The following is a 56,780-nucleotide window of genomic DNA, read 5'->3' on the forward strand; positions in this document are numbered from 1 at the left end:
CGCCCCGGGCAAGGCCGACTTCACCGGCCCTCGCGACCTCGGCCGCTTCCTGCGCACCGCCCAGGACCTCGGCCTCGACGCCATCGTCCGCCCCGGCCCGTACATCTGCGCCGAATGGGACTTCGGCGGCCTGCCCGCCAGGCTCCTCGCCGTCGACGGCCTCCACCTGCGCTGCTCCGACCCGCGCTTCGAGGCCGAAGCCGACGGTTGGTTCGACCTCGTCGTCCCCGAGCTGCTGCCCCTGCTCGCGAGCCGCGGCGGACCGGTCGTCGCCGTCCAGATCGAGAACGAGTACGGCTCGTACGGCAACGACACCCGCTACCGCGCCCACGTGGAACGGGCGCTGGTCGAACGCGGTGTGGACTGCCTCCTGTTCACCGCCGACGGGCCCGAGGACGCCATGCTCCAGGGCGGTGCGATCCCCGGCCGCCTCGCCACCGCCACCTTCGGCGCGCGGCCCGCCGAACGCCTCGCCCACCTGCGCCGCTACCAGCGGACCGGCCCCCTCGTCGCCATGGAGTTCTGGATCGGCTGGTTCGACCACTGGGGCGAGGACCACCACGTCCGGGCCGTCGACGACGCGGCGCGCTCCCTCGACGAACTCCTCGCCACCGGCGCCTCCGTCAACCTCTACATGGCACACGGCGGTACCAACTTCGGCTTCTGGGCCGGCGCCAACCACACCGGGTCCCGCCCGGGCGACCCCGGCTACCAGCCCACCGTCACCAGCTACGACTACGACGCCCCCATCGGCGAGGCCGGCGAACTCACCCCCAAGTTCCACGCGTTCCGCGAGGTCATCGGCAAGTACCTGCCCCTGCCCGAAGGCCCGCTGCCCGGGCCGCCGCCCCGGATCACCCCCGCCCCCGCCGTCCCCGCCGGCACCGCAGCGCTCCTGGGCCACCTCGACGTGCTCGCGGGCGAGCCCGCGGCGCGCCCCGCACCCGAGTCCATGGAGAAACTGGGCCAGGCCCACGGCATGATCCACTACCGCACCACCGTCACCGGACCGCGCCCCGCGATGCCCGTCCGGATCGACGGCCTCGGCGACCGCGCGTACGTCTTCGCCGACGGCGAGCCCCTCGGCGTGCTCGACCGCAACCGGCCCGACGAGGGGCTCGACCTCGCCGTCGGCGAGGCCGGGGTGGTGCTGGACGTCCTCGTGCGCGCCCAGGGCCGGGTCAACTACGGTCCGCTGCTCGACGACCGCAAGGGCATCTGGCGCGGCGTCCGGCACGGCCACCAGCAGCTGTTCGAGTGGGAGATCCGGCCCCTCCCGCTGACCGACCTCACCGGTCTCGGCTGGTCGCCGCAATCGGCGCGAACCCCGGACGACGCGCACCGCCCGGCCTTCCACCGCTTCACGCACACCCTCCCGGACGCCTCCGCCGACGGCTTCATCGACGTCTCCGGCTGGAGCACCGGCCTGGTCTGGCTGAACGGCTTCCTCCTCGGCCACTACGACACCCCGCGCGGCCCGCAGCGCACCCTCTACGCACCCGCCCCCCTCTGGCGGACCGGCCGCAACGAGATCGTCCTCCTCGAACTGGAGCGCCCCGGGGCCGACCTGCCGCTGCGCGACCGCCCCGACCTCGGCCGCCCCACCGTGGTCACCCTCGACTGAGCCGGACCGTCCCGACCGCGTGCCGGCGAACCACACCGCACCCCGATCCCCCCCGCCCCCGCACACGTCCCGACCTTCCCCTGAGAGAAGCTCTTCCCGTGAAGCGAACGAGCACCCGCCTGGCCGACGGCCGCGAGATCCTGTACTACGACGCCGCCGACGGCGCGGTCCGCGCGGTCCCCGACACCCGCCCCCTCGACGCGTCCGCCACCTCCTCCGAGGTACGCCGCGATCCGCTGCTCGGCGACGCCGTGGTCATCGCCTCCCACCGCCAGGCCCGCACCTACCATCCGCCGGCCGACGCCTGCCCGCTGTGCCCCTCAACCGAGGGGCGCGCGAGCGAGATCCCGGCCCCCGACTACGACGTGGTCGTCTTCGAGAACCGCTTCCCCTCCCTCGCCGGCGACACCGGCCGCTGCGAGGTCATCTGCTTCACCCCCGACCACCGGACCTCCTTCGCCGAACTCGACGAGGAGCGTGCCGCGCTCGTCCTCGCCGCGTGGACCGACCGCACCGCGGAGCTCTCCGCCCGCGCGGGCGTCCGGCAGGTCTACTGCTTCGAGAACCGCGGCGCCGAGATCGGCGTGACCCTCGCGCACCCGCACGGTCAGATCTACGCCTTCCCCTTCATCACCCCGCGCACCACCCGCATGCTCGCGACCGTCGCCGCACACCGCGCCCGCACCGGCGGCAACCTCTTCGAGGAGGTGCTCGCCGCAGAACGCGCCGACGGCACCCGGATCGTCCTCGAAGGGGAGCACTGGACCGCTTTCGTGCCGTACGCCGCGCGCTGGCCGTACGAGGTCCACCTCCACCCGCACCGCCGCACCCCCGACCTCACCACGCTGGACGACGCGGCCCGCGCCGAGTTCCCCGGCCTCTACCTGGACCTGCTGGGCCGCTTCGACCGGCTCTTCGGTTCGCCCGCGCCCACCCCGTACATCTCCGCGTGGCACCAGGCCCCGGTGTCCGGCGAGGGCCGCGCCGACTTCGCGCTCCACCTGGAACTCTTCACGGTCCGGCGCACCGCCGACAAGCTCAAGTACCTGGCGGGCACCGAATCCGGAATGGAGGCCTACATGAACGACGTCCGGCCCGAGGACGCGGCCGCGCGGCTGCGGGAGGTGGCGAGCCGATGAGCACGGCCGCAGACGGATTCCGACGGCTGTACGGATCCCCGCCCGAGGGGGTCTGGGCGGCTCCGGGCCGGGTCAACCTGATAGGCGAACACACGGACTACAACGACGGCTTCGTCCTGCCCTTCGCCCTGCCGCACCGCACCGAGGTGGCGGCGGCCCGCCGCCCCGACCGGACGCTGCGGATCCACTCCGCCGACGTCCCGTCGGGCGTGGTCACGGTCCACCTCGACGGCCTCGATCCGGCCCGCCCGCCGCAGGGCCCGCAGAGCTGGGCCGCCTACCCCGCCGGAACCGCCTGGGCGCTGCTCGACGCCGGCCTCCCCCTGGGCGGCGCCGACCTGCACGTCCGCTCCGACGTGCCCACCGGAGCCGGACTCTCCTCCTCCGCCGCCTTGGAGGTGGCCACCGCCCTCGCGCTCACCGACCTGTACGGGATCCCGCTCACCCGGCCCGAACTGGCCGCGCTCGCCCGCCGCGCCGAGAACGCGTACGTCGGCGTGCCCTGCGGGGTGATGGACCAGATGGCCTCCGCCTGCGCCACCGCGGGCCACGCCCTCCACCTCGACACCCGCACACTCGAACAGCTGCACATCCCCTTCGACTGCGCCGCGGCCGGACTGCGCCTGCTGGTCATCGACACCCGCGTCGAACACGCCCTCGGGGACGGGGCGTACGCCGAGCGCCTCGCCTCCTGCCACGGCGCGGCCGCCGCGCTCGGACTGCCCGCGCTGCGCGACCTGCCGTACGAGGACCTGGAGCCCGCGCTGGCCCGCCTCGACGATCCGGTCCGGCGCCGACGCGTCCGGCACGTCGTCACCGAGAACGAACGGGTCGTACGGGTGGAGGAACTGCTGCGCGCCGGACGGCTGCGCGAGACGGGCCCGCTGCTGACCGAGGGCCACGCCTCGCTGCGCGACGACTACGAGGTGTCCTGCCCGGAGCTGGACCTGGCCGTCGCCACCGCCGACGCGGCGGGCGCGTACGGGGCCCGGATGACCGGTGGCGGCTTCGGCGGCTCGGCGCTGGCCCTGATCGACGCGGACGCCGGGGAGGCCGTGACCCGGGCGGTCACGGAGGCCTTCGCCGCGGCCGGGTACGCACCGCCGCACGTGACGGCCGCGGCCCCGGCCGCCGGGGCGGAGCGCGTCCTCTGAACCTGGTGCGTCATGGGCGCCGGAGTCGGAGTCGGATGTCGCCCCCGGGGAGGGTGCCCGGCCGAGGCGGCGCTCCTATAATGATCACTTCGCTGATCACGTGCCGACGAGTGCGGAGGAACGACACGCATGCGCTACATCCCGCTGGGCAGTTCAGGTCTCCAGGTCTCCGCCGTCGGGCTCGGCTGCAACAACTTCGGCGGCCGCCTCGACGCGCAGGCCACCCGAGCCGTCGTCGACGCCGCCCTCGACGCGGGCATCACCCTCCTCGACACCGCCGACATCTACGGCGGGCGAGGCGGTTCCGAGCGCCACCTCGGCCAGGCCCTCAAGGGCCGCCGCGACCAGGTCGTCCTCGCCACCAAGTTCGGCTACGCGGGGATGTCCATGGAGTACGGGCCGGCCGCCGGATCCCTCGGCGGCCGCGCGTACGTCCGGCGGGCCGTCGAGGAGTCCCTGCGCCGCCTGGACACCGACCACATCGACCTCTACCAGCTGCACAGCCCCGACCCGGCGACCCCCGTCGCCGAGACGCTCGCCGCGCTCACCGAGCTCGTCGCCGAGGGCAAGATCCGCTACATCGGCCACTCCAACTTCAGCGGCTGGCAGCTCGCCGAAGCCGCCCACGTCGCCCGCGAGAGCGGGGCGGTGCCCTTCGTGTCGGCGCAGAACGAATGGTCGCTGCTCCAGCGGTCCGCCGAGCGGGAGCTGGTCCCGGCCGCCGTGCACTACGGCCTCGGGGTGCTCCCGTACTTCCCGCTCGCCAACGGCCTGCTGACCGGCAAGATCCGCCGGGGCGCGGCCGTCCCGGCCGGCTCCCGGCTGGAGGGCCGCGACGGCTACGTCACCGAGGAGCGGCTCGACACCGTCGAGGCCCTGGCCGCCGTCGCCGACAAGTACGGCCGCAGCATCCTCGAACTCGCCATCGGCTGGCTCTCCGCGCAGCCCGGCTGCTCGTCCGTCATCGCGGGTGCCACCTCGCCCGAGCAGGTACGGGCCAACGCGGCCGTCGCCGACCGCCCGCTGGAGCCCGAACTGCTGGCGGAGATCGACGCGATCGCGGGCGCCGCGGCCTGACCGGGACCCGGCTCAGGCGGGGGCGCCCGTCAGGACCTCGACCCGGCCCGTGTCGAGCGAGTAGTACGCGCCGACGACGCCCAGGGCGCCCTTCTCCACGAGGGGCCCGAGGTCCGCGTTGGTCCGCAGACCCTCCGCCGTCACCGTGATCTGATGGTGGGTCATGGTGTCGACGGGGTCCGCGCCGGGGTTCTTCGCCGTCAGCTCGTACGCCGGCACCATGGCCTTCGCGAGCGCCTCCAGATTGCCGGGCAGCGGCTTTCCGGCCTTCAGCGACTTGTACGCGGCCTCGACCGCTCCGCACCGCTGGTGGCCGAGCACGACGACCAGCGGGGTCCCGCCCGTCATCGGCCCGTACTCGACGGAGCCGGTCACCACCGGGCCGATCGCCTGCCCGCCCGTGCGCAGCACGTACAGGTCCCCGAGCCCCGTGTCGAAGATCAGCTCGGGCGCCACCCGGGAGTCGATGCAGGACAGGACCACCCCGAAGGGGTCCTGCGCCTCGGCGACCAGCTCGCGCCGCTCCGGATCCCGGTCGGGGTGGTCGAGGTTGCCGCTCACCCAGCGCCTGTTGCCCTCCATCAGGCGGGCGTACGCGGCCTGCGGGGTGGCCGGCCTCGGCTGCGGGGCCGCGGTCGACACCTTGCGGGCAGGCGCGGCCGAGCACCCTGAGAGGGCGCCGGCGGCGGCCGCGAGGCCCGCGGTCAGCACGGCCCTGCGAGCCGGAAGTCCTGCTGTGCGCATCGGTCGTACCCCTCGGTGCCGCGCAGACGCGTCCGTACGTCCTGACGAGCGCGATTGTTCAGCGCACGGGGGTCACGGGGCGGCAGGCGCACGCACCCGCCGCCCCGATTGCCACAGACGGCGCACCGCCCACAGACGGCGTACCGCCCACGGCCGATGCCCGCCGCCCAGGCCCACGGCCCGGGCCCGCCGCCAGGCCCACGGCCACTGCCCGTGCTCAGGACACGATGTCCTTGCGCGCGAACCCGCGGAACGCGAGCGCGAACAGCACCAGCGCGTACGCCACCGACACCGCCGCCCCCTTGATCATCCCGCCCCACTCCAGGTGAGGCTGGAGCGCGTCCGCCCACGCGAACTGCCAGTGCGCGGGCAGGAACTCCCGCCACGTGCCGAGCGCCGTCACCGCGTCCAGCACGTTGCCCACGATCGTGAGGCCGACCGCCCCGCCCACCGCGCCCAGCGGCGCGTCCGTCCGCGTCGACAGCCAGAACGCCAGCCCGGCCGTGACCAGCTGTGACACGAAGACGAACGCCACCACCAGCGCGAGCCGGGGCACGCTCTCCGCCGCCGTCAGCGAGCCGCCCGTGGGCAGCTTCAGGGGACCCCAGCCGTACGCGGCCGTGCCCGCCGCCAGCGCCACCACCGGCAGCAGCACCATCGCCGCGAGGCTGAAGCCCAGCGCCACCACCAGCTTGCTCCACAGCAGCCGGGCCCTGGGCACGGGCGAGGCCAGCAGGTAGCGCAGCGAGGACCAGCTCGCCTCCGAGGCCACCGTGTCCCCGCAGAACAGCGCCACCGGGACCACCAGCAGGAACCCGGCGGACACGAACAGGCACGTGGCCGCGAAGTTCGCCCCCGAGGCCGTCGCCGTGTCGATCAGCGTGATCCGCCCGTCCCTGCCGCCCCCGCCGTCCTGCCCGCCGCCCACCGCGAACGCGATGATCATGATGAAGGGCAGCGCGGCCAGCACCCCGGCCATCACCAGCGTCCGCCGCCGGCGCCACTGCCGCAGCGCCTCCACGCGCAGCGGCAGCGTACGGTTCGCCCGGTAGCCCGGGGCCACCTCCGTCACGGCGCTCATGCCGCACCTCCGATCAGGGTGAGGAACGCGTCCTCCAGCCGGCGGTGCGGACCCACGCCGCTCACCGGCACCTCCAGCCGCACCAGCTCGGCGATCAGGACGCCGGCCGTCGCGCCCTCCAGCCGTACGAGCAGTCCGTCGTCGGCGGCCGTCACCGCACCCACTCCCTCCAGCGCGGCCACCTTCGCCACGGTCCCTTCGTCCACCGGCCCGGCCAGCGCCACCAGCAGCGTGTCTCCGCCGCCGGTAATCTCCTCGACCTCGCCCGCCCGTACCAGCCGTCCGCGGTCCATGACCACCAGATGCGTGCAGGTCTGCTCCACCTCCGACAGCAGATGGCTGGAGACGATGACCGTCCGCCCGCCCGCCGCGTACCGGATCATCACGTCCCGCATCTCCCGGATCTGCGGCGGGTCCAGACCGTTCGTCGGCTCGTCGAGGATCAGCAGATCCGGCATGCCGAGCATGGCCTGCGCGATCGCGAGGCGCTGCCGCATGCCCTGCGAGTACGTGCGCACCGCGCGCTCCAGCGCATCACCGAGCCCGGCGGTCTCCAGGGCCTCGGCCATGTGCGCGTCCTCGTGCGGGCGACCGGTGGCCTGCCAGTACAGCTCCAGGTTGGCCCGCCCCGACAGGTGCGGCAGGAAGCCGGCCCCCTCGACGAACGCCCCGACCCGCGACAGCACCGGCGCTCCCGCCCGTACGGCGTGCCCGAACACCCGGATCTCGCCCGCGTCCGGCGAAATCAGCCCCATCAGCATCCGCAGGGTGGTGGTCTTCCCGGCGCCGTTGGGCCCGAGCAGGCCAAGGACCTGCCCCGTCTCCACCCGGAACGACAGGTCCCGCACGGCGTACCGGTCCTGTGCCCTGGCGTAGCGCTTCGTCAGCCCCGTGATTTCCAGTGGTACGCCGGCCAGCGCGGGGTCGGGCTGCGGTACGCCGGCCCGCACCCCCGCACCCGCCCGACCGGTCCTCCGGATCCCCAGCAGCGCCGCGGCCAGCAGCGCGGCGCCCAGCGGCAGCCCCCAGGTCCACGCCGGCAGCCCCGCCGGGGCCGTCCGCACCCCGTCGGCCACCGGCACGGCCAGGTCGCCCCGCACCGAGACCGTGTACGTGGCCGGCGCGGCCGGGGAGGCGTAGCCGAGGTCGGTGGCGGCGACGACCAGCCGCAGCCGGTGTCCCGCCTCCACGGCGTGGTCGACGGCGGGAAGCCGCAGCTCCACCGTCGCCCCCTGCTGCGCGTTCTCCACCCGCACCGGAGCGACCAGCTGACTGGGCAGCACCTGCTGCCGCCCGTCGGGCCCGACGTCGTACACCTTGCCGAACAGGACGGCCGAACCGTCCGCAGCCGTCGACCTCACGTTCAGGGTGATGGTCGGGGTCCCGGTGATCCGCACCTCCTCGGCCAGCGGCTGCGAATCGAACCGGGCGTACTGCCCGGGGAAGTCCAGCGACAGCCCGGCCCCGACGGCGGCGAGCTGTCCGCCGATCCCGGGCAGGGAGGACAACGCGGGCGGGGCGCCGCCCGCCGGATTGGCGAAGCTCTGCTCCCGGCCGCCCAGGGCGAACTCCCGGGGACCGGCGGTCAGCCCCGGATAGCGTTCGCCGCTCGCGCCGCGCAGCTGCACCGCACCGTCGGTGGAATCGATGCCGCCGGAGCGCGAGACGCGGAAGGCCGGACCGGTGTCCGCGCCCTCCTCGTCCTTGAGGTAGCGGTCGAACCAGGCGGCCACCCGGCCCTCGACGCGGCCCGATTCGCGCATGCCGCCGTCGTGGCCGCCGGCCGCCCAGTCCACGGAGACGGGCGCGCCGTTCGCCGCGATCGCCCTCGCCATGGCGTCGGCCTGGTCCAGCGGGAACAGGGAGTCCTCCTGGCCCTGCACGATCAGCGTCGGCACCTTGATCCGGTCCCCGACGGCCGACGGACTGCGCGTCTCCAGCAGCGCCCGCGCCTCGGCATCGGGCTTCCCGGCCACCGCGACCCGCTCGTACATGGCGCACAGCTCGGGCTGGAACCGCCCGCAGGCGCCGGCGGTGGCGTCGGCCGCAGCGGCGGCGGGGCCCGAAGCGGGCAGGGTCGCCGTGCCCGGAACGTTCCCGGGCCGCATCCCTTCGGCCGAACCGGTGGTGAAGAACAACCCCGCCCACAGCTTCTTGAAGACCCCCTGGGGGAAGAGGGAGTCGGCGAGGTTCCAGTACGTGATCTGCGGGGCGATCGCGTCGACCCGCTTGTCGTATCCGGCCGCGAGCAGCGAGATCGCCCCGCCGTACGAGGCTCCGGCGACGCCGACGCGCGGATCGCCGTCCCCGTCGAGCCGCACCTCGGGCTGCCGCGCGAGCCAGTCGACGAGCCGGGACACGTCCTTGACCTCGTGTTCGGGATCGTTCAGCCCGATCTGGCCGCCGGAGCGGCCGAAACCGCGCGCCGACCAGGTCAGGACGGCGTACCCGTCCCGGGCGAGGCGCTCGGCCTGCGCGCGGACGTCGTCCTTGCTGCCGCCGAAACCGTGCCCCAGGAGCACCGCGGGGCGCTTTCGGCCGCCCCCGGCCGTGAAGTACGAGGTGTCGATGGCCGCGCCGGGCATCTCCACCATGCGGTCCTGGCGGTGCACGGCGGGCGCGTCGCCGGACGCGGCGGCGGTCCAGGTACCGGCCCCGGCGACGACGGCGAGCGCGGCGGCCCCCGCGAGCAGGCGGGTGCGGCGGCGCCGTGGCAGCCGGAGCTTCGGCAGTCGGAGCTTCATACCGAAACCCTAGACGCCGGGCCGTCGCGCCCTGAGCGCCCCCGGGCGGAACCTCCCACCTCCTGCGGGAGTACCCGGCCGGCCCGGCGTACCGCAGCTGCGGTACCCGTACCCGACCTGCGGCGTACGCCGGGCGGCGGGAGGATGTCGGCATGTTGCTCGCCGAGGTCGCGCGCGTGTCCCGGGAGGTCGCCGAGACCTCCGCCCGCTCCCGCAAGTCCGCCCTGCTGGCGGAGCTGTTCTCGGCCGCGCCGCCCGGAGAGGCCGGCCTGGTCATCTCCTACCTCTCCGGGCGCCTGCCGCAGGGCCGGCCGGGCATCGGCTGGCGCGCGCTCGCCCGGGAGGTCGAACCCGCCGCCGGGCCCACCCTGACCGTGACCGACGTCGACGCGGCGGTGACCGAGTACGCCGCCGTCGCCGGAGCGGGCGCCCAGGCCGGGCGGCGCCGGATCCTCGACGCCCTGCTCGGCGCGGCCACCGCCCCCGAGCAGCGGTTCCTGCGCAGCCTGCTCTCCGGCGAGGTCCGCCAGGGCGCCCTCGACGCGGTGGCCCTGGAAGGGGTCGCCGCGGCCGCCGGGGTGCCCGCCGCCGAGCTGCGCCGCGCCGCCATGCTCGACGGGTCGCTGGCCCGGGTGGCGGCCGCCGTACTGGCCGACGGCGCGGCGGCCCTGCGCGAGGTCACCCTGCGCGTCGGACAGCCCGTACAGCCGATGCTGGCCAACACCGCCAAGTCGGTGGCCGAGGCCCTGGCCGCGCTCGGGCCCTGCGCGGTGGAGGAGAAGCTCGACGGGATCCGGGTGCAGGTGCACCGCGACGGGGACGACGTACGGGTCTACACGCGCTCCCTGGACGACATCACCGGCCGGCTGCCGGAGGTGGCCGAGCTGGCGCGGGCGCTGCCGGGGGAGCGGTTCATCCTCGACGGGGAGGTGATCGGGCAGGCGCCGGACGGCCGGCCCGTGCCCTTCCAGGAGGTGGCGAGCCGGGTCGGATCGCGGATCGACGTCGAGGCCGCCCGGCGGACGCTGCCCGTCGTCCCCTACTTCTTCGACGTGCTGGCGTCCGGGGACGAGGTGCTCCTCGACCTCCCGGTGCGCGAGCGGTACGCGGCGCTCGCCGCCCTCGTTCCCGAGGGGTCCAGGGTCCGCCGGCTCGTCGTGGAGGACCCGCGGGAGCAGGCGGCCGCCGCCGAGGAGTTCTGGGCGCAGACCCTGCGCCGCGGCCACGAAGGGGTCATGGCCAAAGGCCTCGACTCCACCTACGCGGCCGGGCGGCGCGGCAGACACTGGCTCAAGGTGAAGCCGGTCCACACCCTCGACCTGGTGGTGCTCGCCGTCGAACGGGGCCACGGCCGGCGCACCGGACTGCTGTCGAACCTGCACCTCGGGGCACGGGCCGCCGACGGCACGTACGCCATGCTCGGCAAGACCTTCAAGGGGCTCACCGACGAGATGCTGCGCTGGCAGACCGAGCGGCTGCGGGAGCTGGCCGTGGAGGACGACGGGTTCACCGTGCGGGTGCGGCCCGAACTCGTCGTGGAGATCGCCTACGACGGCCTCCAGCGGTCCCCGCGCTACCCGGCCGGGGTCGCGCTGCGCTTCGCGCGGGTGCTCAGGCACCGCCCCGACAAACGGGCGGACGAGGCGGACACTCTGGAGACGGTGCTCGGGGGAGGGTGACGGACCCGATGACAGGTCCGGGTGACAGGTCCGATGGCGGGCCACCGGGCCCGGGTTTTGCCTCAGAGGCAAGGGAAATTGCCAGGGAGGCAGGTTTCTGGCTCAATCGGGGCATGACAACCGGTCCTGCTCCCGGCCCCGAAGGCACCGACACCGGCGCCGAAGCCGAAGGTGACGAGCTGCCCTCCGTGGCCCCGCAACTGCGTGACCTGCGCCGTCGCGCCGGCCTCACCCTGGAGGCCGCCGCCGCGCGGGCCCGGCTCTCGCCCGCGCACCTGTCCCGCCTGGAGACCGGCCGGCGCCAGCCCTCGCTGCCGCTGCTGCTCGGTCTCGCCCGCACCTACGGTACGACGGTCTCGGAACTGCTCGGCGAGACCCCCGCGGTCGCCGATCCCATCGTACGGGCGGGCGGTCCGGGCGCCCGCGAGGCCGACGGGTGGACGTACTGGCAGGCCGGCGGCTCCGGCCGCGGGATGCAGGCGCTGCGCGTGCACGTTCCCCACGGCCGCAGCCAGGGCGAGCTGGTCCGCGTCCATCCCGGCGAGGAGTGGCTCCACGTCCTGGGGGGCCGGCTGCGGCTGCACCTGGGCGAGGCCGAGTACCTGCTGGAACCGGGGGACAGCGCGCACTTCGACTCGCTCACCCCGCACCGGATCGGCGCGGCCACGCAGAGCGGCGCCGACCTGCTCTTCGTTCACACCCTGCTGCAGAGCAGCCTCGCCGGGCTGTGCCTCGGCGGCGGCACATCCGGCGCACCCGCGCACCGCTGACAACCTCCAGCCCAGGAGCCCCACCATGAACATCCAGTCCAAGTTCCCGCGCGGTCTGGTGATTCGGCTGATCGCCTACTTGTTCGTCGGCCACCTCTTCGCGTTCTTCGTCTACCTCCTCTTCGTCCTGGGCGGCCAGAACCAGTAGCGAAGGCCGGGGCCCGCGACTCTGGAAACGTGCAGGTCCTGTCGCTACCCTCCGCGCATGATTTCCACGGTTGTCTGGGGTACCGGCAACGTCGGCCGTTTGGCCATCCGTGCCGTAGAGGCCCATCCGGCGCTGAAACTGTCCGCCGTCATCGTCCACCATCCCGACAAAATCGGCCGCGACGCAGGCCGGCTCGGCGAACTCGACCACGACACCGGGGTCCTGGCCACCGACGACATCGAAGCGGTCCTCGCCGCCCGGCCGCAGGCCGTCGTCTACGCGGCCTCCGGCGACACCCGCCCCGACGACGCACTCGCCGACATCACCCGGGCCATCCGCTGCGGCGCGGTCGTCGTCAGCCCCGCCCTCTATCCGCTCTACGACCACCGGAGCGCACCGCCCGAGTTCCGCGACCCGGTCGCCGCCGCCGTCGCGGAGGGCGGCGGCTCGCTGTTCGCCTCCGGCGTCGACCCCGGCTGGGGCAACGACGTACTCCCGCTCCTGCTCAGCGGAGTCGGCAGCACCATCGACGCCATCCGCTGCCAGGAGATATTCGACTACTCCACCTACGACCAGCCGGACTCGGTCCGCCACCTCGTCGGCATGGGCCAGCCCATGGACTTCGAGCCGATGATGCTCATGCCGTCCGTCCCCACCATGGTGTGGGGCGGGCAGATCCGCATGATGGCCCGGGCCCTCGGCGTCGAACTCGACGAGATCCGCGAGACCGTGGACCGCCGCGCCCTCGACACCACCGTGACCACGCGCACCATGGGCGAGTTCACGGCCGGCACCCAGGGCGCCATCCGTTTCGAGGTGCAGGGCATCGTCGGGGGCGAACCCCGCCTCGTCATCGAACACGTCACCCGCATCCACGCCTCCTGCGCCCCCGACTGGCCGTCCCCGCCCGGCGGCGGCGACGGCGCCCACCGCGTGATCATCGAGGGCCGCCCGCACATCGAGGTCACCGTCGAGGCCACCGACGAGGGCGACAACCGCTCGGCGGGCGGCAACGCCACCGCCGTCGGCCGCCTGGTCGGCGCCATCGACTGGCTGGTGGAGGCCGAGCCGGGCCTCTACGACGCCCTCGACGTCCCCCTGCGCCCCGCCATCGGCAAGCTCGGAAGGAAACAGCCATGAGGATCGACATACCCGAAGGCCAGCACCCGATCGAGTACGTGTGGGGCGACATGGTCCCCGGGATCGGGATGGCCGCCGCGAACTTCTCCCTGTCGGTGTACGCCCACACCACCCTGGGGCTGCGCGAGTTCGAGGCGGCGCGGCTGCGCGTCGCGCAGATCAACGGCTGCGTGTTCTGCCTCGACTGGCGGACCGAGCGGGACGGGGAGAAGGTCGAGGAGGAGTTCTCCGACGCCGTCACCGACTGGCGCACCACGGACCGGTTCGACGAACGGACCCGGCTGTCCGCGGAGTACGCGGAGCGCTACACGCTCGACCACCACAACCTCGACGAGGAGTTCTGGGAGCGGATGACCGCGCACTACAGCCAGCTGGAGATCGTGGAGCTGACGATGAGCATCGGGTCCTGGCTGGCCTTCGGCCGGCTCAACCACGTGCTCGGCCTCGACAGCGTCTGCGTACTGCCGGGGCACTGAGGCCCGTCGCGCGGGCCATGGGTCCGGGGCCGGCCGGTGTGTCCGACGGCCCCGGGTCTGCGTACGGATCGCCCGCGCCTACAGGTCGGTGGCGATGATCTTCTCGATGTTGCGCTCGGCGAGCGCCGTGATCGTGACGAACGGGTTGACGCTGGTGTTGCCGGGGATCAGCGCGCCGTCGATCACGTACAGGCCGGTGTAGCCGTGCAGGCGGCCGTAGTTGTCGGTGGCCTTGTTCAGGACCGCGCCGCCGAGGGGGTGGTAGGTGAGGTGGTCGCCCCAGATCTTGTTGAGGCCGAACAGGTCCGTCCGGTAGATCGTCCCCTCCTTCGAGTTGATCTTGTCGAAGATGGTCTTGGCCATGTCGATGGACGGCTGCTTCCACGCCGTCTGCCAGTTGAGCTCGACGTTGCCCGAGGCCGCGTTGTACGTGAACTGGGCGCGGTTGGGGTTCTTGGTGATCGACAGGTAGAACGAGGCGTACGTCTCGATCCCCGTCGGCAGCGGCGCCACCTCGGCGAACGCCCCGCCCGCGTCCCAGTTGTCGATGCCGCCGCAGGGGATCGACGCCTGGACCTTGCCGGTCGGGTCCCACAGGTGGTTGGCCCGCCCGCACATGACGTTGCCGTTGTCCCCCCAGCCCTTGCCGATCTCGCCGTTGAGGGCGGGCAGCGCGCCGGTGGCCTTGAGCCTGACGAGCAGCTTGCTGGTCCCGACGCTGCCGGCCGCGAAGAACACCTTGTCGGCGACGACGGTCTTGGTGGCGGTCGTGGCGCCGGTGGTGTTGATCTGCTCGATGACGACGGTGTAGCCGCCGCCCGGTGCGGGGGAGACGGAAGTGACCTTGTGCAGCGCGGAGATGGTGACCTTGCCCGTGGCCCTGGCCTGCGCGAGGTAGGTCTTCTGCAGCGACTTCTTGCCGTAGTTGTTGCCGTAGAGGATCTCCCCGGCCACCGCGGACTTGGGGACGGTGCCCGCCGCCTCCTGCTTCATGTAGTCCCAGTCGTAGACGTCCGGTACGAAGACGAACGGGAAGCCCGAGCGCTGGGCGTGCTTGCGGCCGACGCGGGCGAACTGGTAGCAGTCGACGGTGTCGAACCAGGCCGGGTCGATCAGGCCGACGCCCAGCCCGGCGTTGGCCCGGGGGTAGTAGGTGCCGTACATCTCCTCCGCGTCCACCGACGGGAGGATGGCACCGAAGTTGGCGCGCCGCGGGGTGACCGCCATGCCGCCGTTGACCAGGGAGCCGCCGCCGACTCCGCGGCCCTGGTAGACGATGATGCCGCCCATCTCCTCGGCGTCCAGGATCCCGGTGTAGCGGGGGATGTCCTTGTCGATCGGGAAACCGAGGAAGTTGCTCAGGGGCTGCTTGGTCCTGGTCCGCAGCCAAAACGATCGCTGGTCGGGCGTGGTCGTGTTGCAGAAGATCTTTCCGTCGGAGCCCGGGGTGTCCCAGGCCATGCCCATCTCGATCATGTGGACGTCGACGCCGGCCTGGGCGAGCCGCAGGGCGGCGACGGAGCCCCCGTAGCCGGTGCCGATCACCAGGGCCGGTACGTGGGCGCCGCCCTCGATGGGGCCGGCGGCCGCTGCCGCCGATACGGCCGTTCGCGCCTGGGCGGGGGTGATCTGACCGGCGAGGGCGGCGGTGCCCAGAATGGAACTTGTTCTCGCTATGAATCCACGACGTGAGATTCCATTGGAGCCGGATTTGTGCAGGGCTTTGTCACTCATGTGACGTTCCTCACTCTCGGCGGAATGGGAACGAGTTCTACTGCCGGCCGCATGGGAAGTCACTACATACGTCTAGGTAACTTTCGGCCTGTCATGTCACAGAGGTGGCCGGCGGCGGGCGCCGGACCCACCCCAGGACCAGCAGCGAAGCGACCGCCGCGAAGGCGCACCAGGTGGAGGCGAATTCCAGCCGCCACAGCGCTGAGCAGGCCAATGCCCCGACGCCGAGGACCGCGCCGAGGAGCCGCAGCCGTCGGTCGCCGGAAAGCAACAGGGCGCCCAGCGTGGCGAACAGGTAGCCCGCGAGGACGAGCGGCATCCACGGAACCTTCACGCCGTATCCCACGGTGTGGCCCCGGATCTCGGCGACGGCGGGCCGCGTCGCGAGGCAGTACGCGAGCACGGCGGCGGTGGCGAGCCCCGCGGCCGGCGGCGCCAGTAGGCGCCGCCGGTCCACCGGAGCGGCCGCGAGCAGGACTCCGAGCGGCACCCAGACGGGCAGCACCGGCAGGGCGATCACCGCCCAGGCCGTGGTGGCCGGGCCGCAGCCGCCGCCCGCGCGCCACACGGCGGCTTCGACCAGCTGATGGGCGCCCAGCAGCAACGGCAGCGCGGCGACCGGCAGATCGCGGGCCCGCCGTACGCGCGCCACGCACACGACGCCGACGGCGGTGATGACCGCACCCGCCGTCAGATCGGCCGTGGCGTTCCAGCACATGGCGCGCCGCCGGTCAGGGTTTCGCCGTCCGCGGGGGTTCGAGCGGCGGCGCGGTCGTCGCGCAGAAGGTGTGGCACTCCGGGTGGCACTCCGCCCCGGGAGCGGGTTTGCGCACGGTCGCGAAGGACACGGCGGCCCCCGCCACCAGCAGCCCCGCGCACCACAGCATGGCCCGCCCGAACGCGGCGTCGAACTCGCTCGCCGAGCGGTACGCCTCCGGTCCCATGCCGGCCAGCAGCGGCAGCGCCGCCACCGCCAGCAGCCCGGCGGCCCGCGCGGCCGCGTTGTTGATGCCGCTGGCCAGGCCGGCCCGGCCGGGGTCCACCGAGGACAGTACGGTCGCGGTCAGCGGAGCCACCAGGGCCACCATGCCCATGCCCATCACGACCATCGCCGGCAGCACGTCCCGTACGTACGAGGCCTGCGGCCCCACCCGCAGCATCAGCAGCATTCCGGCCGCGCACAACAGCGGCCCCACCGTGAGCGGGATGCGCGGGCCGATCTTCTGCCCGAGCGCCCCCGAGCGGGCCGACAGCAGCAGCATCAGCGCGGTGGCGGGCAGCAGCGAAGCCCCGGCGGCCATCGCCGAGAAGCCGGAGACCACCTGGAGCTGGAGCACGACGAGGAAGAAGAACCCGCCGAAGGCCGCGTACACGAACAGGGTGACGATGTTGACGGCGGTGAACTGCCGGGAGGAGAAGACGTCGGGCGGCAGCATCGGGTCGGCGCGGTGCCCCTCCACGTACACGAACGCGGCGGACAGCAGGACGCCCCCGACGGCCGAGGCGATCACGAGGGGGGAGCCGGAACGGGCCTCGATCAGCGCGTACGTCAGCAGCGCGAGGGCCGCGGCCCCCAGGACGGCGCCGAGCACGTCGAACCGCCCGTGGGCCTGTGGATCGCGCGACTCCGGTACGTGCCGCAGGGCGATCGGCACGCACACCGCGGCCACCGGCACGTTCAGCAGGAACACCCAGCGCCAGCCGGGCCCGTCCACCAGCCAGCCCCCCAGGAAGGGCCCCACGGCCGCGCCCACCCCGCCGAAGCCCGACCACAGGCCGACGGCCCGGGCCCGGTCCTCGGCGGCGATCGAGCCCTGGATCAGGGCGAGGGAACCGGGGGTCAGCAGCGCCCCGCCGATGCCCTGGAGGGCCCGGGCGGCGATCAGGACCCCGGCGTTCGGCGCGATCCCGCACAGCAGCGAGCCGGCCGCGAACCACACCACGCCGAGGACGAAGATCCGGCGCCGCCCGAACCGGTCGCCGAGTGCCCCGCCGACCAGGATGAGCCCGGCCAGGGTGACCAGGTAGGCGTTGACCGTCCACTGGAGGACGGCCAGGTCGGCGCCCAGATCCTCCCCGATGCGGGGGAGGGCGACGTTGACGACGGTCGAGTCGAGCAGGGCCATGGTCGAACCGAGCACGGTGGCCAGCACGATCCACCGGCCCTGGGCGGACGACAGCTTCACGCCGGACCCGGCCGGAGCGCGCTCTTCCGTACCCGGCACTGGATCGCTCATGTCTTCAGGCTGGCCCGCCACGGCCGCAATGGCCACCCCAGGCGCGCGGCACGAGGCTCATTACGCCCTCTTGTGATGTTCATGACCACTCCTTCACCATGACCGCGCACGTCGCGCACGCCCTTCCCGCACAACCTGCACACGGCGTCCGAGGAGGACCACACGTGGCCCAACGCAACAGGCGACGATCATTACGCGCGGCGCTCGCCGCTCTCACCGCGGCCCTGCTCCTGCCCGCAGGGGCGGGCGTGGCGGCGGCGGCGCCGGAACCCGGCCCCACCCCCGGAGCGGCCGAGCGCAAGATCGAGCCGAAACTCCGCACCCAGCTCGACGACTCCGGCAAAGCCGTCTTCTGGGTCTACCTGGACAGCGCCGCCGACCTGACGGCGGCGGGGCGGCAGAAGACCCGCGCCGCCAAAGCTGAAACGGTTCTGCGCACCAAGCGGGAACACGCGGCGCGCAGCCAGGCCGAGGTGATCAAAGCCCTCGACGGAGCCAAGGCCGAGTACACCTCGTACTGGATCGTGAACGCCGTCCGCGTCGTCGGCAGCCAGAAACTCGCCGGCACCCTCGCGCAGCGCCCCGAGGTCGCCAGGATCGACGCCGACGACAAGGTCACCCTCCCCAAGCCCGCCGAGGGCAAGCGGGAGAAGGCCGGCGCCGACGCGGTCGAATGGAACATCGACAGCATCAAGGCCCCGCAGGTCTGGGACCAGCTCGGCGTGCGCGGCGAGGGCATCGTCGTCGCCAACATCGACAGCGGCGTCGACTACACGCACCCTGCCGTCAACGGCCAGTACCGCGGCAAGAACGCGGACGGGACGTACGACCACAACCACAACTGGTTCGACCCGGCCGGCGTCTGCCCCACCGCGGCCCCCTGCGACAACAACGACCACGGCACCCACACCATGGGCACCATGGTCGGCGACGACGGCGGAGCCAACAAGATCGGCGTGGCCCCCGGCGCCAAATGGATCGCCGCCAAGGGCTGCGAGACGAACTCCTGCTCCGAGGCCTCCCTCCTCGCCGCCGGCCAGTGGATCGTCGCACCGACCGACCTGAGCGGCCAGAACCCGCGCCCCGACCTCGCCCCGCACGTCGTCAACAACTCCTGGGGCAGCGCGACGCACGACGACTGGTACCAGCAGATCGTCGACACCTGGCGCGCCGCCGGCATCTTCCCCGCCTTCTCCAACGGGAACTCCGGCCCCGGCTGCGCCACCAGCGGCTCGCCCGGCGACTACGCGAACTCCTACAGCTCCGGCGCCTTCGACATCAACGGCGCCATCGCGTCGTTCTCCTCGCGCGGCGCCGGCCCCGGCGGCATCGTCAAGCCGGACATCGCGGCCCCGGGCGTGAACGTCCGCTCCTCCGTCCCCGGCGGTGCGTACGAGGCGTTCTCCGGCACCTCCATGGCCTCACCGCACACGGCTGCCACCGTGGCCCTGCTCTGGTCCGCCGCCCCCGCCCTCGAAGGCGACGTCGCGCAGACCGAGCAGCTGCTGAACGGCACCGCCCAGGACACCGACAACGGCCAGTGCGGCGGCAGCGCCGCCGACAACAACGTGTTCGGCGAGGGCAAGCTCGACGCGTTCGCCGCCGTCTCGGGCGCCCCGCGCGGGGCCATCGGCACCGTCTCCGGCACCGTCCGCTCCGCCGGCGCGCCGGTCGCGGGCGCCAAGGTCACCGCCGCCGGTCCGATCGGCCGTACGACGACCACCGCGGCCGACGGCACCTACACCTTCCGCTCCCTGTCGGTGGGCGAGTACACCCTGACCGTCTCCAAGTTCGGCTACGGTCAGCAGACCGCGACGGCCACGGTGACCGAGAACGCCACCGCCACGGGCGACTTCACCCTCACCCAGGCCCCCTCCGGCAAGCTCACCGGCACCGTGACCTCGGCCGCCGGCCCCGCCGCCGGCGCCACCGTCACCGTCACGGACACCCCGGTGACCGCGACCGCCGACGAGCAGGGCCGCTTCGAGGTCACCCTGCCGCACGGCACCTACGAGGTGCGGGCCACGCACTCCTCCCGCTGCGTCACCGGGGCCGGCGCCCAGACCACCGTCGCCGGCGACACGGTGGTCGCGCTCACGCTGCCCGAGCGCACCGACGCGTACGGCTACGCCTGCGCCACCCCGGGCGGCCGCCCGTACGCGACCGGGGACCGGCAGCTCGCGCTGACCGGCGACAACACCACCGAGCGCGTCGATCTGCCGTTCCCGCTCCCGCTGTACGGAAAGACGTACGGCCAGGCCTGGATCGGGACGAACGGCACCGTCAGCTTCGGCGGCAACAACACGGGTGACATCAACGGGGACCTCCCGAGCACGGCCACGCCCAACGCGGCGCTGTACCCGTTCTGGGACGACCTGGTCGTCGGCGCGGCCGGCAGCGGCTCGGGCGTCTTCACGGGCGTCACCGGCACCGCCCCGCACCGGACGTACGTGATCGAGTGGCGCGAGGTGTCCCACTGGTCTGCGCAGACCGACAAGTTCTCGTTCTCGGCGGCGATCGGCGAGGACGGCACCGTCGTCTACACGTACAAGGGGACGGGGGGCACCGGCATCAAGGGCGGCTCCACGGCCACGGTCGGCGTGGAGAACGCGACGGGCACCGACGCCTTCACGTACTCCTTCAACCAGGCCGGCATCACCGACGGGCTCGCCATCGCCTTCAAGACCACCAAGAGCGGCGTGGTCGCGGGCAAGGTGCTCGACGCGAACGACGGCAAGGGCGTCGCGGGCGCCACGGTGACCGTCGGCTTCGGCGCCGAGGCCGTCACGGCGACCACCGGGGCGGACGGCGGCTACCTCGTGCAGGCCCGCTCCGGCAACAACTCCTACACGATCCTGGCCGACTCCTACCGGGGGGTGACCAACGCCTTCACCGTGGAGCAGGGCGGGGTCACCGCCGTGAACGAGTCCCTGTGGACGGCGCGGGTCACCGCGTCCCAGCCCGCCGTGGAGCTCGTCCTCCCGGCGGGCCAGAAGCGCACCCGCAGCCTGGAGCTCACCAACTCGGGGACCCTCGAAACGCAGTTCACCGTGGCCGAGGACGCGGCCTGGCTGACGGCCACCCCCGGCACCGGGAAGCTGGTGGTCGGGGGCAGGGCGACCGTGAACCTGGCCGTCGACACCACGGGACTGGCCGCCGGGTCGGTCCTCACGGCGAACCTGCGGATCAGCTCCCTGAGCGGCCGCAGCCCGGTCCTCACCGTCCCGGTCAAGGTGGTGGTCCCGCGCTACCAGGTGGCCCTGGACGCGGGCTCGGACTCCGCGAGCACGGACACGCTCGGGGACGGCTGGTCCCCGGACCGCAAGTACACCACCGGCTCGTACGGCTACCAGGGCAGCTCCCAGACGCACTCCACCGGGCGCACGATCGCCGGTACGGCCGACCAGAAGCTGTTCCGAGGCGCCCGTGAGGGCATGTACGAGTACCGCTTCGACAACGTCCCGAACGGCACGTACACCGTGGAGCTCGGCTTCGCGGAGCTGTCGTCGACGAAGCCGAACAAGCGGGTCTTCGACGTGATGGCCGAGGGCGCGCAGGTGCTGCCCTCGCTGGACATCGCGCTGGAGGCGGGCACGTACACGGCCCTGACCCGTACGTACACGGTCACGGTCACCGACGGCGTGCTCAACGTCCGCTTCGTCGCGCACGGGGGGTACGGCAAGCCGCTGCTGAACTCCCTGCGGGTGACGGACCGCCCCGACAAGGGCTGACGGGCACCGGCGGGTAGCGGGGGCGGGCCGCCGCAGGGCGGCCCGCCCCTCCTGCGTACGGGGCTCTGGGGGGGTGTCCGCAAAGTGGCGGCGTCCGCCCGCAGGGCGGGCCCGCGGTGTCCGGTGCGGCGAGAGCGCGTGCCGGGCGCCGCGGGGCAGGCGGGACTCTGCGGACACCCCTAGCGCAGGAACGCTTCGTCGCGCTCCGCAAAGGACTCACGCGGGGCGGCGGCGCGCAGGACCACGTCGAGGGCGCGCGGCGGATCGCACGCGTACGTACCGCTGGCCCACGCGGCGTTGGCCTCGATCACCGACCAGCGGCCGTCCGCGAGGCCGACGTCGACGACGATCGCGGACGGGAGGGTGACGAAGGGCAGCCGCCCGGCGAAGGCGACGGCTTCGGCGGCCACCGGGCCGAGGCTCAGCCGGCCGTCCTCGGCGTAGCGGCTCGCGGTGTGCACGGAGCCGTCGAGGAGGTACATCCGGTACTCGGCCGCGAACCGCGTGACATCGCTGACCAGCACCTCCGTCTCCGGGTCCACGGCGTCCGGGCCCGGCAGGCGCGAGCCGTCGGCGTAGACGAGGGCCGGGATCGACTTGTCGTTGGGGGACTTCACGAAGACGGGCCGGCGCAATGCGTACGCCTCGCGGATCGGCAGGAGGCGGACCTCCCGGCCGGTGAACTCCCGGGGCAGCCGCGCCAGCCAGTCCGCCGGAGCTTCCAGCAGCCCGATCCCGAGCCGCGGGGCCACGGCGTCGGCGAACGCCGGACCGGCGTGCAGATGCCGGGCCCGCAGCCCGTCGGGCACGGCGAAGGTCCCCAGCCGTACGGTGTCCAGCCCGCGCGCGTGGGCGGCCTCGCGCAGGCGGGCGGCGGAGTCGGTGATACGGGGCGGCAGGATCAGGGTCACGGGCAGACCCTGTCAGACGTCCGGGCGGCGGACATGCGATTTTCCGGGGCCGGGGGGCGTCGGTGAGAGCGGCGGGCATTCGGGTGGCCCGGGGCGAATCCGGGCGACCTCGGGGCGCCGGACCGGCGGGCCCCGCCGGGCGGTGGCTAGCGTGGAGCCCATGACGCTCCAGAGCGACCGCGCGGACGCGGCCGATGCAGCCGGCGTGGAAATCCGGATCCGGGCCGTGCTCCAGGCCGCGGATCCGGAGGCGGTGTGGGCGGTCGGCGGGCCGGACGGGCCGCATGCCGGGTCGGGGGACGAGTCCCGGGCCCTCGACGTCGGCGGGCTCATGCCCGTACTCGCGCTGTGGCCGGTCATCGGGAGCCTGGTGGCCGAGGAGGCGCTGCGCCTGCACACCCCGCTGACGGCGTACGGGGTCGAGGCCGATGCCGGAACCACGGCCCATCACCTGCTGAGCCACTCCACCGGCCCCGCGGCCCACACCGCCCTCACCCGCCTCGCCGAGCACCTCACCGGCGTCCCGCTCGCCGAGCTGGCGGCCACCCGCGTCTGGCACCCCCTCGGCATGACCGGCACCGGCTTCGCCGACGGCACCCTGCACGCGCCGCCGGCCGACCTCGTCCGCTTCCTGAGCCACCTCCTCTCCCCGGCGGAGCACCCCCTCCCCCGCGCCTGGGTCACCGAGTCCCTCCGCATCCGCACCGGGGAGCTGACCCCGGCCCGCGGCCTCCTCTGGCACCCGGCCCCGCACGGCACCTGGTCGTACGGCGAAACCCCGGCGGTCTGGCTCGCCCCCCGCCTCCCGCGCTGGGCCCTCCTCCTCCCCACCCACCCCCCGGGCCCCCTCCGCACCACCTTCCGCGAAGCCGCCTTTGCGGGCACGGCCCCGGCGCCCGTGTGAACCACCTGGTCGGGGAGGTGCCCGACGGGCCGCTGACCGCCGCCCGGCTGCTTTGCGCCGGGCTCGACGTGGCCGCGCTGCTCGTGGGGCTGGAGTCGCCCGGGTAGTGCTCGGGGCGCGGGTGGGACGGGGGGGACGTACGGTGAGGGCGATGTCACCGACCGTTGGTTTCCGGCCGCGCACGGAGGTACCCGGATGCGCACGCTTCACGAGGCCGCCCCGGGCGTCCTGCCGGAGGACCCCGCCCCGGCGGACCGATCCCAGGGAGGTGGTGCGGCCATGACCGGTCCCGGTACGACGCAGGCGGCCGTCTCACGCGGACAGCAGGCGCGGGCCGGCCGCGCCGGGTCCGTACGGTTCGCCGCCGGCCGCGCCCTTCCGCTCTTCGTGCGCGGCCGCGCATCCGGCGGCGCCCGACCGGCCTTCTCCGCCGACACCCTGCGCGCCCTGCGCGCCCGCCACGGCGGGGCTCCGGTCCTCGTACGCGGACTCTCCGGAGCCGTCCTCGTCCTGCTCGACCGCCAGGAACTCCGGCAGTTCTACGAAGCCGATCCCGGCCCCGCCCCCTTGCCCGCCCCCTTGCCCGGCCCCGGCCCCGGCCCGGACCCGGGCGCAGTCCGCTCCCGCGCCGCCGTCCGCGCCGTCGTCGCCGAGGAAGCCCGGCACCTCACCGGCGCCGCCACCCTGGACCTCGTCCGCGCCCGGCACGCCGTCGCCCGCACCGCCCGCCGGATCGTGCTCGGCGACGGCGCGGCCGCCGGGGACGAGCACACCACCGGCCTGTTCGGCCGGTTCCGCCGCCGCGGCGCCCCCGACGGGCACCCCCTGCCCGGCGGCGCCCCCGCGTACGCCGACCGGGAGGAACGGGCCCTGCGGGCCATGGACGGCATCCCGGCCACGGTGCTCCGCACCCTGCTCCTCCTCGGCACCCACCCGGCCGAGCAGGACGCGGCTGCCGCCGAGGCCGCCGGATCCGGCGCCCCCGAGGAGCTGCCCCGGCTGCGGGCCTGCGTACGGGAGTGCCTGCGCCTCTACCCGGCGGTGCCCGACCTGGTCCGCGTCACCCGTACCGAGACCGAGTGGCGGGGCGTACGCCACCCCGCCGGGACCACCGTCCTGCTGCCCGCCCACTTCCACCAGCGCGACCCGGAGCACGTGCCCGCCGCGCACGTCTTCGTACCGGGCCGCTGGAAGACCCCCGGTGCGGAGGAGGACATCCGGATGGCCCCCTTCGGCCACGGTCCGGGCCGCTGCCCGGGCGACCGGCTCGGCCTGCTGATCACCACCGCCCTGTGCGCCGAGGTCCTGCGCCACCGCCGGATCACGGCCACCCGGCCGGTACTCGACCCGCCCGGACCACTGCCCGTGGCACTGGATCCGCGCGGCATCCGGCTCACCCTCACCCGCCGCTGACGCCATTCGTCGCCGTCCGAACCCGCCGACGCCCCCCTCCCCACCGACCTCCCGCGAGGATCCCATGTCCGACGCAGCGACCTCCGCGCCCACCGACCCGGACGCCGAGCTGCTCGACGCCCTGTGCCGCGAGCTCGCCGAGGCCGCCGACGCCGTCGGCGAAGCCGCCCGGCACGCCTCCGAACTGGCCCTCGGCGCGCGGCTCCCGGCCGCCGCCCTGGGCCCCCGCCGTACCCGCTCCCGTCGCGGCTGGCGCACCCTGCTGCGCACCCTCACCGATCCGGCGGGCCTGGGATGGGCCCCGCGCGGCCGGGGCGTGGCGCGGGCCGGCTGGTTCGCCGGGATCCTCACCGGCCGCGAGAGCCTCGCCGTCAGCCTCGCCGTCTGCGGTCTCAAGGCCCGGATCCGGGCGGTGAGCGCGGAGCGGCCCGATCTGCTGGACGACCCCGACTGCGCGGCGATCCTGCGGGCCGTGGAGGAGGACCGGCAGGCGGCGGCCGTACGGGTGTTCCGCCGGCTCGTGCGGGAGCGGGGCGCCGAGCGGGCGTTCGCGCTGCTGTCCCCGTCCTTCGCCGACCTGTTCGCCTGGAACGCGCTGACCGACACGAACCCCTTCAACGACCACGCGGGCTGGCAGGTGGCCACCGGCCGGGCCGTGCCCGCGGAGCCCCTGCTCGGACTCGGCGCCGCCGTCCGGGCGTTCTTCGACCGGGACCGGGACCGGCATCGGTACCAGCACGGGGATCGGGGCCGTCGCCCGGCCCCGAGCACCCCGCACAAGGGCTGCGCCCACACCATCGGGCTCATCGGCACCGGTGGCCTCCTCCTCGTCCAGCCCTGGCGCAGCCGGTGAGCCCCGCCGCCCGGCGGCACCGGCCCGGCCCGCCGGACCCCGCCGACGGCCTGCGCGACCACTCCGCCACCCTGCGCTCCCACGCGCTCCGACTGCACGCGGCAGCCGAAGCGCTGGACTGGCAGGGCCCGCAGGCCGACGCGTTCCGCGCCGAGGTCGCCGCCCTGGCCGAGCGCTGTGCCACCGCCGCGAACGGCCTCGCAGTGGCGGCCGCCCAACTGGAGGACACCCCGTAGCGGAGGGCGGCTACAGGACGAGCGACAGCAGCAGGACGAAGCCCAGCCCGGCCACCGAGATGATGGTCTCCATCACCGACCAGGTCTTGACGGTCTGGCCCACCGTCATCCCGAAGTACTCCTTGACCAGCCAGAACCCGGCGTCGTTGACGTGGCTGAAGAACAGCGAGCCCGATCCGATCGCCAGCACCAGCAGGGACGTCTCCGTGGTCGACATGCCCGCGGCCAGCGGAGCCACCAGCCCCGCCGCCGAGATCGTGGCGACCGTGGCCGAGCCCGTCGCGAGCCGGATGGCCACGGCGATCAGCCAGGCCAGCAGCAGTGCGGGGACCGACCAGCTCTCCGACAGCTCCAGGATCATCCGGCCGACGCCGGCGTCGATCAGGGTCTGCTTGAAGCCCCCGCCCGCGCCCACGATGAGCAGGATGCCCGCGATCGGCGCCAGCGACTTCTCCACCGTCGTCGAAAGCCGCGCCTTCGTGAACCCGGCCGCCCGCCCGAGGGTGAACATGCCCACGAACACCGCCGCGAGCAGCGCGATCAGCGGGGATCCCGCGACGTCGGTGACCCGCTGAAGCCCGTTCTCCGGATCGTCGACAACGATGTCGACAAGCGCCTTGACCAGCATCAGACCCACCGGCAGCAGCACCGTGAACACGGTTGCCCCGAAGCGCGGGCGGTGCTCCAGGTCCGCCGAGGGCCGCTGCGGGATCATGTGCTCGGGCGCCGGGATGTCCACCCAGCGGGCCGCGTACCGGGAGAACAGCGGCCCGGCGATGATCACGGTCGGGATCGCCACCACCACGCCGAGCGCGAGCGTCACGCCGAGGTTCGCGTGCAGTGCGTCGATGGCGACGAGCGGTCCGGGGTGCGGCGGGATCAGCCCGTGCATGACGGACAGGCCGGCCAGCGCCGGGATGCCGATCCGCATCAGCGAGTAGTTGCCGCGCTTGGCCACGAGCAGCACCACCGGGATCAGCAGCACGATGCCGACCTCGAAGAAGAGCGGCAGCCCGATCACGGAGGCGATCAGCACCATGGCCCAGGGCATGGCCCGGCCCCTGGCCTTGGCGAGGATGGTGTCGACGATCTCGTCCGCGCCGCCCGAGTCGGCGAGCAGCCGGCCGAGGATCGCACCGAGCGCGATCAGTACGCCGACCCCCGCGACCGTGGCGCCGAGCCCGGCCGTGAAACTCGCGATGGTCTTGTCCAGCGGGGCGCCCGCGAAGACCCCGAGGGCGAGCGAGCCGACCGTCAGCGCGAGGAAGGCGTGCAGCTTGAGCCGGGTGATGAGCAGGACGATGACGGCGATGGCCGCGAGGACGGCCACGCCCAGCTGGGTGTTCCCGGCCGAGGTGATCGGTGCGGGCGCGGCCGCTGCCAGTATCTCGACGCTGAGACCTGTCACGGTGGGGGTTCCTTAGCTTTCTCGGGAGGGAGCCGCGTGCGGGCCCGCACCGGGCAGCGCGGACAGCGCGGCCAGGGCCCGTTCGGTGATCTCCTCGGGTGATCCGGACACGTCGACGACGACGCCGGGTTCGTCCTCCTGGAGCGGCTCCAGCGTGGCGAACTGCGAGTCCAGCAGCGTGGCCGGCATGAAGTGGCCCGTGCGCTCCGCCACGCGCCGCTCGATCAGGGCGCGATCGCCTGCCAGGTGTACGAACACGGCGTCGGGCGCGGCTCTGCGCAGCCGGTCGCGGTACGCGCGCTTGAGCGCCGACGAGGCCAGCACCGCGCCCTGTCCGGCCGGTCGGGCGCCGAGCCAGTCGCCGATGGCGTCCAGCCAGGGCCACCGGTCCGCGTCGTCCAGCGGGATGCCGGCGGACATCTTGGCGACATTGGCCGCCGGATGGAACGCGTCGCCCTCCACGTAGGGGAGGCCGAGCGCGTCCGCGAGCAGCCTGCCCACGGTCGTCTTGCCCGTGCCGGCCACGCCCATCACCACCAGCACGCGCTGGGTGCCGCTCACGTCGTACCTCGCTGTCTTCGTCGACATCGGTTCGTGCGCCCCCACTGAAACCCATTAAGTAGTACTTATTCAAGAGGCGATGGAAAAACGTCACATCTTTTGTCCGCCGGGAGGTCACCGTACGCTTGCGCCATGACCACCGAAGGCCAGGGACTCCACTCCCACGTGCTGGACACCCTCGGCCTCGCGATCACCGCCGGCGAGCACCCGCCGGGCAGCGTCCTGCGCACCGACGAGATCGCGGAGCGCTTCGACGCCTCGCGCACCGTGGTCCGCGAGGTCGTCCGCGTCCTGGAGTCCATGCAGCTGGTCGAATCCCGCCGCCGGGTCGGCGTCACCGTGCGCCCCGCAGCGGAGTGGAACGTCTACGACCCGCGCGTCATCCGCTGGCGCCTCGCCGGCGCCGACCGCCCCCGCCAGCTGCGCTCCCTGACCGTGCTGCGCTCCGCGATCGAGCCGGTCGCGGCCGGCCTCGCCGCCCTCCGGGCCACCCCCGACCAGTGCGCCGCGCTCACCGCAGCGGCCCTCGGCATGGTCAGCACCTCGCGCGGCCACCAGCTCGACGCGTACCTGCGCCACGACGTCGAATTCCACCGGATCGTGCTGAACGCCTCCGGCAACGAGATGTTCGCCCGGCTCGGCGACGTCGTCGCCGAGGTCCTTACCGGCCGTACGCAGCACGCGGTGATGTTCCCCGACCCCGACCCGGCCGCCGTCACCCTCCACGTCCAGGTCGCCGAGGCCGTACGGGAGGGCGACGCGGCCCGCGCCGAATCCCTGACCCGGCAGATCGCGGTGGGCGCCTTGGAGGAACTCGACGTCCTCGCCCCGGCGCCCACCACTGCGTGACCGGCCCTCGAAGCACGTTCACCGGCGTGCCTCCACCCGAGGGCCGTTCACCTGAGGGTCGTTCAGACCGCGGTCCCCACCGGCGCGGTCTCGAAGCCCGCGTAGTACGCGGCGGCCATGTCCTCGTCGGCGTGGCCCCCCGCCGCCGCGCGCTGCATGCGCGCTCCGGTGGCCCGGGCCAGGTCGACCGCGACACCCGCCCGGTCCGCAGCCTCCGCGATCAGAGCGGTGTCCTTCTCCGCTCCGTTCACCGTGAAGCTGGGCGCGAAGTCCCGTTCCAGGACGGCCTTCATCTTCGCCTGGAGGTACGGGTTGTCCATCGGGCCGCCGGTCAGCGCCTGCGCGAACAGGCCCGGGTCCACCCCGAGCCCCTCCGCGAGCGCGAGGGCCTCGCCCACGGCCGCCGTGAGCGTGATCGCGTACCCGACCGTGGTCAGCTTCAGCCGGGTCGCGGCGCCCGCCTCCGCCCCGGCCCACAGCGTCTTGGCGCCCACCGCGCCGAACACCGGGTCCAGCCGCGGATCCGCCGGCCCGGAGGCCAGTACGACCAGCGTCCCGGCCTCGGCGGGCTGCCGGGTGCCCTGCACCGGGGCGTCCACGAACACCAGGCCGTGCTCCCGCGCGAAGCCGGCCAGTTCGTCGAGGGCGCTCACGCCGACCGTGCTCATCTGCGCCCAGACCTGCCCCGCGCGCAGCCCCGGCGAGGCGGCCGCCATCGCCTGCGCCACGGCCGCGCCGTCCGTCAGCATGGTCAGCACCACATCCGCCCCGGCGACCGCCTCGGCCGGGGTGTCCACCACCACCGCGCCTTCCGCGGCGAGCGGTTCCGCCTTGTCGCGGGTCCGGTTCCACACCCGCAGCCCCAGCCCGGCCCGCAGCAGGTTCCGGCCCATCCCCGAGCCCATGATCCCGGTGCCCAGCAGCGCGACAGTGTTCACGGCGTCACTTCCCTTTCGTATGCGTCCGGTCCGTCCCCTCCAGTCTCGACGCCGCACCCCCCTCACGGGGTCATTCCGCGCCGTGCGCCGCCGTGCGCGGCGTCGTCTGCTGGACCGCCCAGCCGTTGCCGTCCGGGTCGGAGAAGTAGACGAACGAGCCCCACGGCATGTCCTGGATCTCCGTCACCTCGATGCCGCGGCCGCGCAGGTCCTCGTACGCCGCCTCGATGTCGGTGACGACGACCTGCATGTTGTCCAGCGAGCCCGGGGCCATCCGGGTGAGCCCCTTGCCCAGGGCGATCGAGCAGGCCGACCCCGGCGGGGTCAGCTGCACGAAGCGGATGTCCTCGCTCACGGTGACGTCGTGGTCGGCGCGGAAACCGACCCGCTCGTAGAAGGCCTTGGCCCGGTCGACGTCGGTGACGGGGACGGCGACCAGCTCCAGCTTGATGTCCATCGGTGCTCCACGTGCTCCACGGTCGGTGCTCGGCGGCGGCCCGCGGCTCGCGGGCCTCCCGGCATCATGCTCCCGCGGCCGGTACGGCGCCGCCCGGAGCGGCTTGCGGTGCCGTGTCCGCCGCCGCGAACTGGGTCCGGTACAGCTCCTCGTAGCGGCCCCCCGCCGCCAGCAGCTCGGGGTGCGTACCGCGCTCCACGATCCGGCCCTCCTCGACCACCAGGATCAGGTCGGCCGCCTGTACGGTCGACAGCCGGTGCGCGATCACCACGGCCGTCCGGCCCGCCAGGGCCTCGCCCAGCGCCTCCTGCACCGCCGCCTCCGAAGTGGAGTCCAGGTGCGCCGTCGCCTCGTCGAGGATGACCACCCGCTGCCGGGCGAGCAGCAGCCGTGCGATGGTCAGCCGCTGCCGTTCGCCGCCGGAGAGGCGGTAACCGCGTTCGCCGACCACCGTGTCCAGGCCGTCCGGCAGCGAGGCGACGAGCCCGTCCAGCCGGGAGCGCCGCAGGGCCTCCCAGATCTCCTCCTCGCCCGCCTCCGGCCGGGCCAGCAGCAGATTGGAGCGCACCGACTCGTGGAAGAGGTGTCCGTCCTGGGTGACCATGCCGAGCGTCTCCCGGATGGAGTCGGCGGTGAGGTCCCGCACATCGACCCCGCCGAGCCGGACGGCGCCCGCGTCGGCGTCGTACAGCCGCGGCAGCAGCTGGGCGATGGTCGACTTCCCGGCGCCGGACGAGCCGACGAGGGCCACCATCTGCCCGGGCTCGGCGCGGAAGGAGACCTCGTGCAGGACCTGCGTACCGCCCCGGGCGTCGAGGACCGCGACCTCCTCCAGCGAGGCGAGCGAGACCTTGTCGGGAGAGGGGTAGCCGAAGGAGACCCGGTCGAACTCCACGGCGACCGGCCCCTCCGGCACCCGGCCGGCGTCCGGCTTCTGGGCGATCAGCGGCTTCAGGTCGAGGATCTCGAAGACCCGCTCGAAGCTCACCAGGGCGCTCATCACTTCGACGCGGGCGCCGGCGAGCGAGGTCAGCGGCGCGTACAGCCGGGTCAGCAGCAGGGCGAGGGCGACGACGTTCCCGGCGTCCAGGGTGCCGCGCAGGGCGAAGTGGCCGCCGAGACCGTAGACGAGGGCGAGCGCGAGTGCCGAGACCAGGGTGAGCGCCGTGATGAAGGCCGACTGGGCCATCGCCGTGCGGATCCCGATGTCCCGTACGCGCGCCGCCCGCGCCGCGAACTCCGCGGACTCGTCCGCGGGCCGCCCGAACAGTTTGACGAGGGTGGCGCCGGGCGCGGAGAAGCGCTCCGTCATCTGCGTGCCCATCGCCGCGTTCAGGGTCGACGCCTCCCGCTGCATGGCGGCCATCCGTGCCCCCATCCGGCGGGCGGGCAGCACGAACACCGGCAGCAGGACCAGGGCCAGCAGGGTGATCTGCCAGGAGATGCCCAGCATCACGGCCAGCGTCAGCACCAGGGTCACGGTGTTGGCGACCACCCCGGACAGCGTGTTGCTGAACGCGCGCTGGGCGCCGATGACGTCGTTGTTGAGCCGGCTGACCAGTGCGCCGGTGCGGGTACGGGTGAAGAAGGCGACCGGCATCCGCTGCACGTGGTCGAAGACGGCCGTCCGCAGGTCGAGGATCAGCCCCTCGCCGAGGGTGGCCGACAGCTTGCGGGTGAGCAGCCCGAGCCCCGCCTCCGCCACGGCGATGACCGCGATGAGCAGGGCCAGCCGGGTGACCGTACCGCCGTCCTCGCCGTCCACGATGGCGGTGACCACCCGGCTGGCGAGGACCGGGGTGGCCACCGCGAGCAGCGCGGTCACGACGCTGAGCAGCAGGAAGAGGGTGAGCCCGCGGCGGTGCGGGCGGGCGAATGCGGCGACCCGGCGCAGGCTCTCCCGGGAGAGCGGGCGCCGGTCCTGCTGGGCGTTCATCGCGCTGTGCAGCGATGTCCAGGCGGTGACTTCCATGTCCATACGGGGAACGCTAAGACCTCAACCAAGCTTGAGGTCAACGGATCGGCCGGATCGGTACCGAACCACCGCTCGTACGAGGGGTGTTCAGCATCCTGCGGAGTGTCGGTGGAGGGTGCCATCATCGGGGAATGACCCAGGGATCGACGCAGGGATCGACGCAGGAACCGGGACCCGACCGTTCCGGTCGGACGACCGCCGACACCGTCCTGCACCTGTTCGAGCAACAGGCACGGGACGCCCCGCGGAGCTATGCCGTCATCGCCGGCGCGGACAGTCTCACCTACGGGCAACTGGACGTCCGTGCCAACCGGTTGGCGCACCACCTCATGGCCGAGGGACTGCCGCCCGGCGCCGTCGTGGCGATCGGGACCGGCCGCCGGAGCGAGATCGTCGTCGCGCTCCTGGCCGCCCTCAAGGCCGGCGGCGCCTACGCCGTCATCGACGTCGAGGTCCCCTCCACCGGACAGCGGCAGCTCGCCGCCCTCGCCCCGTACGTGCTGCTCAGCGACGCCGCCCACCACGCGCGACTGGACGACGGCAGTGGGCTGCGGGTGATCCGCCTCGGCGCGGAGGCGGCCGAGACATCCACCCGGCCCGGCGAGGCGCCGGCGCGCCCGGAGCCCGGTGCGACGGCCGCCGTCCTGTTCACCGGGGCGTCCTCTCCGCGCGCCGTCCCCGTCGGGCACGCCCGGCTGCTCGCCGCGCACGAGGCCTGGACGAAGGTCATCCGGCCGGTCCCCGAGGACCGCCACCTCATCACCCAGAGTCCGGACCTCACGCCGTTCGCCGCCGGCTGGACCAGAGCCCTGTGCACGGGCGGCGCCCTCGTCGTGCCCGAGCGCACGCCCTGGACGCCCGAGGGGATCCGCCGGGCGATCGAGACCGAGCAGGTCGCCGTCGTGCACACCGACCCGGCGGGTGCGGCCCGGCTGCTCGTGCGGGACACCGGAGCCGGCGCCCGGCCCGGAGCCGCCGCCGGGCCCGGCGCGGCAGCCGCGGACGGCGCGCGCGGCCGCCGCGAGGGCCACCCGGCCCTGCGGTCGCTGCGCCTGGTCACCGTCGCCGGCGACCGGCTCTTCCTCGACGAGCAGGACGCCCTGCAGAGCAGGCTCCGGGCCGGTGCCCGGCTGCTCAACGTGTACGGGCTCACCGAGGCGGCGGGCACCGGCGCCTGGTTCGAACTGTCCCAGCTGCCCCGCCCGCTGGACGACCCCGAGCAGCTCTCCCTGATCGGCGCCCCCTTCCCCGGCTGCCGCGCCGACGTCCGCGACGGGCTGCTGCGCCTCACCCCGCCCGACGGCGGCGACGCGATCCCCACCGGAGACCTCGCGGAGCTCCGCCCGGACGGGCTGCTGGAGTACCGGGGCCGGACGCGGGACCGGATCACCAGGGACGGCGGCGCGTTCGACCCGCACGCCGTCGAAGCCGTCATCCGCAGCCACCCCGGCATCAGCGCCGCCCTGGTCACCGAGGTCCCGGACGGTACCGAAGGTGCGCGCAGGCTCATCGCCCACGTGGCACCGCCCGCCGATGCGCGGTCGCCGGCCCCGGCCGTCGACCTGCCGGACGCGGGGCAGCTCCGCGAACACCTCGTGGGGAAGGTGCCCCGGACGCAGGTACCGCAAGCCGTGGTCCGGCTGCGCACCCTGCCCCGTACGCGCGCGGGCCAGGAGAACCGGGAGGCCCTGCCCCAGCCCGTGCTCACGGGGAAGCCGGGCGGGGGCGGTGCCGGGGGCTCCGGAAAGTACACGGCCACCGGCGCCGCCACCTTCACACCGGCCGGGCGCGCCGGCTGCGGCATCGTGTTCCTGGTCGTCACCGGCCTGCTCTTCTTCCTCCTCTCGAAGATCTTCTGGCCGGGCTCGACCGACCTCACCGGTGTGCCCAACCCGTGGGCCTTCCTCTTCTTCGTGCTCTACCTGTTCGAAGGGGCCTCGTTCGCCGCCGGACTGGTGTTCCTCTTCGACGGCCGCGCGAGGATGCGGCGCCACAGCCCGGGCGGGAGCCCCGGCCTCACCGCGTCCGCGCACCTGGCGGTGGTCTACCTGCTCATGGCCTGGTGGCCGCAGGACAACTTCTACCGGCTCGCGGCCAAGCGCGACTGGCCGGTCCAGGCCGCCCTCGTCTACGTCTTCAACATCCCGCTGATGATCGCGGCCGTCGTCATCGCCTGCTACGTCACCCGGAAACCGCCTTCGCCCTTCGACTTCGAGGAGACCGGCGACCCCGCCCGCTGATCGTCGGCGAACGCCGCCCCCACGGCGAGCGCCTCCGCCCGCACCAGCGCCTCGGCCGCGTCCAGCGCCTCCCTGCTGTACGCGGCCACCAGCACGCCCAGCCAGGGCGCCGGGTCGAAGGCGCCCGTCGGGATCGCGGGCAAGAACACCGCCCCGAGCTCCGCGCAGCCCCGCTCCAGCACCTCGCACAGCTCGTCGAGCGCCGCGTCGGGCAGTCTGGCCCCCAGCTCCACCCGGTCCGCGATCCGTACGAAGTGCCCCGCGCCCCGCAGCGCGTCGAGCCGCGCCGCCACCATGAAGGCGATCGACGGCCCGGTGAGCCGCAGGTTCGTCTCCGTCGGCGCCAGCCGCCCCGACCCGTCGGCGACGAAGTCCACGTCGAACCAGCCCCGGTAGCCGGCGGCCGAGAGTTCGCGGCCCACCGCCTCCCCGAACGCGAGCAGCGGCTTCTCCGCCCACGCGGGCACCACCGCAGGGCCCACCGTCGCCCCGCGGTACCCGGCGCCCGCCACGTCCATCACCGCGCCGCCCACCTCGTGCACCCGGCCCGCCCCGTCCACGAACCCGTCGTACGTGAGGTCGCGCGGCTCCTGAGGATCGGCCGGGCCGGCCACGTACTCCTCCACCAGCAGGGGCCCGCGCGGCAGGGCGCGCAGCAGGGCGCGGGCGCCGCCCGCGGCCCGGACCCGCTCGGGGCTCACCACGGTGGTACCCGAACCCCCCACGCCGTGCTCCGACTTCAGCACCGTGCTCGCGCCCGCCGCGGCCCGGGCGGCCAGCAGCCTGGCCGCCGCCCGACGGGTGGGGACCGGCCACTGCCCGGGGAGCAGGATCCGGGGATGCCCGCCGCCCGCCAGGATCCGCCCGAACAGCCCGTGCGCCGCCGACTTCGACTCGTACCGCAGCTCGCGGGGGCGCCACGGCCGGCCGGACAGCCGCGCGAAGCCCGCCGTCAGTCCCCACGGTACGAGGGGCAGCCCGGCCGCGCCCAGCCGCCCGGCCAGCGCCGGCCTGGCCCGTACGGCATCCGAGAGCCCGGCACCCGCAGGCAGCCCGGAACCCCCCTGCGCCAGGCCGTCGTACACCTCCACCCCCTCCCACTCCAAGAGGCGCCCCACCCGCGGGATCCAGCCCGGCGGCACCGCCGCGGGCAGCACCAGCGCTCCCGGCGACGGGCTGTAGAAGGCGGCCAGGCAGGCGTAGTGGTGCGCGGCCCGCTGTACGGGGTCGAGGGAGGCGTCGCCGAACTGGGCGTTGTACTCGGCGACATTGCCCACGTGCACGGCCGGTCCGCCGCCCGTCCAGGCCTGCGCCCAGGCGGCGAGCGCGGCGGGCGCCGCCTCGAACCGCACCAGACCGGCGGGTGGTTCGCCCTCGTCGCCGGCCGCGCCGGGTCCCTGTGGACCGAGCGCGCCCATCGCCCGGTAGAACCCCGCGGCGTGCGGATCGGCGTCGATCAGCATCCTGCGGAAGCCCAGCCCGGCCGCCCGGCGCAGCGCGTCCCGGTACAGCCGCCGCCCCACGCCCCGCCCGATGGCCCGCGGCTCCACGAACAGCAGTCCCAGCCGGGCCACGGGAGGCCCGCCCTCCAGGGAGGCGAGCCCCAGCACCCGCCCGTCGGCGGCGTCTTCGGCCACGACGATCCGGCGCTCCGCCACCTCCCCGTCCCGGATGCGCAGCTCCGGCGCGCACGAGGCCAGGAACTCGGCGTCGTACCCCCAGTACGCCTTGGAGCGCAGCACGAGAGCGCCCAGTTCCTCCGCCTCACCGGGCCGCGCCGCTCTGAGCTTTACCATTCCCTGACCTCCCCATGGCCTGCCGGGATGCCGTGCGATAGATTCGGCCACCCTGAGCCCCCCTGACGGGAGGTGTCCCGTCACGTACGGCAGGTCCTTCCTACCCCCGCGGAGAACGGCTTCTCAATGAGCGACATCATCAACGGACTTGGCCGCACCAGCGCCTACGGCGCCCTCGGCCTGGTCCTGCTGATCCTCGGCATCGTCCTGGTGGACGTGCTGACGCCAGGGAAGCTGCCGAAGCAGATCTGGGAGGAGCGCAACCGGAACGCGGCCGTCATGCTGAGCTCCGCGCTCCTCGGCGTCGGCGGGATCGTCTTCACCTCGATCTGGACCACGTACGACGACTTCGGCAAGGGGCTGCTGTCCACGGCCGTGTTCGGGCTGCTCGGGCTGGTCCTGATGGGCATCGCCTTCCTGGTGCTGGACTGGGTGACGCCCGGCAAGCTCGGCGCGATCGTCGTCGACCCGCAGCCGCACCCGGCGGTCTGGGTCACGGCCTCCTGCAACCTGGCGGTGGCCGCCATCGTCGCCGCCTCGATCGCCTGACCGGGCCGATCCGTCGGTCCGGTCCGTCCGCCGCGCGCACACCACGAGAGCGCCGCCCCCTCGGGGAGCGGCGCTCTCGCCGTACCGGCGCGTGCCGGGACTACGCCAGGCCCAGCGCGAATACCGCGAACCCGGCCGCCAGCACCCCCGCCAGCGCGCGCCGCACCGCCGTCGCCCGGGTCCACGGCTCCTCGAACCGGCGGGCGTACCGCGCGATGCCCACCAGCAGCACCGCGAACACCGGCATCCACGCCAGCCGGGCCGCGATCCAGCCCAGCGTCTGCGGAGCCGTCGTCAGCCCCGTCAGTCCGCCCGCGAACGAAGCGGGCACGGCCGCCGCCAGCATGGCCGTCTGGTGCCAGCACAGGATCGTCATCGCGCACAGGTTGATCACGACCACCGGGGCCCACAGTGCCGGCCGGGCCAGCAGCCTCGCCAGCCGGTCGCGCACCAGCATCGCCGCCCCCGACTGCGCCGAGGCCAGCGCCAGCACCAGCAGCGACGGCGGGTGCGAGTTGGTGCGCGCCTCGCCCGGTACGCCGACCATCGACGCCGGGTAGTGGAACACCGCGAGCAGCGACGCGAACAGCAGGGTCCCGCCCGCCAGCAGCAGCCAGGCGCCGCGCTTTGCGATCCGTCCCTCGCCCCAGGACACGCCCAGCTGGTACGCGAACAGCCAGCCCGGCAGGATGTTCGCCACCGCCAGCCACGGGGGCACGGACTCGGCGAGCGGCCCGTACCGCAGGAAGTCCACGACCGCGACCGAGGCGAGCAGCGGAGCCGCCGCCCAACCGCCGAGCCGGCGTGCCGCGCGTACGCAGTACGGGGTCAGCGCGGTCACCACCACGTACACCCCCACGAACCACAGCGGCTGGATCACCAGCGTGGCCCCGGTCCGCAGGGTGGCCTCGGGCACGCCCGCCGAGAACAGCACGGGCGCGGCCAGCGCCCACACCGCCGTGACCCCGAGCACCGGCCGCCCCAGCCGGACGATCCGGCCCTTGAGCCACTCCCCGGCGGACCCCTTGCGGCGGTGGTAGGAGAGCACCGAGGCGTAGCCGCCGACGAGGAAGAAGATCCCGAGCATCTGGAGCACCCAGCTCGCCGGGGCCAGCGCGCCGAACGCCGAGAGCGGGCTGGCGTTGTGCAGGCCGCCCTCCGCGTCGAGGGTGAACCCGCCGAGCAGCCAGTGCCCGGTCGGCACGGCCAGCAGCGCCAGGGCGCGCAGCCCGTCGACGGCCCGGTCGCGGTGGGCGGGGGTCTGCCGCTCGATCCGGTCGGCGGCCTTCTTGAGCGCGGTCAGCGGGGCGAGCGCGGCCGGCGTGCTCATCGGACCTCTCCCTTCGCGATCGCGGCGAAGGCAGCCAGGGACTGGGTGCCGGGTACGAGGTAGCCGGTGTGGCCGTGCACGTCGGCGGCGGGCACCTTGCGGGCGCCGAAGGCGGCGGAGGTCGGATCGGCGCCGTGGCCGATCCCGGCGAACTCCACGTTCGGTACGTCGCCGATCCAGTCGGAGGGCCCCCGGGCCGCCCAGACGCGGGCGCGGGTGTGGAGGTCGGCGGCGGTGTCGGCGCGCAGGCCGGGGGAGCCGAACACGACGATGTCGCTGGCGTCCGTACGCCCGGCCGCGAGGCCCCCGACCACCGAGCCGTAGCTGTGGCAGAACAGCACCGGGTCGGGTGCGCCGATCGCGTCGAGCCCCGCCGTGAACCGGGCCAGCCGCTCCGCGCCCGCCTCGGCGAGCCGCCCGGAGGCCGCGTCCAGACCGACCCCGACGGGAGTGGTGTAGCCGGTCCAGGCCACCACCGCCGTGTCCTCGCCGGCCGCGGCGCGCAGCGAGCGGGCCATGCCGGCCGGTCCGGTGTTCGGGGCGCGCTTCGCGTCGTACGTGGTGGCGTCGCTGTCCGAACCCGGCACGATCACCGAGACGTGCCCGGCCCGCCCCAGATCCCCGAACACCTCGACGACCTGGCCGCGCCCGCGCGGATCGAAGGCGAGGATCTGCCGGCCCGGCGAGGCGAGAGAGGCGTAGCGCGCCTCGCCGGTCGCGAGGACGGCCAGCCGGTTGGACTCGTACCGCAGGGCGACGGGGGCGCCGTCGAGGTTGCCGACCACCAGCGGGTGGTTGCGCACGAGCTCCCGGCGCTCCGCGTCGTCCAGCCCGGCGAAGAACCGTGCGACGTCCCGCGGCGAAGTGCTCGCGGGATCGGGCAGCGGCCGGCCGGACGCGGTGTCGGCCCGCCAGGCGGCGGTGCCGGGCGGCGGCCCGGTGACCGCCCGCTGGCTGTCGCCGGAGGCCCATCCCGCGGTCCCCCCGACCACGGCCACGGCCAGTGCGGCCGTGGCCAGGGTCCTTCCGAAGCGGCGCATGCCCCTTCTCCTCTCCTCGTGACGGGGAGAAGGTAAGGAGAAGGTGTCGCAGCGGTCGTCGGACCGTGGAGCCAAGTCGGACCTCATACCCCGGTAGGGGGTGGAGGAGATGCCCCGCCTCAGGCCGGGCCGGGCATCAGTCCGAGTCGCCGGGCCGCACCAGCCCCGCCTCGTACGCGAAGATCACCGCCTGGGCACGGTCCCGCAGGTCCAGCTTGGCCAGCACCCGCCCGATGTGCGTCTTCACGGTCTGCTCGGCCAGTACCAGGTGCCCGGCGATCTCCTGGTTCGACAGCCCGCGCGCGATGAGTTCCAGTACCTCGGTCTCCCGCGGGGTCAGCCCCTTCAGCCGCAGCGCCGGATCCTTGCGCGGCGCCGGCCGCTGCTGCACGAAGTCCGCGATCAGCCGCCGGGTCACCGAGGGCGCCAGCAGCGCCTCGCCCGAAGCGACCACCCGGACCGCCGCGATCAGATCGGCGGGCGGCGCGTCCTTCAGGAGGAACCCCGAGGCGCCCGCGCGCAGCGCCTCGTACACGTAGTCGTCGATGTCGAAGGTGGTCAGCATCAGCACCTTCGGCCGGTGGACCACCCCCGGCGGCGGGCCGAGCAGCTCCCGGGCCGCCGACAGCCCGTCCATCTCCGGCATGCGCACGTCCATCAGCACCACGTCGGGGTGCACGGTGCGCGAGACCTGGATCCCCTGCCGCCCGTCGGGGGCCTCGCCCACCACGTCGATGTCGGCCTGCGCCGACAGCAGGGCGGCGAACCCCGCCCGCACCATGGCCTGGTCGTCGACGATGATCACACGGATGGTCAACTGGGGTCCTCGCTGGCGTCGTTCAGGGGCAGACGGGCGGCGACCCGGAAGCCGCCGTCCGGCAGCGGACCGGTGTCCAGGGTCCCGCCCGTCAACCGTACGCGCTCGTGCATGCCGACCAGACCGTGCCCGGTGCCCGGACCACCCGCCTCCACCACCGCGTCGTGCGCCGCCGGGCCGTTGACGACGAGCACGAGAACCTCCCCGGCGTCGTGCGTCACGGACACGCGGGTCTCGGCGCCCGGCGCGTGCCGCACCACGTTCGCCAGGGCCTCCTGCACGATCCGGTACGCCGACAGGTCCACGGCCGGCGGCGCCGCCCGCTCGGCCCCGGCCGCCAGCGACAACTCCACCGGCTGCCCGGCCCGTACGGTCGCCTCCACCAGCTGCTGGATCCGGCCGATCCCCGGCTGCGGGGCCAGCTCGCCCGCTCCGCCCGGAGCCGGGCCGCCCCCGTTCCCGTCGCTGCGCAGCACCGTCAGCAGCCGCCGCATCTCGCTCAGCGACTCGCGGGCACTGGCCGCGATCGCAGCGAACTCCTCCCGCACCGGTTCCGCCATGCCGGGCAGCCGGTAGGGCGCGGAATCCGCCTGCACGGTGATCACCGACATGTGGTGGGCGACCACGTCGTGCAGCTCCCGGGCGATCCGGGCCCGTTCCTCCAGCAGCGTCCGCCGGGCCCGCTCGGTCTCGCTGATGCTTTCCTGCTCGGCGATCCGCTGCTGCGCGTCGCCGATGCCGCGCAGTGCGCCGGTCACGGCGAGGACGCTGCCGCTCAGCACGAAGAGCAGCGCGGTCGTGGTGGTCACCCCGTCGGGCTCGAAGAAGCCGAGCACCACCCCGACGGCGCCCGTGACCAGCCACACCGCGATCAGGGTCCGGATCGACTCGCGCAGCCCCAGGCAGACCATCAGCACCAGGTAGCCCACGATGGACATCGGGGTCCACGGCCAGGCGTGCCCGGCCACCTGGTCGGCGTGGGTCAGCACCACCGCCCCGAGCGCGTCCGCGGTCAGGACCAGCGCCCACGCGGGAAGCGGCCGCGTCACCGCCAGCAGCAGCGGTACGGTCTGGGCCACGCCCAGCGCGCCCGCCCAGCCGCCGCCCGCCTCGTAGTCGTTGGTCAGCACGGCGATGGTCGACGGCAGCAGCGACACCACGAAGATGCCGGCGACCACGTACGGCAGCATCCGCTGCCAGGCCTTCGGGGCCCGCGCGAAGAGCGGTTCGGCCGCCCCGGCGGGCGTACGCAGCACCATCGTGAACCGCATCGGAGCCCGGGCCGCCGGGGCCGGCGTACGGGGGCGGCGGGGGCGCCGGGGTCGGGCTTGGTCGCGATCGCTCATGATCGGTCCAGCCTATGCTCCGGAGTTCCTCCAGGAAGGCAGGAGTACGCTGCTCGCTGTCGATCACAGGGGGAGCCGGTACGCATGGGCACGGCAGCAGCACTCGAAAAACTCGTACCGGTGCTGCTGGCCTTCGGCGGGGGTGTACTGCTCGCGCGCCGCAAGACCGTCCCGGCCGAGGCCTCAAAGGCCTTCGCCGACTACGCCTTCCTCTTCGCCGTCCCCTGCTACCTCTTCGGCAACATCTACGCCAGCGACCTCGGCGCCCTCTTCAACTGGCACGCGATCGGCGCCTACGTCGCGGCCGCCGCCCTCGCCGTACTCCTCATAGCCTTCGCCTCGGGAGCCCGGGGCACAAGGGATCCCCGCGACGTGGCGCTGCGCGTCATGGCCGGAGTCCAGGTGAACACGGCCTACTTCGCCGTCCCCGTGTTCATCACCTTCTTCGGGACGGCCGCGCCGATCTTCCCCGTCCTGCTCTTCCAGGTCTGCGTGCTCTCCCTCGTCGTCATCTCCACCATGGAGCTGGGCCGCGCCGGCGAGACCTCGGGTGGCCCCGGACGGCGCCTCTCGCGGGCGGTCGGCGCCTCGCTCGCCACCCCGGTGGTGCTGGCCTGCAACGCCGGGATCGTGCTCAACCTCCTCTCCGTGCACCTCCCGAAGGTGGTCCTCGACGGGGCCGCCTTCGTCGGCGACAGCGCCTCGCCGATCGCCCTGTTCGCCCTCGGACTGCACCTCGGCGGCGTGGGCCTGGACGTCCGGGGCACCTCCCGCGAGGAGATGGCCCTCATCGCCTTCAAGTGCCTGGCCTTCCCGCTGCTGGCCTGGGCGGTGTGCGGACCGCTGTTCGGCGTACGGGGCGACTGGCTGACGTACCTCGTCCTGATCGCCGCCATGCCCACCCCGCAGAACCTGTTCGTCTACGCCCAGCGCTACGACGTGGGCGTGGACCTCTCCGCCTCGCTGGTGATCAAGAGTTCGGTGGTCTCGCTGCTGCTGCTCCCGCTCTGGCTGCAGACGGTGGCCGGCTGAGAGCCGAAACGGCGGCCCGCCGTACGTTCCCCGCGGCGGCTTCGGTCGTTGACCCGGCATGGAGTTGCTGCCGACCATCGCGGCGCCGGGCGTCGGCGAACGGGCCGACGCCGCGGCCGATGCCGCCTGCCACCTCTACGACGCCGTCGCGCCGTGGAGCTCCGCCGAGCCGGGCGGGTGGAGCCGTACGGCGGCCGAGGACGCCGCCGAGACCATCGAGACCACCGCGCACGCCCTCGCGTACGCCCACCCGCGCGCCGAGGTGCTCCTGGCCCCGGTCCACGCCGCCCTGGCCGACCTGCGCCGCCAGCTCGGGCTCCCGCCCGCCGACCGGCTGACGGCCGACGGGCTTCCCGCGACCCCGCGCACGGTGGGCAACCCGCGGCGCACCCGCTGGGTACGGGTGCTCACCCCGCCGTTGCCCCGGCAACCGCCTGCTCGTACAACTTCTTGACCTCCGCGCCGAAGTACGAGCTGTACGAGGTGTCGGCGGTGTCCCCGCCGGTCTTCCAGCCGCCGATGACCCCGACCACGTCCCCGGTCTCGGTCACCTTGTCGTAGTTCTTCAGGAAGGGGCCGCCGCTGGTCCCGCCCGGGTATCCGGTGCAGTCGATCCGCAGGAAGGATCCGGGGATCCCCGGATCCTTGCTGGTGAACTTGGTCGTGCGGTTCACGCACAGCCGGGGGCGCGCGGCCGAGGCCGGATAGCCGATCAGCGACACCTTCGCGTGCTCGTAACCGGCTCCGGTGACCAGGCGGTTCCCGCCGACCACCTCCTCGACGGGGAACCCGTCGGCATCCGGCCCGACCTGCGCGAAGGCCACGTCGAGCGTGGCCCCCTTGTCGGCTCCCAGGCTCTTGTAGCGCGGGTCGATCCAGACCTTGGACTTCCCGTCGGCGGCCCGCAGCACCGGGAACATCCCGTACGGCTGCGGGTCGGCCGCCGTGTACAGCGGTACGAACGCCACCTGGCGGGCATCGGTGCCGAGCAGGCAGTGCGCCGCGCTGAGCACCAGGTTGCGGCCGGGGGAGGAGACCACGCTCGCGGTGCAGAAGTACGCGCCGCCGCCCTTCATCACGAACATCCGCCCGACGACCGGGATCCCGTCGAAGTCCTGCCCGGTGCCGGGGTCCGTGGCCGCGACCGCCGACGCGGGGGTCATGGGGGCCGCGTTCGCCATCCGGTCGGCCGTCCAGAAGGTCTGCGCCTCACGGGCGGACCACCGGCCGGGCGGCGCCATGGCGTTCCCGGCCTCGGCCACCGGCAGCGGCCCGGCGGGCAGCAGCAGGGCGGCCGTCGCCGCCGCCACGGTCAACGTACGTCGCATGTCGAGCTCCTCTGGACGGCTGGACGGTCAGATGGCCTGCGGGAAGCGGAACAGCCGGTCCGGGTCGTAGGTGCGCCGGACCTCTTCGAGGCGGGCGAGGTTGGGCCCGTAGTACGCCTCGCGCCAGGCGGGCAGTTCGGGATCGATGTAGTTCTGGTAGGCGCGGCCGCTCGCCCAGGGGCGCAGGTCCTGCCACAGTCCGTCGAGCCAGCCCTGGTGCGCGGACACCTGCGCGGGGGTCGCGGAGGCCGGCCAGTAGGCGAGGTACTGGGTGAGGAAGACGCTGTCGCGGTGCACGAACGCGGTGTCGGACGCCGCCGTCCGGTGCACCGCGCCCCCGAGCTCCGCGGTGAACTGGACGACTCCGAGGCCGCCGGCCGGCACCGACCGCCCGTAGCGGCGTACGGCGGCCAGCACCGCGGCGACGCCCGCGTCGGGCAGCCCGGCGGCCCCCCAGAGGTCGGAGCGCGCGCCGTACGAGTCCCGGCCGGTCACGCCCTCGGGGGTGCGGCCGGGCAGGGTGCCGGGCAGATGGCACTGCGCGGCGCTCTGCTCCAGGCAGCCCGACATGGCCCGCAGGGTCTCCTCGTAGGTGCGCACGACGATCCAGCTGTCCCGCGGCTCCCGGCCGACCAGGTCGGACAGGCGGCTCAGCTGCCGCTCCAGCTCGGCGCGGCCGTCGAAGCACAGGACGCGCACGGCGGGGGCGGGGGCGGCCGCCGGGCCGCCTTCGATCAGGAACTCGACCTGGCTCCAGAAGGGGTCGGGGAGGGCGGCCAGCCAGGGCTGCCAGCCGCGCAGCAGGGCGGCGGAGTCGGCCTCGGGCCAGTGGAGTTCGGCGTGGGCGCAGTCGGTGGCGGGGTGGGTGCGGAAGCGGAATTCGGTGACCACGCCGAAGTTGCCGCCCCCGCCGCCGCGCAGGGCCCAGAACAGGTCCGGGTCACGGGTGGCGTCGACCTCGCGCACCACGGCGTCGGGGGTGACGACCGTGGCGCCGGTGAGGGCGTCGGAGGTGGTGCCGTGGGCGCGGGAGGCGAGGCCGAGGCCACCGCCCAGGGTGAGTCCGGCGATCCCGACGGTGGGGCAGAGCCCGGTCGGCAGGGCGAGGCGCCGCGCGGCGAGACTCCGGTTGACGTCGCCGAGCCGGGCTCCGGCGCCGATGCGCACGCCGGGGCCTTCGACCGTCAGCCCGGCCATCGCGCCGACGTCGACGACGAGCCCGCCGGCCCGGGTGGACCAGCCGGCGTAGCTGTGGCCGCCGCCGCGCGGTACGACGGGGACGGCGGAGCGGCGGGCGAAGTCCAGGCAGGCGGCCACGTCGGCGGCGTGCGCGGGGTAGGCCACCGCGCCGGGCGCGATGGCGTCGTAGCGGGGCTGGAACAGCTGACGGGCCTGCGGGTAGTCGGGGTCGCCGGGCCGCACCACCCGCCCGTCGATCCCGCGCGCGAGCGCCGCCCAGTCGGGAGCGCGGGCGTGCGCCCCGGTGGCTCCCAGGGCGGCCAGCACGACTGCGGGTGCGCCGCCCAGCAGCCGGCGGCGATGGAGGCTCATCCCCCCTTCCTGCCATCGCCCGGCCCGATCACGGCGAAGGCGGGCCCAGCGGACCGGCACTGCCCCCCGAACGGCCCACGAGCGGTGGGCGGACCCGCCCGGGCACGCAAACCCCCTCGCGTGCCCGAGCGGTGGGCGGACCCGCCCGGGCACGCAAACCCCCTCGCGTGCGGGGGCACGGCCGTGGAAGCTTCCCGGTGTGGGAACGGACATACACGGGATCATCGAGTGCCGCTGGGACAACTGGCTGGACGAGGACGACCGCAGCTGGTCCGGGGCGATCGACCTCTACCATCTGTACGACGGTCGGTCCTGCATGGCGTTCGGCGCCCCGTTCGGTGTCCGCGACACCCCGTTGTTCCGGCCCAGGCCGTGCGGGACGGGGAATGGGGGCCCGTCCGGGACGTCATGCGCACCCTCGCGCGCCTCCACGGGGACGAGGGGGTGCGGCTCGTCGTCTGGTTCGACTGCTGACCGCGGTGCCCGTTCGGGCCGGGCGGCGGGGGCGCGAGGGTACGGTTCGAACCCCTGGGCTGCGACGGGGCCGTGAGATGAGTACGGTCTGCCCATGCAGAACGACGGAGCCGGCAGGCAGCAGCGGGGGCATGTTCTTCTCATAGCGGGCGACGCCGCGGTACGGAGGCGGGCCGTTCAGGTCGCGCCCAGCGCCAATCTGGCCGCGCTCGGAGTGCTGCCCGCGTCGGCGCTGTTGAACAGCCACGCCCCCAGTGACACCACGTACCTCGACGGCGCCCGGGACCCCAACACCGTGCTGATGCGGCTGCGCGCCGCCGCGGCGACCCCGGGGCCGCTGCTCGTCTACCTCTCCGGCCGGCTCACGCTCGACCGCCGCGGCCAGGGGCTGCACCTCGCGCTCGCCGGGACCACGGCCTCCACCGTCCGCTACACGGCCTTGCCGTGGGACTGGCTGGGAACCGAGCTCGCGGCCCGTGCCACCGGCCCGACGACGGTGGTGCTCGACCTCGTCGCCGACAAATCCGCCTGGCCGGTGCTCCAGGAGTACGGGAGCCTGCCCGCCTCACCCTCCGCCGAGGTGTACGGGGTGGTCGTCCCGCCCGCCTTCGCCGGCGGGCCGCACCAGGTCAGCGCGTACACCCGGCACTGGATCGACCAGCTGCGCCGCAGCCCCACCCGCCCCACCAACCTCCAACTGCACGCCTTCGCGGTCGGAGCCGCCGCCCTGCCGCCCGGCACCCTCGTCCTGCCCGCCACGCGCGAACTCAGCGCCACCGCCGCCCAACAGGCGCCACAGGCACCACACATGCCACACGCGCCGCAGGAGCCGGCTCCCGACCCGCGCCCGCACATCCACGCCCTCGCCACCGATGGCCGGCACCAGGAGGCCGCCACCCTCGCCCAGGCCTGGGAGCAACACGTCCTCCAGACCCACGGGTACACCTCGCCCGAGGCGACCCACTGGGCCGAGATCCGGGCCGACCTGGCCCGGATGGCCGGAAACTACGGTTCTGCGACCCGGCTCTGGATCAACGCCGGACACACCCGCCTGGGGCACCAGCCGCCGGACGCCCCCGAGGTCCTCGCGGCCGCGGCGGGCGCCCTGTACTGCTGGACCCAGCTCAAGGACCAGGCGGCGGCCAGGGATTCCGGCCCCGAACTCGTCCGCCTGCTGCGCGCCCTGCCCAGCCTCGAACCACGCCTCCTGAGGCTGACCCAACAGCGGCTGGAGGTGCTGGAGGGCGCGGTCGCCCCCTAGTCCGACCGCGGCCCCGCCGCCCGGGCCGCCGCCCGGGCCGCCACCCGGGCGGTCTCGGGCCGGGGCCGCGGCCCGGACTCCTGGGACGCGGTCAGGAGCGGCTGGCGTTCGAGGGGCCGAAGAACTCGATCTCCGCGATCGCGACCTGCTTGTCCGCGGCGGACGCGTGCGAGGAATCGACGGTGAAACGGACCTTCGTGACCTCGCCGACGCGGAACGGGAGCCGCTGCCCGCCCGCCCCCTGATCCAGGGTCAGCCGGCGCGTGGTGACCTTGCCGTCCTTGCCCGTGATCGTCGCCGTGACGCGGTGCGGCAGGGCCGACTCGCCGATCTTGTCGGCCCGCCCCGAGACTCCGGGGGTGATGATCAGGTCCAGCAGCCGTGTCGGCTCGGTGAAGGAGGCCTCGATCCACTCGCCCTGGCCGGACTGCGAGACGCCGGGACCCCACCAGGTGTTGCTCCGCTTGTCGAAGGCGATCTCCGGCTGGTGGCCGGGGTACGAGCGCGAGGCCGCGATCCGGTCCGGGGCGACCGGGGCGCGCTTGGCGAAATGGTCCTGGGTGGCCCGTACGCCGCCGGGCAGGTACACGACGCCGAGGATCGCCAGGGCGACGACCGCGGCGAGGGCGATCCAGGTGCCCACCCGGTCGAAGACGCGGCGCAGCCGCGGACGGTCGCCCGCCCACGGCGTCTCGCCGTGCCGCGCGCCGAAGAGCCGGCGCCACCAGGGTGCCCGCCGCCCCGGCGCCGCGGCCCCGCCGGTCTCGGCCAGCGGCATCGCGCAGCGCACGCAGTAGTGGCGGTCGGGCCGGTTCGCAGTCGCGCACCACCGGCACGGCGGGCCGCCCTCGATGCCGGGCTGCTCGCCCGGGGCGCGTACGGCGGGCCGGTCGGCGTCCGGCCGGCCGGGGAGGACGGGCGCGACGGCCGCCGGGGCGGGGTGCGGCGCCTCCGGGTCCGCCACGGGCACCAGGAGGGAGCGGGCCCGGTCGGACATGGTGTCGCTCAGCTCGTGCGGGGCCCGGGCGGCGGGTACGGGCGCGGTGGGCGCGGTGTCCTGCGGCGACGGCGCATTCGGGCGCACCGGAGCGGGTCCGGACGGTTCCGTACCACCGGCGGCGGCGGGCCTTCCCCCGCCGTCCGGACTCCCGGCGCTCCCCACAGCCTCCGGGCTCCGCGGCGCCTCGGGCTCCGGCGCCGGTCCCCGCACACCGGCGGAGGGGGCCGCCGCGACGGGCCCGGTGGCGAGGGCTGCGTCCGGGCCGTCCGGAGTCCGTGCGCCCGGCGCCCGTGCAGCGGGCGGGGTCCCGGCCGGCCGGGACGCCTCCTGCGGAGACCGGGCCACGGCCGGGGCGGCCGGGGCGGGTCCCGCAAGGTGCGACGCCGAGCCGGCGGGCCGGGCGGCGCGGGCGCCCTGGTCCCAGCCGAGCACGGCGCCGCACGCGTCGCAGAACGACTGGCCCGGTTCTGCGCGCGTTCCGCACTCGGGGCAGTTCTGCGTGGTCATGTCTGCGGGGTCCTTTCGGCGGCGGTCACTTCGACCGTGTAGGGCATGTGGGCGGGGCGGGCGGCGGCGACGAGCGAGTCCAGGCGGTGGGTGTCGGCCGGGGTCGGGTCGGGCAGCCGGAGCGTGACGTGCAGACGGGGGCGCGGGGCGCCGGGGAAGGGGCCGAGCGGGCGGGCGTTCCAGTCGGCGCCACCGCTCTCGGTGATCTCGGGTGCGACGCCGAACGCCAGCCGCACCGCCTCCGCGAGGCCGCGGCGGGTGCCGCGGACCCGGTGCAGCGCGACCGCGGCCGCGACGGCGGCCCGCAGCCGGGGCTCGGGCTCGCTGCCGTCGGTCTCGGCGCCCACCCAGGTGGCGAGCCACCGCGCGAAGTCGGCCGGGGCCAGCGCGGGGTCGAAATAGGTGTCCAGGCAGTCCAGGACGTTCAGGATGGGCGCGATGACGTCGTCGAGTCCGCCGACGAACCGCTGGGCCAGGTCGTCGTCGGCGAACACGGCGGGGAGCATCGTGCCCAGCGGGAGCGAGGATCCGAGGCCGTCGACCGAGCCCCGGTACGGCGTGGCCGTCATGAGCCGTCCCCGATCACCCGGACACGGTGGTCGAAGGAGAAGACCAGCGAGGGCCGGCCCAGGTCGATGCGGTCGGTCGCGTCGCCGCGTTTGCCGGTGAGCGGGTCCGCGGGGTGCAGTACGACCTGGTCGACGAGTTCCACCCCGGGGACCCGTTGCAGCACGGCGAACAACTCGCCGGTCTGGACGGGTCGGCCGAAGGGCCAGCCGCGGCCGTCCGCGCCGCCGGTCAGCGGGTCGAGGTGGCGGTAGAGCGCGTCGTGCGCCTGGCGGCGCACCCGGTCGGTGTCGACGCCACGGAACGCGTGCACCGTGGCGACGACGGTGACGCCCTGGTAGTACGGCGGGCCGACCGCCAGCCGGGTGCCGATCAGACGCCGCTCGTCGAGGTGGCGGGTGATCCTGCCCAGCAGGGCGTCGCCCGGCACGAGTTGTTCGAAGCGCAGCCGCCCGCCCGGATCGGGGACGGCCTGGGGGACGACGAGGACGCGGACCGCGTAGGCGCCGTGCTCGCCCTCCTCGCCCTCCAGGCAGGCGATGCGCGCGGTCTCCGGTGCGGCGCGGCGTGCGAGCTCCTCGTAGTCGCGCAGGGTGACGGCGCGGTCCTGGGCGCGGAGGGTGATCGGCGCCCGCAGCTTGGCCTCCTCGACCGTCTCGCCGTCGACGCCGCCGCGCGCTGCCTCGCGGTTGACGACCTCGGCGACGTACGGGATGGAGGTGCGCAGCACCTGGACGGCGCCGCGCGCCACGTTGCCGCCGCGACCGCCGCCGGTGCGGTACCGGTGGGCCCGCAGCACGGCGCCCTTGGGGGCGACCGCCCCGTACTGGCGCAGCGTCCCGTCCGGTTCGCGGACGGCCGGGCCGAAGGCCACCTCGCCGGTGGCGGCGTCCAGGGTGACGTGGTGGTCGCCGGGCCGGGAGCCGGCGAAGTGCGGGACCACCCGCCAGTCGCACCAGCCGTCGTCGGCGGAGCTCTGCAGGAGCAGCGGCGGGTCGTCGGCGACGACCGGGGCGTGTCCGAGCCGCAGCCGCTGTCCGGGCAGACCCGTGGCTTCGCCGAGCGCCTCGTCGTGGACGGTCTCGGCGTGCACGGCGCCGGTGGTGCCGCCGATGGTGTAGGCCTCCACGGAGCGGATGCTCGGCGAGGTGGTGTAGAAGGGCTGACCGGGCGCCGGTTCGGTGACCCGGCAGCGGACCCACCCGGCTTCGTGTCCGCCGCCCCGCGAGAGCACGTGGCCGCCGGGCAGGTGCAGGACGACGTCGCCGGGCCGGTTGAGACCGCCGGTGCCGTCCCGGTCCACTTCGCAGGCCTGCCAGCCGTCCTCGGTCCACGCCTCCCACACCAGCGGCGGCTGGCGGGGATCCACCCCGACGCCGTCGACGCGGCTGTCGAGCTCCAGCGCGAGCGCGCAGTGCGGAGCGGCCGCGGTCAGACCGATGAGCATGCAGTCACCGGGGTTCGGGGCCTCGGCGAAACACAGTACGTCCTTGCCCTCGAAGAGGTCCGTCGTACGGTCCGCGACGGGCTGCCCGCGGTGCTGCACCACCAGGTGGGACAGCGAGCACGGTACGACGGCCAGGTCGTGCTCGGTGGCGAAGACGACGGCGTCCTCCCGCTCGGTGCGCAGCGTGGCCACCTCGGCCCCGGCGGGGACCAGGATCACGTCCTCCTGGGGCGCGGACAGCCAGAAGGTGACGTCCGTGCGCGCCGCGGACGGCGGGAAGAGGGTGATGCCCACCAGGTCGAGGAAGGCCAGGTGGTTCTTCTCCGGGACGCGGTTGAGCCGGTAGACGATCTGGTCCGCCATGTGCGCGACCGTCTCGACGAGCGTGACGCCGGGGTCGGAGACGTTGTGGTCGGTCCACTCCGGGGCGCGCTGCTGGATGTAGCGCTTGGCGTCGTCGACGAACTGCTGGAAGCGCCGGTCGTCGAGGTTGGGGGAGGGCAGGGACATCAGAGGTCGCTTTCCAAGGAGCCCGGCGCACCCGGCTCGTCGTGGGAGGGGATGACGTAGAAGGGGAAGACGAGGCTGCGCGGGTTGTTCGTCCCGCGGATGGAATACCGGACGTCGATGAACAGGACGCTCTGGTCGGTGCCGGTGGAGACCTCCACGTCGTGGACCTCGATCCGCGGTTCCCACCGGTCCAGGCTCATGTACACCTCGTGCTGGATGCGGCCCGCGGTCTGCTCGTTGACCGGGGCGAAGACGAGGTCGTGGATGGCACAGCCGAAATCCGGGCGCATCGGCCGCTCGCCCGGGGAAGTGGCCAGGACGAGCCGGACGGCCTCCTCGATCTCGCGCTCGCCGCTGACCAGCGCGATGCCCCCGGTGGGACCGATGCGCATGGGGAACGCCCAGCCGGAGCCGACGAACTGTTCGGCCATCAGGGGGCCACCTGCCCTTTCCTTCCGCCGGCGGCGCGGGCGCGCCGGCGCGGTCGTCGGGTCATGCGGGGAGGGGGTACTTCACGGTGTTGACGAACACGGCGCCCTGGAGGTCGACCTTGACGGCGCGGATGCCGACGTTGGCGATGGCGGTGACCTGGATCGTGCCGACGGAGTTCATCGTGGTGGCGCCCAGGGCCGTGGTGGAGAGGGCGCCCATCGCGTACAGGCTCATGGCGCCCAGCGACTTGACGTTGACCACGCCGCCGCCCTGGATGTCGAGGGGGCCGCCGCTCTTGATGGTGAGCCGGCGCCGGGCGCTGAGCGTCAGGTCGGTACCGGCCTCGACGGACACCGAACGGCCGCCCTTGATGGTCACCGACCCCTTGCTGTCGACGGTGATCTCCGTCTGGGTGCGGTCGAGGTTGATGGTCAGCCGGTCGTCACCGCTCGCGATGCGCACGCCCTGCTTGCGCCGGCCGGTCCGCTGGCTGAGCAGGTCGACGCGGTTGCCCTGCCGGTCGGACAGGGTGTGCCGGGCGGCCTTGTGCTTGAGCCCGTCGTGCAGGGGCACGTCGTCGACGCGGGTCGGCAGGTCCCGGCCGTTGTAGAGACCGCCGATCACGAACGGGTGGTCCAGGGCGCCCCGGTCGAAGGCGACCAGCACCTCGTCCCCGACGTCCATCGGGAAGACGCCGCCGCCGCCCACACCGCCCATCTGCACGCTGCGGGCCCAGTCGCTCACGTACGTGTTGTCCAGCCACGGGAACTGGAGCTTGACCCGTCCCTGCTTCAGCGGGTCCTGCACGTCGGTGACGATGGCGTTCGCGACGCCGGGCAGCCGGGTGGCGCCCGCGGAGCCCGCCCCGCCGCCCCCGCCCGACGCCAGCCCGTAGAGGGAGCGCCACTGGCGTCCGCTCACGGTGATCCACGACTCGTAGTGCTTGCCGTCGCCGAAGACGTGCCGCACGGAGGTGACGGTGTACTTGCCCTCGAAGGGCTTGCCCACGTCACCGAGGGCCACCGGCACGCCCGGCCGGAGCCGGGGATTGCCGTACACCGCGACCTCCAGCTCCGCGAACGAGGAGGTGACGTCGGCGGCCAGGGCCTTGGCGGCCTGCTGGACCTCGTCCTGCCGGTCGTACGGGACGGCGGTCTCGACGAGTTGCGCCGGCGCGAACTTCCCGGCCGCCTGGCCCGGGGTCAGGCCGATGGAGATGCCCGGGTCGGTCGTGGCCGGGGCCGTCTCGACGATCTTCTTCTTGGTGGTCACGTTCCAGCCGCGCGACTCGACGGCGGCGACCTGGTCCGCGGCGGTGACCGCCGCCCGCAGCCGGAGGATGTCGTGGCCGGCCTGGAGCACGAAGGGGCTCTTGTCGCCGTCGGTCCGCGGGGACGGCGCACCGGCCGACGGCGTCGGCGTCACGAACCGGAACTTCCCCATCGCGTCCAGGGACATCACCATGTTGTTCTCGTCGGCGAGCCGGGAGAGGAAGTCCCAGTCGGAGATGTTGGCCTGGCTGATGAAGCCGTACGCGCCCTTCGTCGGCTGGATCCGGCCGATCGGCACGCCGTCCAGGAGGGCGAGCTTGCGGGCGATGTCGGAGGCCTTCTGATTGCGGTAGGCGGCGACGCGGCGCCGGCGCATCATCCGGTGCCCGAGGTCGTAGCCGCGGATCACGGTGAAGCTTCCGGTGCCGTCGTAGTCGGCCTCCAGCGCGGTGACCTCGCCGGTCAGCAGCGGCTTGCCGGCGCCTTGGCCGTCGGAGATCGGCGTGAGGACCACCCTCGTGCCGAAGGTGACGCCGAGTTTGCCGAGGACCAGCCGGTACGGGTCGCGGAAGGTCAGCCGGAACGCGGCCGGCACGCCGACACCCTGGTCGACCCAGCCCTCGACGAGCAGCGGGGCGATGTCGTCGGGGAGCTTCGCGCCGCCGATCCGCACCTGCATGATGCTGGAGAACGCGGGCTGCACCATCAGCGCGCCACCTCCTCGGGCGCGGGCAGCACCAGTTCCGTGCCGGTCGGCAGCCGGGACGGGTCGTCGATGCCGTTGAGCTCGGCGATCGCCCGCCAGACGGTGGCCGTGCCGTACTCCCGCCACGCCAGCGATTGGAGCGAGTCGCCGGCCACGACGCGGTGCACGCGCTGCGCGGTGAGCGAGCCCGACGTCGGGTTCTGGCCCTTGGTCTTCCCCGGGATCTCCACCAGGTGTACCTGACAGGTGGCACGGATGGGCACGCCCGTCGTGCCGAAGAGGCTGTACGACGCCTCGACGGAGCTCACGTACGCGACGAAGCGGGCCGTGGAGAACGACCCCCACTCGAACACCACCCACGGCGGCGACGGTTGATCGGCGGCGATGCTCTTCGCCGTCACCTCGCAGCAGTCCAGCAGCGATTCGACCTTCTTCAGCACCGTGTTGGCGGTCGGCGCGGTCGAGGAGTCCAGGAAGATCTCCAAGGTCATCTCGCGCGGCTCGGCGCCCATGAACTCCGGCTTGGAGCCGTCGCGCACGGCCATCGTCGGCGTGGCCTTCCACTGGGCGCGCTGGCTCAGCGACAACTGCGCCGGGTTGAACTCGAAACCGAACGTCCTCATCAGTGCCCCGGGCGTCGTGCTCGTCCCGACCGGGGGCTCGTGGATCGCCAGGCTCGCGCGCACCAGGCTCTTGCCGGCGCCCCTGCTGTTCGTGGCCATGGGTGTTGCCTCTTTCCTCTCCGCTCCGCCTGCCGCGCCGTCAGTCCGTGAACCCGTGGTGGGCGATCTCCAACACCTCCGTGGCCACGGACGGGTTGGCGGGGTCGAGGGTGGGGCCCTGCCAGCTCACCGGCAGCACGTCGATGAGCCCCCAGCGGGCCACCAGGGACCCGTCGGCCCGCAGCGCCGCGATCTGGGCGGTGGGCCGCTTGATCCCCGTCTGGACCGACGAGATCCACTTGGCGACCTTCGCGGTGTCCGGCGTGAGCGGCCGGGTGAGCCGGACGGTGGAGAACGTGACCCGCGTGGGCAGGTGCCACACGAAGCCGTTGTTGCCGCCCTCCTGCCGGTGCTCGACCTCCACCTGCGACGACAGGCCTTCGCATCCGTTGAAGAAGCCGAGGCTCTCGCCGTCGATGGTGAGGGTGAACCAGATGGTGGACCCGGGGTCTTGGCGGGGCATCCGAGGTGGGCCTTTCTGTCGTTCTGCGGTGGTGGCGCGCGCGGTGACCGGGGTCTGTGTTCCGTCAGGCGCGCGGATCGCGGAGCCTGCCGATCCGTTCGCGGTCCATGCGCAGTTCGGTGCGGACGAGGCGGGTGACCCGGCCGATGATCCGGTGCACCAGCTCGTCCAGCTGGAAGTCGGTCAGATCGCGCGGATCGAACGCGCCGGGGGCGACCGCGCTGTACTCGGGCGGCGGGTCCTCGGCGGTGACCGCCGTCCCGGGAGCCGGATCGGCGCCGGGCGGCGCGTACGGCGGCAGCGGTTCGGCCGGCGGGGCGGGCCGCGATGCCGGGGCGGGCTGGGGCGACGGGGCGGGCTGGGGTGACGACCGGAGGTGCCCCAGCGTCTGCGCTACGCTGGCCGACGCGGCGGCGGCGAGTGCGCCGATGGCCCGGCCGGAGCCGGAGCCGGAGCCGGAGCCGAGGGAGCTGAAGGAGGGGAGGCGCTGCACCGTGGGCGCGGCCGGCTTCGACCCCCCGGACGGTGCCCCGGCCGCCGCGCCCGCGGGCAGGGCCGGGGGTACGGCCCCGGCCGCGGGCGGCGGAGTCAGGGCAGCCACGGGCAGCGGACCGCGCGCTGTGACCGCGGCGCCGGGCGAGGCGCTCCGGCGCAGGGGAACGCCCCTTGCGGAGGAGGCGCGTTGGACGGGGCCAACGCCGGCCGTACGCCCAGGTGCCGGCGCGGTCGGTGCGGTGGGCGGGAGCGCGGGAACGCCGCCTCCGGTGGGGAATCCGGGGCGCTCGGGCACGGAACGCGGCGCCGCCCCGGCGGGCGCGCTGGCGAGCGGCGCCCCCAGCGGGGAGCGTTGCTGGACGGGGGGCGCCGAGGGCCCCGCGGAACCGGGTGCCGGGCGCGGCGGAGCCGGCGTGGGGACCGTCGAGGCGACGGCCCTGGGTGCGGGGGCCGCCGGGACCGCCAGGGGCGCCCCGAGCCCCGCCCGGGGAGCCGCGACACTGCGCTGCACCGGGTCCGCGGGTGCGGCTCCGGCGGAGGTACGGGGTCGGGGTGCCGGTCCGGGGCCCGTGGCAACGGGTCGGCGCCCCGACTCCGCACGGCCGCCGGCGACCGACGGGGGTACGGGCGTGGCCGGGCGGGCCGGTCCCGGGCCGGTGGCGTGCGGTTCGTGCTGTGACCCCGTGGTGCCGGGGGACGAGGCGGGTACGGCCGCATGCGGGCGGGGCAGCGCGGGGCCGGTGGCGCGGGGTTCGTGCTGCGACTTCGTAGGGCCTGGAGTCGGCGGAGGTACGGCCGTGGAGCGCTGCACCGGGGGCGTCGTGGTGCTGCGCCGGGCAAGGGGGAGACCGGCTACCGGGGGCGCGGCGGCCGCGGAGGTCGGAGCGGACGGGCTGGGGGACGGGGGAACGGGCCGGGTGGGCGGAACGTCCGGAACGCGCGTCGGCGCGGGGGTGTCCGACCGCGGCGCGGTGTGCGGAGCCGGTCGGGACGTCGCCGGTGCACCCGTCCCCGGCGCGTCGTCCGACGCGCCGGGGACGACCGTTGGGGCACTGCTCCGGGTGTGCGCGCGGGGCCGGACGGAGGGCCTGGCGGCCGCGTCGTCGGGTACGGCAGAGGAGCGACGGCCTTCGGCCGGATCGGACGATGCCATTCCGGCCGCCGATCGCTGAACGGGCGTACCGGTCCCGGACGCGGCTGCTGTCACCGCTCGCGCCGCGCCGGGGGTGTCGGTCGTCGGTGACTTCGCGTGTGCCGGGTGCGTCCCCGTGGAATTCGCTTGGTCGCGGCGCGGGACGCTGCCGGGCGTCTGCGTCTGCGTCTGCGTCTGCGTCGGCGGAGTCTTCGCGGCGGGTACCGCCCGCTGGACGGGCGTGCCGATCGCGGGTGCCGGAGCGGGCGCCGCCGGTGTGGGGCCGGAGGTGTCGGCCGAGGGTGACCCGGACCGGGACGGTCGCGCGTCGGTGCCCATGGACTTCGCCCGGTCGCGCTGCAGGGGGCTGCCGGGCGTCTGTGTCTTCGGGGCGGCCACCGCTCGCTGGACGGGCGCGCCGATGCCGGACGCGGCTGTGGTGACCGCCGGCTTGGGGCCGGAGCCCGTGCCGGTGCCCGTGCCCGTGCCCGTGCCGGAAGTCTTGGTCGTGGGTGACCCCGCGTCGGACGGGTTCGAGCCCGTTCCCTCGGACTTCGCTCCGTCGCGTCGCACGGCGCTGCCGGGGGTGGTCGTGCGCGGCAGAGCACGGTCCACCATGGAGGCCGGCTCGAATGCCGGTGCGCCGGAATCGCCCGGCGCGTCCGTACGCGAGGCGGACCCCTCGGGACGGCGCACCTCCTCCCGCCGTACCGGTGCGCCAAGTCCCGGACGCCTGGCGGCCGGAGGCCGGGGCGGGGTGTTCCCTGCCCGACCGTCCTGC

General features: G+C 74.3%; 47 protein-coding genes (1 of these 47 running past the window's edge). 20 read left to right on the forward strand and 27 right to left on the reverse strand.

The annotated features are described in order from the left end of the window. From AB0M92_RS21805 to AB0M92_RS21820, 4 genes are all read left to right on the forward strand, one after another. Window positions 1-1,624, forward strand: partial view of a beta-galactosidase family protein gene (locus tag AB0M92_RS21805; RefSeq protein ID WP_366103902.1) — the 3' portion only. Its footprint begins 176 nt before the window's first position; the window shows 1,624 of its 1,800 coding nt (coding positions 177-1,800); its start codon lies beyond the left edge, outside the window; it ends in the stop codon at window positions 1,622-1,624. A gap of 98 nt (window positions 1,625-1,722) precedes the next feature. Next, complete coding sequence (galT, locus tag AB0M92_RS21810) at window positions 1,723-2,763, forward strand: galactose-1-phosphate uridylyltransferase (protein WP_366103903.1); 1,041 nt, start codon at window positions 1,723-1,725, stop codon at window positions 2,761-2,763. Continuing rightward, window positions 2,760-3,917, forward strand: coding sequence for a galactokinase (gene galK / locus AB0M92_RS21815; protein ID WP_366103904.1), 1,158 nt, complete (start codon window positions 2,760-2,762; stop codon window positions 3,915-3,917). The genes galT and galK overlap by 4 nt, the downstream gene beginning before the upstream one ends. A 129-nt stretch (window positions 3,918-4,046) precedes the next feature. Beyond that, on the forward strand, window positions 4,047-4,994 hold the full coding sequence (locus AB0M92_RS21820) for an aldo/keto reductase (protein WP_366103905.1): 948 nt from the start codon (window positions 4,047-4,049) through the stop codon (window positions 4,992-4,994). A gap of 12 nt (window positions 4,995-5,006) precedes the next feature. Here AB0M92_RS21820 and AB0M92_RS21825 read toward each other — a convergent pair whose 3' ends face one another. From AB0M92_RS21825 to AB0M92_RS21835, 3 genes are all read right to left on the reverse strand, one after another. Further along, window positions 5,007-5,738: a carbonic anhydrase gene (locus AB0M92_RS21825; RefSeq protein WP_366103906.1), complete on the reverse strand. Its 732-nt coding sequence runs from the start codon at window positions 5,736-5,738 to the stop codon at window positions 5,007-5,009. A 217-nt stretch (window positions 5,739-5,955) separates the two neighbouring features. Beyond that, window positions 5,956-6,819, reverse strand: coding sequence for an ABC transporter permease (locus AB0M92_RS21830; protein WP_366103907.1), 864 nt, complete (start codon window positions 6,817-6,819; stop codon window positions 5,956-5,958). Beyond that, window positions 6,816-9,563 (reverse strand): alpha/beta fold hydrolase, encoded by a 2,748-nt coding sequence (locus AB0M92_RS21835; protein ID WP_366103908.1) that lies wholly within the window; start codon window positions 9,561-9,563, stop codon window positions 6,816-6,818. The genes AB0M92_RS21830 and AB0M92_RS21835 overlap by 4 nt, the downstream gene beginning before the upstream one ends. A gap of 152 nt (window positions 9,564-9,715) precedes the next feature. On the opposite strand from AB0M92_RS21835, the gene AB0M92_RS21840 reads away from it, so the two are divergent. The 5 genes from AB0M92_RS21840 to AB0M92_RS21860 all read left to right on the forward strand — a co-directional run bounded on the left by AB0M92_RS21840 (window position 9,716) and on the right by AB0M92_RS21860 (window position 13,776). Beyond that, window positions 9,716-11,242, forward strand: a complete 1,527-nt coding sequence (locus AB0M92_RS21840) for an ATP-dependent DNA ligase (protein WP_366103910.1) — start codon at window positions 9,716-9,718, stop codon at window positions 11,240-11,242. Window positions 11,243-11,355: 113 nt separating this feature from the next. After that, window positions 11,356-12,012, forward strand: a complete 657-nt coding sequence (locus tag AB0M92_RS21845) for an XRE family transcriptional regulator (protein WP_366103911.1) — start codon at window positions 11,356-11,358, stop codon at window positions 12,010-12,012. Between the two features lie 25 nt (window positions 12,013-12,037). Further along, complete coding sequence (locus AB0M92_RS21850; RefSeq protein ID WP_037635127.1) at window positions 12,038-12,160, forward strand: DUF6126 family protein; 123 nt, start codon at window positions 12,038-12,040, stop codon at window positions 12,158-12,160. 57 nt (window positions 12,161-12,217) lie between these two features. Continuing rightward, the gene (locus AB0M92_RS21855; protein ID WP_366103912.1) at window positions 12,218-13,300 is read left to right on the forward strand and encodes a dihydrodipicolinate reductase; all 1,083 of its coding nucleotides are present in this window, start codon (window positions 12,218-12,220) and stop codon (window positions 13,298-13,300) included. After that, window positions 13,297-13,776, forward strand: a complete 480-nt coding sequence (locus AB0M92_RS21860; RefSeq protein ID WP_366103913.1) for a carboxymuconolactone decarboxylase family protein — start codon at window positions 13,297-13,299, stop codon at window positions 13,774-13,776. Before AB0M92_RS21855 ends, AB0M92_RS21860 begins: the two co-directional genes overlap by 4 nt. Before the next feature lie 78 nt (window positions 13,777-13,854). Here AB0M92_RS21860 and AB0M92_RS21865 read toward each other — a convergent pair whose 3' ends face one another. The 3 genes from AB0M92_RS21865 to AB0M92_RS21875 form a co-directional block, all read right to left on the reverse strand. Next, window positions 13,855-15,510 (reverse strand): GMC oxidoreductase, encoded by a 1,656-nt coding sequence (locus AB0M92_RS21865; RefSeq protein WP_366103914.1) that lies wholly within the window; start codon window positions 15,508-15,510, stop codon window positions 13,855-13,857. A gap of 91 nt (window positions 15,511-15,601) precedes the next feature. Further along, window positions 15,602-16,228, reverse strand: coding sequence for a DUF6629 family protein (locus AB0M92_RS21870; protein WP_366103916.1), 627 nt, complete (start codon window positions 16,226-16,228; stop codon window positions 15,602-15,604). A 13-nt stretch (window positions 16,229-16,241) separates the two neighbouring features. Continuing rightward, on the reverse strand, window positions 16,242-17,747 hold the full coding sequence (locus tag AB0M92_RS21875; protein WP_366103917.1) for an MFS transporter: 1,506 nt from the start codon (window positions 17,745-17,747) through the stop codon (window positions 16,242-16,244). A gap of 164 nt (window positions 17,748-17,911) precedes the next feature. Between AB0M92_RS21875 and AB0M92_RS21880 the strand changes: the two genes are divergently transcribed. Then, window positions 17,912-21,478: a S8 family serine peptidase gene (locus AB0M92_RS21880; RefSeq protein WP_366103918.1), complete on the forward strand. Its 3,567-nt coding sequence runs from the start codon at window positions 17,912-17,914 to the stop codon at window positions 21,476-21,478. 179 nt (window positions 21,479-21,657) lie between these two features. On the opposite strand, the gene AB0M92_RS21885 is transcribed toward AB0M92_RS21880, so the two are convergent. Next, window positions 21,658-22,389: an ATP-grasp domain-containing protein gene (locus tag AB0M92_RS21885; RefSeq protein WP_366103919.1), complete on the reverse strand. Its 732-nt coding sequence runs from the start codon at window positions 22,387-22,389 to the stop codon at window positions 21,658-21,660. Between the two features lie 160 nt (window positions 22,390-22,549). Between AB0M92_RS21885 and AB0M92_RS21890 the strand changes: the two genes are divergently transcribed. The 4 genes from AB0M92_RS21890 to AB0M92_RS21905 all read left to right on the forward strand — a co-directional run bounded on the left by AB0M92_RS21890 (window position 22,550) and on the right by AB0M92_RS21905 (window position 25,795). Beyond that, window positions 22,550-23,293, forward strand: a complete 744-nt coding sequence (locus AB0M92_RS21890) for a hypothetical protein (RefSeq protein WP_366103920.1) — start codon at window positions 22,550-22,552, stop codon at window positions 23,291-23,293. 195 nt (window positions 23,294-23,488) lie between these two features. Then, window positions 23,489-24,706, forward strand: coding sequence for a cytochrome P450 (locus AB0M92_RS21895; RefSeq protein WP_366103921.1), 1,218 nt, complete (start codon window positions 23,489-23,491; stop codon window positions 24,704-24,706). 64 nt (window positions 24,707-24,770) lie between these two features. Next, on the forward strand, window positions 24,771-25,559 hold the full coding sequence (locus AB0M92_RS21900) for a hypothetical protein (protein WP_366103922.1): 789 nt from the start codon (window positions 24,771-24,773) through the stop codon (window positions 25,557-25,559). Further along, on the forward strand, window positions 25,556-25,795 hold the full coding sequence (locus AB0M92_RS21905) for a hypothetical protein (protein ID WP_366103923.1): 240 nt from the start codon (window positions 25,556-25,558) through the stop codon (window positions 25,793-25,795). Before AB0M92_RS21900 ends, AB0M92_RS21905 begins: the two co-directional genes overlap by 4 nt. 10 nt (window positions 25,796-25,805) lie before the next feature. Here the strand turns inward: AB0M92_RS21905 and AB0M92_RS21910 are convergent, their stop codons facing one another. Both AB0M92_RS21910 and AB0M92_RS21915 read right to left on the reverse strand, forming a co-directional pair. After that, window positions 25,806-27,203, reverse strand: coding sequence for a gluconate:H+ symporter (locus tag AB0M92_RS21910; protein ID WP_366103924.1), 1,398 nt, complete (start codon window positions 27,201-27,203; stop codon window positions 25,806-25,808). Between the two features lie 12 nt (window positions 27,204-27,215). Beyond that, window positions 27,216-27,791, reverse strand: a complete 576-nt coding sequence (locus AB0M92_RS21915; protein ID WP_366103925.1) for a gluconokinase — start codon at window positions 27,789-27,791, stop codon at window positions 27,216-27,218. 105 nt (window positions 27,792-27,896) lie between these two features. Between AB0M92_RS21915 and AB0M92_RS21920 the strand changes: the two genes are divergently transcribed. Continuing rightward, the gene (locus AB0M92_RS21920) at window positions 27,897-28,613 is read left to right on the forward strand and encodes an FCD domain-containing protein (RefSeq protein WP_366103926.1); all 717 of its coding nucleotides are present in this window, start codon (window positions 27,897-27,899) and stop codon (window positions 28,611-28,613) included. A 62-nt stretch (window positions 28,614-28,675) separates the two neighbouring features. On the opposite strand, the gene AB0M92_RS21925 is transcribed toward AB0M92_RS21920, so the two are convergent. The 3 genes from AB0M92_RS21925 to AB0M92_RS21935 all read right to left on the reverse strand — a co-directional run bounded on the left by AB0M92_RS21925 (window position 28,676) and on the right by AB0M92_RS21935 (window position 31,986). Then, window positions 28,676-29,551, reverse strand: coding sequence for an NAD(P)-dependent oxidoreductase (locus AB0M92_RS21925; RefSeq protein WP_366103927.1), 876 nt, complete (start codon window positions 29,549-29,551; stop codon window positions 28,676-28,678). A gap of 70 nt (window positions 29,552-29,621) precedes the next feature. Then, complete coding sequence (locus AB0M92_RS21930; protein ID WP_366103928.1) at window positions 29,622-30,008, reverse strand: VOC family protein; 387 nt, start codon at window positions 30,006-30,008, stop codon at window positions 29,622-29,624. Between the two features lie 64 nt (window positions 30,009-30,072). After that, window positions 30,073-31,986, reverse strand: coding sequence for an ABC transporter ATP-binding protein (locus AB0M92_RS21935; protein WP_366103929.1), 1,914 nt, complete (start codon window positions 31,984-31,986; stop codon window positions 30,073-30,075). A gap of 128 nt (window positions 31,987-32,114) precedes the next feature. On the opposite strand from AB0M92_RS21935, the gene AB0M92_RS21940 reads away from it, so the two are divergent. Next, complete coding sequence (locus tag AB0M92_RS21940; RefSeq protein ID WP_366103930.1) at window positions 32,115-34,223, forward strand: AMP-binding protein; 2,109 nt, start codon at window positions 32,115-32,117, stop codon at window positions 34,221-34,223. On the opposite strand, the gene AB0M92_RS21945 is transcribed toward AB0M92_RS21940, so the two are convergent. Beyond that, the gene (locus tag AB0M92_RS21945; protein WP_366103931.1) at window positions 34,160-36,019 is read right to left on the reverse strand and encodes a GNAT family N-acetyltransferase; all 1,860 of its coding nucleotides are present in this window, start codon (window positions 36,017-36,019) and stop codon (window positions 34,160-34,162) included. The two genes, AB0M92_RS21940 and AB0M92_RS21945, sit on opposite strands and share 64 nt — an antisense overlap. 126 nt (window positions 36,020-36,145) lie before the next feature. Between AB0M92_RS21945 and AB0M92_RS21950 the strand changes: the two genes are divergently transcribed. Beyond that, on the forward strand, window positions 36,146-36,568 hold the full coding sequence (locus tag AB0M92_RS21950; RefSeq protein WP_366103932.1) for a DUF350 domain-containing protein: 423 nt from the start codon (window positions 36,146-36,148) through the stop codon (window positions 36,566-36,568). 100 nt (window positions 36,569-36,668) lie between these two features. Here AB0M92_RS21950 and AB0M92_RS21955 read toward each other — a convergent pair whose 3' ends face one another. The 4 genes from AB0M92_RS21955 to AB0M92_RS21970 all read right to left on the reverse strand — a co-directional run bounded on the left by AB0M92_RS21955 (window position 36,669) and on the right by AB0M92_RS21970 (window position 41,014). Continuing rightward, window positions 36,669-37,898, reverse strand: a complete 1,230-nt coding sequence (locus AB0M92_RS21955; protein ID WP_366103933.1) for an acyltransferase — start codon at window positions 37,896-37,898, stop codon at window positions 36,669-36,671. After that, window positions 37,895-38,938 (reverse strand): alpha/beta hydrolase, encoded by a 1,044-nt coding sequence (locus AB0M92_RS21960; protein ID WP_366103934.1) that lies wholly within the window; start codon window positions 38,936-38,938, stop codon window positions 37,895-37,897. The genes AB0M92_RS21955 and AB0M92_RS21960 overlap by 4 nt, the downstream gene beginning before the upstream one ends. Before the next feature lie 136 nt (window positions 38,939-39,074). Then, window positions 39,075-39,755 (reverse strand): response regulator transcription factor, encoded by a 681-nt coding sequence (locus AB0M92_RS21965; RefSeq protein WP_366103935.1) that lies wholly within the window; start codon window positions 39,753-39,755, stop codon window positions 39,075-39,077. Further along, the gene (locus AB0M92_RS21970) at window positions 39,752-41,014 is read right to left on the reverse strand and encodes a histidine kinase (RefSeq protein ID WP_366103973.1); all 1,263 of its coding nucleotides are present in this window, start codon (window positions 41,012-41,014) and stop codon (window positions 39,752-39,754) included. The genes AB0M92_RS21965 and AB0M92_RS21970 overlap by 4 nt, the downstream gene beginning before the upstream one ends. Window positions 41,015-41,185: 171 nt before the next feature. Between AB0M92_RS21970 and AB0M92_RS21975 the strand changes: the two genes are divergently transcribed. Both AB0M92_RS21975 and AB0M92_RS21980 read left to right on the forward strand, forming a co-directional pair. Beyond that, window positions 41,186-42,133: an AEC family transporter gene (locus AB0M92_RS21975; protein ID WP_366103936.1), complete on the forward strand. Its 948-nt coding sequence runs from the start codon at window positions 41,186-41,188 to the stop codon at window positions 42,131-42,133. 58 nt (window positions 42,134-42,191) lie between these two features. Continuing rightward, window positions 42,192-42,587, forward strand: coding sequence for a hypothetical protein (locus AB0M92_RS21980; protein ID WP_366103937.1), 396 nt, complete (start codon window positions 42,192-42,194; stop codon window positions 42,585-42,587). On the opposite strand, the gene AB0M92_RS21985 is transcribed toward AB0M92_RS21980, so the two are convergent. Then, a complete protein-coding gene (locus AB0M92_RS21985) occupies window positions 42,541-43,461 on the reverse strand; it encodes a serine protease (protein WP_366103939.1) in 921 nt (306 codons plus the stop codon). The genes AB0M92_RS21980 and AB0M92_RS21985 overlap by 47 nt on opposite strands. A gap of 27 nt (window positions 43,462-43,488) precedes the next feature. Further along, window positions 43,489-45,012 (reverse strand): FAD-binding oxidoreductase, encoded by a 1,524-nt coding sequence (locus AB0M92_RS21990; protein WP_366103941.1) that lies wholly within the window; start codon window positions 45,010-45,012, stop codon window positions 43,489-43,491. A 568-nt stretch (window positions 45,013-45,580) separates the two neighbouring features. On the opposite strand from AB0M92_RS21990, the gene AB0M92_RS21995 reads away from it, so the two are divergent. Then, on the forward strand, window positions 45,581-46,747 hold the full coding sequence (locus tag AB0M92_RS21995) for a hypothetical protein (RefSeq protein WP_366103942.1): 1,167 nt from the start codon (window positions 45,581-45,583) through the stop codon (window positions 46,745-46,747). Window positions 46,748-46,838: 91 nt separating this feature from the next. Here AB0M92_RS21995 and AB0M92_RS22000 read toward each other — a convergent pair whose 3' ends face one another. From AB0M92_RS22000 to AB0M92_RS22035, 8 genes are all read right to left on the reverse strand, one after another. Continuing rightward, a complete protein-coding gene (locus tag AB0M92_RS22000) occupies window positions 46,839-48,254 on the reverse strand; it encodes a zinc ribbon domain-containing protein (protein ID WP_366103943.1) in 1,416 nt (471 codons plus the stop codon). Next, window positions 48,251-48,823, reverse strand: a complete 573-nt coding sequence (locus AB0M92_RS22005) for a phage tail protein (RefSeq protein WP_366103944.1) — start codon at window positions 48,821-48,823, stop codon at window positions 48,251-48,253. Before AB0M92_RS22005 ends, AB0M92_RS22000 begins: the two co-directional genes overlap by 4 nt. Continuing rightward, window positions 48,820-50,778: a putative baseplate assembly protein gene (locus AB0M92_RS22010; RefSeq protein ID WP_366103945.1), complete on the reverse strand. Its 1,959-nt coding sequence runs from the start codon at window positions 50,776-50,778 to the stop codon at window positions 48,820-48,822. Before AB0M92_RS22010 ends, AB0M92_RS22005 begins: the two co-directional genes overlap by 4 nt. Beyond that, window positions 50,778-51,209: a GPW/gp25 family protein gene (locus AB0M92_RS22015; RefSeq protein ID WP_366103946.1), complete on the reverse strand. Its 432-nt coding sequence runs from the start codon at window positions 51,207-51,209 to the stop codon at window positions 50,778-50,780. The genes AB0M92_RS22010 and AB0M92_RS22015 overlap by 1 nt, the downstream gene beginning before the upstream one ends. Window positions 51,210-51,270: 61 nt before the next feature. Next, window positions 51,271-53,187 carry a VgrG-related protein gene (locus AB0M92_RS22020; RefSeq protein ID WP_366103947.1) on the reverse strand — a complete coding sequence of 639 codons (1,917 nt, stop codon included), beginning with the start codon at window positions 53,185-53,187 and terminating at the stop codon, window positions 51,271-51,273. Beyond that, window positions 53,187-53,909, reverse strand: coding sequence for a LysM peptidoglycan-binding domain-containing protein (locus AB0M92_RS22025; RefSeq protein ID WP_366103948.1), 723 nt, complete (start codon window positions 53,907-53,909; stop codon window positions 53,187-53,189). Before AB0M92_RS22025 ends, AB0M92_RS22020 begins: the two co-directional genes overlap by 1 nt. Window positions 53,910-53,949: 40 nt before the next feature. Then, window positions 53,950-54,372 (reverse strand): phage tail protein, encoded by a 423-nt coding sequence (locus AB0M92_RS22030; protein WP_366103949.1) that lies wholly within the window; start codon window positions 54,370-54,372, stop codon window positions 53,950-53,952. A 64-nt stretch (window positions 54,373-54,436) separates the two neighbouring features. Further along, the gene (locus AB0M92_RS22035; RefSeq protein WP_366103950.1) at window positions 54,437-54,973 is read right to left on the reverse strand and encodes an extensin; all 537 of its coding nucleotides are present in this window, start codon (window positions 54,971-54,973) and stop codon (window positions 54,437-54,439) included. Window positions 54,974-56,780: the final 1,807 nt, after the last annotated feature.

It is taken from the genome of Streptomyces sp. NPDC051582 (genome assembly GCF_040681715.1).
In the GTDB taxonomy this organism is placed as follows: Bacteria; Actinomycetota; Actinomycetes; order Streptomycetales; family Streptomycetaceae; genus Streptomyces.

Bases quoted from the DNA above. Each gene is read 5' to 3' on its own strand.
- AB0M92_RS21970 (WP_366103973.1), bottom strand. From the start codon at position 41,014: ATGGTGCTGCGTACGCCCGCCGGGGCGGCCGAACCGCTCTTCGCGCGG.
- AB0M92_RS22030 (WP_366103949.1), bottom strand. From the start codon at position 54,372: ATGCCCCGCCAAGACCCCGGGTCCACCATCTGGTTCACCCTCACCATC.
- AB0M92_RS21955 (WP_366103933.1), bottom strand. From the start codon at position 37,898: ATGAGCACGCCGGCCGCGCTCGCCCCGCTGACCGCGCTCAAGAAGGCC.
- AB0M92_RS21920 (WP_366103926.1), top strand. From the start codon at position 27,897: ATGACCACCGAAGGCCAGGGACTCCACTCCCACGTGCTGGACACCCTC.
- AB0M92_RS21865 (WP_366103914.1), bottom strand. From the start codon at position 15,510: ATGAGTGACAAAGCCCTGCACAAATCCGGCTCCAATGGAATCTCACGT.
- AB0M92_RS21940 (WP_366103930.1), top strand. From the start codon at position 32,115: ATGACCCAGGGATCGACGCAGGGATCGACGCAGGAACCGGGACCCGAC.
- AB0M92_RS21930 (WP_366103928.1), bottom strand. From the start codon at position 30,008: ATGGACATCAAGCTGGAGCTGGTCGCCGTCCCCGTCACCGACGTCGAC.
- AB0M92_RS22010 (WP_366103945.1), bottom strand. From the start codon at position 50,778: ATGTCCCTGCCCTCCCCCAACCTCGACGACCGGCGCTTCCAGCAGTTC.
- AB0M92_RS21950 (WP_366103932.1), top strand. From the start codon at position 36,146: ATGAGCGACATCATCAACGGACTTGGCCGCACCAGCGCCTACGGCGCC.
- AB0M92_RS21860 (WP_366103913.1), top strand. From the start codon at position 13,297: ATGAGGATCGACATACCCGAAGGCCAGCACCCGATCGAGTACGTGTGG.
- AB0M92_RS21870 (WP_366103916.1), bottom strand. From the start codon at position 16,228: ATGTGCTGGAACGCCACGGCCGATCTGACGGCGGGTGCGGTCATCACC.
- AB0M92_RS21960 (WP_366103934.1), bottom strand. From the start codon at position 38,938: ATGCGCCGCTTCGGAAGGACCCTGGCCACGGCCGCACTGGCCGTGGCC.
- AB0M92_RS22000 (WP_366103943.1), bottom strand. From the start codon at position 48,254: ATGACCACGCAGAACTGCCCCGAGTGCGGAACGCGCGCAGAACCGGGC.
- AB0M92_RS21820 (WP_366103905.1), top strand. From the start codon at position 4,047: ATGCGCTACATCCCGCTGGGCAGTTCAGGTCTCCAGGTCTCCGCCGTC.
- galK (WP_366103904.1), top strand. From the start codon at position 2,760: ATGAGCACGGCCGCAGACGGATTCCGACGGCTGTACGGATCCCCGCCC.
- AB0M92_RS21980 (WP_366103937.1), top strand. From the start codon at position 42,192: ATGGAGTTGCTGCCGACCATCGCGGCGCCGGGCGTCGGCGAACGGGCC.
- AB0M92_RS21975 (WP_366103936.1), top strand. From the start codon at position 41,186: ATGGGCACGGCAGCAGCACTCGAAAAACTCGTACCGGTGCTGCTGGCC.
- AB0M92_RS21985 (WP_366103939.1), bottom strand. From the start codon at position 43,461: ATGCGACGTACGTTGACCGTGGCGGCGGCGACGGCCGCCCTGCTGCTG.
- AB0M92_RS21855 (WP_366103912.1), top strand. From the start codon at position 12,218: ATGATTTCCACGGTTGTCTGGGGTACCGGCAACGTCGGCCGTTTGGCC.
- AB0M92_RS21935 (WP_366103929.1), bottom strand. From the start codon at position 31,986: ATGGACATGGAAGTCACCGCCTGGACATCGCTGCACAGCGCGATGAAC.
- AB0M92_RS21890 (WP_366103920.1), top strand. From the start codon at position 22,550: ATGACGCTCCAGAGCGACCGCGCGGACGCGGCCGATGCAGCCGGCGTG.
- AB0M92_RS22015 (WP_366103946.1), bottom strand. From the start codon at position 51,209: ATGGCCGAACAGTTCGTCGGCTCCGGCTGGGCGTTCCCCATGCGCATC.
- AB0M92_RS21830 (WP_366103907.1), bottom strand. From the start codon at position 6,819: ATGAGCGCCGTGACGGAGGTGGCCCCGGGCTACCGGGCGAACCGTACG.
- AB0M92_RS21900 (WP_366103922.1), top strand. From the start codon at position 24,771: ATGTCCGACGCAGCGACCTCCGCGCCCACCGACCCGGACGCCGAGCTG.
- AB0M92_RS21895 (WP_366103921.1), top strand. From the start codon at position 23,489: ATGCGCACGCTTCACGAGGCCGCCCCGGGCGTCCTGCCGGAGGACCCC.
- AB0M92_RS21825 (WP_366103906.1), bottom strand. From the start codon at position 5,738: ATGCGCACAGCAGGACTTCCGGCTCGCAGGGCCGTGCTGACCGCGGGC.
- AB0M92_RS21845 (WP_366103911.1), top strand. From the start codon at position 11,356: ATGACAACCGGTCCTGCTCCCGGCCCCGAAGGCACCGACACCGGCGCC.
- AB0M92_RS21840 (WP_366103910.1), top strand. From the start codon at position 9,716: ATGTTGCTCGCCGAGGTCGCGCGCGTGTCCCGGGAGGTCGCCGAGACC.
- AB0M92_RS21990 (WP_366103941.1), bottom strand. From the start codon at position 45,012: ATGAGCCTCCATCGCCGCCGGCTGCTGGGCGGCGCACCCGCAGTCGTG.
- AB0M92_RS21875 (WP_366103917.1), bottom strand. From the start codon at position 17,747: ATGAGCGATCCAGTGCCGGGTACGGAAGAGCGCGCTCCGGCCGGGTCC.
- AB0M92_RS21835 (WP_366103908.1), bottom strand. From the start codon at position 9,563: ATGAAGCTCCGACTGCCGAAGCTCCGGCTGCCACGGCGCCGCCGCACC.
- AB0M92_RS21945 (WP_366103931.1), bottom strand. From the start codon at position 36,019: ATGGTAAAGCTCAGAGCGGCGCGGCCCGGTGAGGCGGAGGAACTGGGC.
- AB0M92_RS22020 (WP_366103947.1), bottom strand. From the start codon at position 53,187: ATGGTGCAGCCCGCGTTCTCCAGCATCATGCAGGTGCGGATCGGCGGC.
- AB0M92_RS22025 (WP_366103948.1), bottom strand. From the start codon at position 53,909: ATGGCCACGAACAGCAGGGGCGCCGGCAAGAGCCTGGTGCGCGCGAGC.
- AB0M92_RS22005 (WP_366103944.1), bottom strand. From the start codon at position 48,823: ATGACGGCCACGCCGTACCGGGGCTCGGTCGACGGCCTCGGATCCTCG.
- AB0M92_RS21995 (WP_366103942.1), top strand. From the start codon at position 45,581: ATGCAGAACGACGGAGCCGGCAGGCAGCAGCGGGGGCATGTTCTTCTC.
- AB0M92_RS21850 (WP_037635127.1), top strand. From the start codon at position 12,038: ATGAACATCCAGTCCAAGTTCCCGCGCGGTCTGGTGATTCGGCTGATC.
- AB0M92_RS21915 (WP_366103925.1), bottom strand. From the start codon at position 27,791: ATGTCGACGAAGACAGCGAGGTACGACGTGAGCGGCACCCAGCGCGTG.